Source organism: Halopseudomonas sp. 4NH20-0008 (genome assembly GCF_057548395.1).
On the sequence record NZ_BAAJMD010000015.1, the window covers coordinates 1 to 57,671 of the forward strand.

Sequence of the window (57,671 nt, forward strand, 5' to 3'; positions counted from 1 at the left end):
ATCAAAAGACTGGTGCGCGACACAAGTCTCTTGACCCAGCGCACCAGCCACAACACCCTCGGTCAGCCTTCAGCCTTCAGCCTTCAGCCTTCAGCCTTCAGCCTTCAGCTGCCAGGAAAATCAGCCCCTCGAAGTGCTTGACGCCCCACTCACTCAACCCAATCCTCTTCCAGCTTCCAGCTTCCAGCTTCCAGCTTCCAGCTTCCAGCTTCCAGCTTCCAGCTTCCAGCTTCCAGCTTCCAGCTAATCGTGCTATTGATCAAAGATGTAGTCATCGATGTGGGTGGAGTACAGATGAAGCTTTACGAGCAATACGTTTTACCCCGGCTTATCGATATTGCCTGTGGCATGGGTGATGTAATGAAAGCGCGTTCGCTTGTAGTGCCGCAGGCTCAGGGCGAGGTGTTGGAAATTGGCATTGGTACAGGCTTGAATCTCCAGTTTTATGATCCTGCAAAGGTAACGTCTGTTGTAGGGGTTGACCCGTCAGCGCAGATGCAAACCATGGCCTTGCGCAGAGCAAAAACCTGCGCGTTTCCCGTCGATATGATTGCAGTTGATATCCACGGCATCCATGCGGAAACCGATAAGTTCGATAGCATAGTAATGACTTTTACCCTGTGCACTATTGCCGATCCATTCTCAGCTTTAATGGAAATGCAGCGAGTGTTGAAGCCTGGAGGAAAGTTGCTTTTTTGTGAGCATGGCTTGTCACCCGATGCCTCTGTGCGTGGCTGGCAGAACAGATTGACACCCTTCTGGAAGCCCTTGGCTGGTGGCTGCCATCTTAATAGGGATATACCAGCTCTTATTCAGGAGTCTGGCTTCAAGATTCGCGAGCTTAAAGCTGAATACCTACCCGGGCCTCGCCCGATGACTTATGTCTATAGTGGCTGGGCAAGCTAAAACCTAGTCTGCAAGCAGCTCGGCACAGGCCGCCAGAATACGAGCTGTATCACGCAGGCTTCGCCCTGGTGCGCCGGCACAGTGCCCCCAGTCAGATACCAGTGGTCGGAGCTCGGCATGCGGTATCTGCCCTGCTTCCCAAGCTGCGTCATGCTCGGTGAAATACAGATCGGTAGTTGCCGGCATGATCAGAGTTCTGGCTGTTATTGCATTTAGTGCAGCTGGCAGGTTGCCCTTGAAATCCGGGTTGTTGCTTATATCAGCAGACTGCCATGTTTCGAGAGTTGTGAGCAAATTATTGGCATCCTGGCCAAGGTGGTCTTCCTCCCAGAACTGCAACAATGCCTCAATTGAGTTGAAGCCCAGCTTTTTATAAAGGCTGTCGCGGAAAAATGTCTGGCTATAGGCCCAGCCGGCATAAACTCTGGCAAATGCCTTGAGGCCAGCTGTGGGTTGATGCCGATAAAATCCTTTATTCCAGGTGGGGTCACACGTCAGTGCTGCTTTTACTCCCTCCAGAAACACCTGGTTGTGTGGCCAGCAGCGAGCGGTGGCGCAGACACTCATAATGCGTTTGACCTTGTGAGGGTACTGGCAACCCCATTGCAGCGCCTGCATGCCTCCCATCGACCAGCCCAAGATCAGCCTGATATCCGCATCGTTAAACACGCACTCAATGAGTTTCCTTTGCGCAACGACATTATCGTACAGCGTCACCCGGGGAAAGTTGCCAGCGGCCTGGTGATGACTGGCATTACTGGGCGAGATAGAGCAGCCATTACCTATGAGGTTGGGAACGATAATGCAGTATTGGGCAGGATTCAGTGGGCCGTGCGCACCAATAAAGGGCGTGACACCGTGATGTGTTCCACCATAGTACGTCGGCAGGACAATCAGGTTATCGGCACGGCTATTGAGCTCACCGTATTGCAGGTAACTTAGCCAGGCATCATGCAAGGTGCTGCCTGACTGAAGTGGCAGGTCTCCAAGTTTAAATCGTTTTTCAACGCTCTGATTTTGCAGCATTTATTGACTCTCATTGGCATGGATTGGACAAGCCAGTATGCGCTTGAATCAAGTTGCTCATTCAATATACATGCATGCTGGCATGTATATTGAATGAAAGATTCGTACCAAGACTGGCATAGCCAGGGGCTTACTTTTTCGGAGAGCAGTCATGACGGTGCAAACAACAAGCAGTAGCCTCAAACAGACCCTGATGGATAGTGGTGTCAAATACGCGCTGGCGGGTTACGTGGATATCCACGGCATTATCAAGGGCAAGTTTGTACCTATCGATCATATCGGCCGCATGCTCAAGGGGTCAGAGCTGTTTACCGGCGCCGCGCTGGATGGTGTGCCGCAGGACATTGCCGACAATGAAGTAGCCGCGATGCCCGATGTTGCGACCATGACGGTATGTCCCTGGAACAAGGATCTGGCCTGGTTTGCCAGTGACCTCTACCTGGACGGTGCGCCTTTTGAAGCCTGCTCGAGAAATATCCTCAAGCGCCAGGTCGCGGCTGCTGCAGACATGGGCTTTACCTTCAACCTGGGAATCGAGACTGAATTCTTCCTTTTCAAGGACGCGGCGGATGGCGGCTTTGAGCCAATCAGTGGCCGTGATTTACTGGCCAAGCCCTGCTATGACCCTAGGGCTCTGGGCGACAACATGCACATTGTTGGTGAGCTGGTGGAAGCCATGAATGCCATGGGCTGGGACGTCTATTCCTTTGACCATGAAGATGCGAATGGCCAGTTCGAGACGGACTTCACCTATACCAATGCCCTGAACATGGCTGATCGTCTGGTGTTCTTCCGTTTGATGGCTGGTGAAATAGCCCGCAAGCACGGTGCTTTCGCCAGCTTCATGCCCAAGCCATCGGCCAACCGTACTGGCAGCGGCGCACACTACAACATGTCGCTGGCCGATCGTGAAACGGGCAAGAACCTGTTTGATCCCGTCCATGGTGAGGACATCCATGGTTGTGGCGTTACCGCGATGGCCTATCACTTTATCGCTGGCATCATGAAGCATGCCAAAGCCATCAGTGCGGTAATCGCGCCAACGGTGAACAGTTACAAGCGTCTGGTGCGCAAGGGCGCCATGTCGGGTTCAACCTGGGCACCGGTGTTTGTCTGCTACGGTAATAACAACCGCACCAATATGTTGCGTATTCCTTCCCAGGGCGGGCGGGTGGAATGCCGTGCCGCCGATATTGCCTGTAACCCCTACCTGGGCGCGGCAATGATTCTGGCCGCAGGCCTCGAAGGCATTCGCGAGGCAATGGATCCGGGTCAGCCGCACCGTGAAAACATGTACAACTACAGCGATCAGGATGTCCGTGATATGGGCATTGAAATGCTGCCGCAGACGCTAGGGGAGGCGATTGAGGCCTTCGCCAGCGATCCGTTGTCCAAGCAAGTCTTTGGCGAAACCATGTTCAACAGTTACGTGCAATTCAAGCGTGATGAATGGACCAGCTATCACACCCATGTCTCAGACTGGGAATTGAACCGGTACCTTAAATTCTTTTAAAACGGCTGCGCTGGCAGAAGCTGGCGCGTCTTTTGCTGTGCTTTACCCACTTTCTGGCGTTAGCCGAATCCATCAGGAGTTGAAACATGCAAAAGCCATTAACCTTCACCCGTCGTCTTAGCGCTGTACTCAAAGGCACCGTACTGGCCATTGCCGCCTCTGCGATTATGGTTCCTAGCGTTTCTGCCCAGGAACGTGACAGTTTCAAGATTGCCTGGAGCATCTATGCCGGCTGGATTCCGTGGAAGTACATTGATGAGTCCGGGATCATGAAAAAGTGGGCTGACAAGTACGGAATCGAAGTCGAGATTGTGCAAATCAACGATTACATCGAATCCATCAATCAATACACCGCAGGCGAGTTTGACGGTGTGGTCGCGACCAGTATGGATGCGCTGTCGATTCCCTCCGCCGGTGGGGTAGATACCACGGCATTGATAGTGGGCGATTACTCCAACGGCAATGATGGTTTGGTGATGAAGGGTAGCAGCGATCTGATGTCGCTGAAGGGGCAGCAGGTCAATCTGGTTGAACTGTCTGTATCCCATTACTTGTTGGCCCGTGCGTTGGATACCGTTGGATTGAGTGAGCGTGATGTTACCGTCGTCAATACCGGCGATGCGGACATTGTTGCAGCCTTCAATACACCCGGCGTCAGCAACGTGGTGACCTGGAATCCCCTGCTGGATGATGTTGCCGCGGTCCCTGGTGCCAACCGAGTATTCGACTCCAGCCAGATCCCGGGCCATATCAAGGACCTTACAATCGTCAATACCGAAACCCTGGCGGCCAACCCTAATCTGGGTAAGGCCCTTGTGGGAGCCTGGTTTGAGCTGATGGCAGAAACGGCTACTGACAGTGAGGCTGGCCAGGAAGCCAGAGCCTTTCTGGGTGAAGCCTCAGGTACTGATCAGGCTGGATACGAAGCGCAGCTCGCCGGTATGAAGATGTTCTGGGAGGCAGGGGATGCAGTGAGCTTTATTTCCAGTGAAGAGGCTGTCGAGGCCATGGATAGCGTACGTCAGTTCTCCTTCGAGAAAGGCCTGTTGAGTGACGGTGCTGCTTCTGCCGATTTTGTCGGCATCAGCTTCCCCGGTGGCACAACCCTGGGAGATACGACTAATATCAAGCTGCGTTTTGATACAACCTACATGCAGATGGCGGCTGACGACGCTCTCTGATCAACAGCTGATGCAGCGCGCCCGGATGACTGGGCGTGCTGCTTCTTTTCCGGGACATCCATGCGCAGGACCAAGGAAGAGGCGGAAAAAACCCGTCTGAAAATCATCGAAGCGGCGCTGACACTGTTCAGTCGCAACGGATATTCCAACACCACACTGGCCATGATTGCTACCGAGGCTGGCTACAGCCGCGGACCCATCTACTGGCACTTCAAGAACAAAGATGATCTTTACCAGGCCGTCCTCTCCTATTCCCAGCAGCCATTGGAAAGCTTGATCAATGAAGCCGCGGCACAACAGAGTCAGCCGTTGCAGGCCATCGATACCTTCGTCAAACGCTGGCTTGACCTTCTGGTCGAGGACAGCTGGTTTCGCCAATCATTCGAGATTTTGTTGAACAAAACCGAACTGACAGAGGCACTGGCACCAACCCTCAAGCGTGAGCGAAAACTGACCAGACGCATCATTGATACACTTGGTCAACTGCTGACCACAGCCCGTGACAAAGGCCTTATTCCTGCAACACAGTCTCCCGAACAACTGGGGTTGATGCTCTATACCTTGCTGATGGGCATTACCCAAAGCTGGTTGTTTGCGCCAAAGCTGTTCAACCTGAAAAAAGAGCGGGAGTTTTTTGTAGGGCGCATGCATGCGTTGTTACAGCAGGCATAAGGCACCCGCACCCGCACAGGCGACCAAGCCAGCTTATGTCGCGTGTTATTTCCTTGATCTAGTTTGATGCCGATATCTACTTAAAGCTAATCGATAAGCGCAGGTTACAAATTCATATCTACGTTTTTACAAGCCTACCTGCTTCGGGTTTCTGCTATTTATTCCAGTCTTATCAGATTGTTATGGCAAGAAGCTCTATTCCAAGGCTTGATGAAAGCGTTTTGGCTGCATTAGGTTGAGTGATTACTCCGGATGACATGATTGCCTTTTAATATTAGTCTTTCTACGGGACGCGTTTCCCGGAATTAACGCAGGCATGAAGCCTGTCAAAATACGATTTATGGAGAATCAATAATGTTCAAGAAGTCATTGTTGGCCGCTGCCCTTGCGAGCCTTGCTACCCTGTCAACTGCTGCCTACGCCGACCAGCCCAACGGTTACCTGTTTGCGAGTGTCGGCCAGTCCGACGCGGATGTCTCATTTGGCCCGGTCCCGCCTGGTTTCAGGACATCAACGGATACAAAAGACACAGCGTGGAAGATTGGTGCAGGCATTCAACTGAGTCGCCATATTGGTGTTGAGCTTCAATATATTGATCTTGGCGAGTTTAGTTTCAAGGTGGCTGATGATTTTGATACGCTTCGGTTGTCATCGGAGACTGCGGGCTTTGGCATGAACCTTGTGGGCTCGCTGCCGCTGGATGCGTTCAGCCTGTTTGGCAAGGTCGGATATCATCAATTGAAAACCGATTCCCGCTTTTCTATCAGCGGAGAGGGCTCCTTGAGCGGTAGCGACAAAGAATGGGCCGTATCCTATGGCCTGGGTGCTGGTTTCGCACTGACCGAGACTTTTTCTATAGTTGCCGAATACGAGCGTTATAACGACGTTGCTGATGAGTTCGACATCGATTTACTGTCAGCTGGTTTGCGTTACAACTTCTGATCGGACTGAGTTAAAAAAGGCCTGCAATTGCAGGCCTTTTTTGTGCTCGGGATTCAGCGCACAGGTTCGACAATCGGGAAGCTGCTGGGTGGTTCTTCGATCATTTGCAGCAGGCCGAAAAAGGCCATGGGCTCTCCCTCAATGGTTATCCGTCCAGCGGCTACCTCAGCGGGGAAGCTGCTTTGGCGCAACAGGATGGTGTCCAGGGTTTCCCGTGTCATGCTGACGCTGGCATGGGCGTCGTCTGCCTGCGTGTTTTCACGGTAAGTCAGCGTAGCGTTCTGAAGATTAAGACGATATTGCTCGTCGGTATCGGTCAAGCGCCAGTTGATAACCAGATGTTTGCCCTCAGCTTGCTGTGCATTTAAACGCACTGCCATCAGGTCAAAGAACATACCGGTTTCCAGAGCCTGGAGAACATCCGGTGATAGCCCTGAGGTGCGGTGTGATGCGGTGGTGCCATTACGCAATTCCTGTGCACCCATCAGGTAGGCACCCCGCCATGTGCCAGCTTCGGCCTGGTAGCCAAGCTGCTCCAATGCGTCGGCTGCCAGGCCCTTGGCTTCGCTGTTATCCGGATCGGCAAATACAGCCTGACTCATGACCCAGGCTACCCAGCGATAATCGCCTTGCGCAAAGTCCTCGCGGGCTTGCGCAATAACCTTGTCCATACCGCCCATGTACTCGAGCATGCGGCTGGCATTCTGTTGTGGTGGGAGTGGATTCAGGTTGGCCGGATTGGCGTCATACCAGCCCATATAGCGCTGATAAATCGCCCGGGCGTTGTGGCGCAGCGTCCCGTAGTAACCACGGGCATACCATTCCTGGTCAAGACTGGCGGGCAGTTTGATCTGTTCGGCAATATCGCCGGGCAACATGCCCTTGTTCATCATGCGCACTGATTGATCATGGATGAACTTGTACAGATCACGTTGCACCGCAAGAAAGTGCTTGGCTTCGTCGCGGGTCCAGATCGGCCAGTGGTGCTGGGCAACCAGAATCTCGGCCTGATCACCAAAGCGCTCAAGTACCCGGTCTATATAATGCGACCAGGCGCTGGCGTCGCGAACTGCAGCGCCACGAATGGTATAGATATTGTGCAAGTGCTGGCTGGTGATTTCCGCGGTATTGAGTACTTTGAACTGCGGAAAGTACATCATCATTTCCGACTCGGCCTCGGTGCCGTGTGCCATCTGGAATTCGATCTCGATACCGTCAATGGTCAGGCTGGCGTTATCAGGTACGGTATCGGTTGGCGCGATCAGCGACAGTGGGCCGTTGGCCAGGGCTTTGCCCAGTCCGGTATCCACATGGCCGCGTTCGCCAGGCGGCAGCAGGGCGCCAAACTGATAGGTAGCGCGGCGAGTCATGGCATTGCCGGCGATGACGTTCTCCGATACGGCATGTTGCATGAAGCCATAGGGCGCATAGACCTTGACCTTGCCACTGCGCACATCGGCTTCATCGATTACCCCTTTGACGCCGCCGAAGTGGTCTGCATGGTTATGGGTGTACAGCACGGCGACCACAGGCTTGTGCGGGCGATTCTGGTAGAACAGCTCAAGACCAGCGCGGGCGGTAGCCGGCGTCAGCAACGGGTCGATAATGATCAAACCGGTCTGACCTTCGATGATGGTCATGTTGGCCAGATCCATACCGCGAATCTGGTACATGCCTTCGACGACCTCGAATAAACCATGGATAGCATTCAGGCGGGCCTGACGCCATAGACTGGGGTTGACCGTATCCGGTGCGGTTTCCGCATCAAGAAAGGCATAGGCGGCCATATTCCAGGCCATGTGGCCGTCGCTATCGGTGACCTGGCCATCGGGCAGCGCTGCGATAAAGCCGCGCTGGGCATCCTCAAAGGCCTTGGTATTGTGAAAGGGCAGGCTGCCCAGTACTGCCTGGTTGGCCTCGACTGTGGCAGGCTCGGCGGCCTTGGGTGCGGCCAGGCTGCTGAAGCTGATGCTGGCAGCAAGCAGGCCGATCAGGGTGTGAAGTCGCATGGATGTCTCCGGTAGTGGACGGGTAGCAGGCACTCAGGTGCTCTGAATTCACTATAGAAGACGATTTGCTGATATATCCAATGCATTTTTTTTCAATAAATGATGCACTTTGCGCATGACGGAGCTTTGAAAATCCCGTGCAGGTCATCAAAGCGCCATACAGCGTGGGTAATCTGCCCCGGCAAGTAACGGCAGGCGGGCGATGCATTTTTCCTCGAAGCGCCGGTCCCTTTAAATTATAATCGCGCGCTTTGCTGTCGCCGGACTGATTCCGCTTGCCGGTAATGACCTAGGGGGTATGACCACTGTGATCAAGACGCCTTACTACCTGATCGACAAGAGCAAGTTGCTGCGCAATCTGGAGAAGATTGCCTATGTCCGCGAGCAGTCCGGCGCCAAGGCCTTGCTTGCACTCAAGTGCTTTGCCACCTGGTCGGTCTTTGACCTGATGCAGGAGTACATGGACGGCACCACCTCCTCTTCACTGTATGAAGTCAAGCTCGGTCGTCTCAAGTTTGCCGGTGAAACCCATGCCTACAGCGTGGCCTATGCCGATGACGAGATCGACGAAGTGCTGGCTCATTCCGACAAGATCATTTTCAACTCGATCAGTCAGCTAAAACGCTTTGCCGATGTCTCAGCCGATCATGTGCGTGGCTTGCGTCTGAATCCGGGCGTCAGCAGCTCCGAGTTTCTGATTGCTGATCCGTCACGGCCGTTCAGTCGTCTGGGCGAGTGGGATGCCGAGCGGGTGGCCGAGGTGATTGATCAGGTGTCCGGCTTCATGATTCACAACAACTGCGAGAACAGCGATTTTGCCCTGTTCGATCAGATGCTGAGTCAGATCGAGGAGCGCTTTGGTAGCTTGCTGGAACAGGTTGAGTGGGTCAGCCTCGGTGGCGGCATTCACTTTACCGGTGAGGGTTATCCTCTTGACGCTTTCTGCGCACGGCTTCGGGTCTTCTCCGAGCGCTTTGGCGTGCAGGTCTATCTGGAACCGGGTGAGGCGGCGATTACCATGAGTACATCGCTGGAAGTCACGGTGCTGGATACCCTGTTCAATGGCAAACAACTGGCAATTGTCGATAGCTCGATCGAGGCGCATATGCTCGATCTGTTGATCTACCGGCAGCCTGCCAAGATGGAGCCCTGTGACGGGCCGCATCAATACATGGTGTGCGGCAAATCCTGTCTGGCCGGCGATATCTTTGGCGAGTTCCAGTTCGACCAGCCGGTACAAATAGGTGATCGACTGTCATTTATCGACGCCGCGGGTTACACCATGGTCAAGAAAAACTGGTTCAATGGCGTGAAAATGCCGTCCATTGTGGTCAAACAATTGGATGGTAGTCTGGACGTGAAGCGCGAATTCGGTTTTGACGATTTTGTAAACGGCCTCTCCTGAGGCCACCAACCAAGCCTTTTCCAAGGAGGCGTTTCGAGGAAGAGACATGAAGAAAAACGTTCTGATTATTGGTGCCGGTGGTGTTGCCCAGGTTGTTGCGCACAAGTGCGCGCAACACAACGACATTCTGGGGAATATTCATATTGCGTCACGTACCCTGGACAAGTGCCAGGCGCTGGTCGACAGCGTGCGTGAAAAGGGCAGCCTGAAGGTTGCCGGTGATCTGCAGGCGCATGCGCTGGATGCTCTGGATATAGAGGCAACCAAGTCGCTGATCACCCGGACAGAATCGCAAATCGTCATCAATGTTGGTTCGGCTTTCGTCAATATGTCGGTACTGCAGGCCTGCATCGAAACCGGTGCGGCCTACCTCGACACGGCCATCCATGAAGACCCGGCGAAGATTTGTGAAACACCGCCCTGGTATGCCAACTATGAGTGGAAACGTCGTGAGCAGTGTCAGGCTAATGGTGTGACTGCCATTCTGGGTATTGGCTTTGATCCGGGTGTGGTCAACGCCTATGCGGCCCTGGCAGTTAATGACTATTTCGACACCGTCACCGATATCGACATCATTGATATCAACGCCGGCAGCCATGGCCGTTACTTTGCCACCAACTTTGATCCGGAAATCAATTTCCGCGAGTTCACCGGCACCGTCTGGTCCTGGCAGAACAGTCAGTGGGTCAGTAACCGCATGTTTGAAGTCAAGCGTACGGATGATCTGCCGGTGGTCGGTACGCATACCAGCTACATGACCGGTCACGATGAAGTGCATTCGCTGTCGCAAATCCTCAAGGTGCCGAATGTGCGCTTCTGGATGGGCTTTGGTGAGCACTACATCAATGTCTTTACCGTGCTGAACAATCTTGGGCTCTTGTCTGAACAGCCAGTTACTACGGCGGAAGGCCTCGAGGTTGTGCCGCTCAAGGTGGTCAAGGCGGTATTGCCTGATCCTTCATCCCTGGCTCCGGACTACAGTGGCAAGACCTGCATCGGTGATCTGGTCAAGGGCACCAAGGATGGACAGAACAAGGAAGTGTTCATCTATAACGTCGCAGACCATGCCGAGGCCTATGCCGAAGTCGGCAGCCAGGGTATTTCCTATACCGCCGGGGTGCCGCCGGTGGCTGCCGCCATTCTGGTGGCTACCGGTGAGTGGGATGCGCAGAAGATGGTCAATGTCGAGGAGCTGCCACCCAAGCCCTTTATCAATCTGCTCAACCAGATGGGTCTGCCGACCCGGATCAAGGACGAGCAGGGCGACCGCGCACTGAGCTTCTGAGTGCTGAAATAAAAAAGCCAACCCCATGAGGTTGGCTTTTTTTACGCCTGCTGTTCAGCCCTCAAAGGGTCCATGGGGCGCGCAGGATTTCCAGCACCGTGCCGTCCAGATCGGTGCCGTAGCCGAGGGTATCACCCTCCCGGTCAGCCTCGGTCGAAGGCGCGGGGGCCTGGGTTATCTCGCCACCACCAGCCTCGAGCGCCTCGGCAAAGCCTTCAGGCGACATGCTGCGCATTTCCAGTTTGACCGGCTTGTCGCTGTAGTTATAACCATAGCCGTCCAGCCAGCGCATCAAGACCAGTGCCGAACCACCCTGACCGGTCAGAATGTACTCGTTGTAGAGTCCGGGAATCGATAAATACTGGTCTACCTTGAAGCCCAGTTGATCGACATAAAAGTCTTTTGACGCTTCAAGGTTGCTGACACCAATGCCAAAGGCACTCAGGTAGGAATCGGCCGTGCCGGGGATGCCAACAAATTCGATCAGATTATTGTCAGGGTCGCGGCCGAAACCGATCACCAGATTAAAGGGTGGTTGTACGACCGGAGCGACGGTGACAATGCCACCACCAGTAACAATGCCCTGGGCGAAAGCGGCGGGATCATTCACGTAGAACACCAGCTTGCCGTAGTTCTGCCGCGTATTGGGCGCAGGGACATCGGTGAACTCCATCAGCACCAGCAAGGAGCCGCGCGCATCGGCCGACTCCAATACCACCTCGTTGCGGTCGTCACGGCTGCGGCGTTCCACAACCTGCATGCCCAGGCCCGAGGTGTAGAAGAATTCGGCTTCGGCCAGATCCTCGACACCGATACCGGCTGCACCCAGATAGGCGCGGACACCCTGACGAATTTCCAGCAGGGTGCCGTCGGCATCTTCGGCATAACCGACAATCTGGCCGAGAAGATCGGCTTCTTCGGAGGGCGCCGGCTGGCGCAGCACGGTTTCACCCGCGACGTCGATGTCCTCTGCCAGCGCAGTTGGATCGGCAACACGCAGTTCCAGCTTGACCGGGTTGTTGAGGTAGTTCCTTTGGCTGCCATTGGTCCAGTTCATCAAGACCAGGGCGGAGCTGCCAGGCACCGGTGAGGTGAGAATGTACTCGTCGTATTGCCCGGGAATTTGCAGAAACTGGCTCTCTTCAAAGCCGATGACTTCAACATAAAAGTCGCGAGCGGCTTCAAGGTCGCTGACACCTATCCCCATGGCGCCAAAGTAGGAGGCTGTCGCAGCACTGTCGCCGACCATCTCGATCAGGTTGTTGTCCAGATCGCGACCAAAGCCGACCACCACGTTGCCGAAGGCCGGTTGCGGTTGCGGAGGCACAGTCACGGTCCCGCCTGCATTGGTAAAGGCCTGGGCAAATGCGGCAGCATCCTTGGCGTAGAACACCAGCTTGCCCGGATTCTGGTTGTAGATCCGGCCAATGTTGTCTGTGAAGCTCATCAGGGTAACGTAGGAACCCCGTTTATCAGCGGACTCCAGCGTGACTTCAATGCGGTTGTCACGGGTTGTGCGGCTGATCTCGCGCATGCCCAGGCCGTCGGTGTACAGCGCTACCGAGGCGTCAAGGTCACTGACGCCAATGGCTGCTGCGCCGAGATAGACAAGGGGTTGAATGCCGGGCGGTGCAGGTTCTTCCGGGCCCGGTGTTGCAGAGCCGCCCCCGCCACTGCTTAGGCAGGCGCTCAGTAACAGGGTGGTCAGGCTGAGCATAATACCCTTGAGCAAACCATGGGAGAGTCGCATACAAGCTCCTTTATTGTTATCGGATGCAGCAGAATGAACGTTCATTCATTTACACTTTAGCGCATCCCCCCGGGGTGCGCCAGCTCTCCTTGTCACGAATACCTGGCGATGACGTACCCTGGGCGCCACGGTATGATGTCGGGTAATCCCGTCCCGTGCCTCAGTCATCAAGGTCATAGCCCATGCCGTCGCCACTCTCTGCCATTCCTCTATCCATGCGTTTGGCCGGGCTTACCGAGATTGAGTGCGTCACGCCGGATCTGAACGGTATTCCGCGCGGCAAGGTGATGACCGTGTCCGGCTTTCTGGCTGAGCGGCGTTTGCAAATGGCGCGCGGGGTCATGCTGCAGGCCGTCATGGGCGGGTACCCGGCCCCACGCTTTTACGGCAGTGAAGACGGTGACCTGATCCTGCGAGCCGTACCTGAGCAGGTCCATGTATTGCCTTGGGCCGAGACACCCCGGGCGCTGGCAGTGTGCGATGCAGTCGAACTGGATGGCAGTTTATCGAACCTGTCCAGTCGCGCCCTGCTGCAAAGCGTGTTGGAGCGCTATAGCGAGCGCAACTGGCAGCCTGTGGTGGCAACTGAACTGGAGTTTTTTATTTTTGAACCGCACGCGGACGGCGCTCAGCCGTTCCAGCCACCCATTGGCCTGGATGGGCGCCGCGAGCTGGGCCAGGCGGCTTTCAGTGTCGGTTCAAATAATGGCTTGCGCGGTTTTTTTGCCGAGGTGCGCTCGGCCATGGAAGCGCTGGGTATCCCCGCCGATACCTTCATGCACGAGATGGGTGTCAGCCAGTTCGAGATCAACTTCGTACATGGTGATCCGCTGCTGATTGCCGATCAAACCTTTCTGTTCAAGCATCTGCTGCATGAGGTCGCACTCAAGCATGGCCTGATTGCCGTGTGCATGGCCAAGCCGCTCGGTCAGGTGCCTGGTAGCTCCATGCATGTGCACCAGAGCGTGATTGAAAAACGCCACGGCCGGAATATCTTTACCGACCCGAGCAATGAGCAGCCGACTTTCAGCTTTTACCACTTTATTGGTGGCATGCAGCATTGCCTGGCGGATTTGACCCTGCTGATGGCGCCCAATATCAACTCCTATCAGCGCTTCAACAGTACCTATGCCTCGCCCAACAGCCTGTGCTGGTCTGTGGACAATCGCAGTGCGGGCTTACGGGTGCCGGCCAGTGATGCGTCCAACCGGCGCATAGAAAACCGTTTGCCGGGTGCTGATGCCAATCCCTATCTGGCCATTGCCGCCGGCTTGGCGGCGGGTTTTCATGGTCTGGCCAATGAGATCGATCCGGCTGCGGCGATGCAGGGCGAGTTTCAGCCACCAGCAGAACGGCGCCTGCCCAGCAGCCTGCCAGCGGCCATTGATCGGCTGCGCAACAGTAGCCTGGCCACTGAGCTGTTTCCAGCGGAGTTTATTGAAGGCTATATCGCCACCAAGACCCTGGAGCTCGAGTCCTTCCTGGCTGAGATAACACCTTGGGAAAGGCGCTATCTGGGTAGCCAGGTTTAAACAAGGTTAGGCAACTGGGCATGGACGCCAGCGGCGCATTTGCCTAACCTGCACGCATTGCCATTGGATCTTTACCCCGGAGCCTTGATGCAGGACCCCCGCCCGTTGGAACCCGGCTTGATGATCATTCATGGCAATCGCCTGGAGGCGCTGCGTGAGCTGGTGGTCGGCTGGACCCGGCAACATCCGCTGCATCCGCTGGAGAACGAAGTGGTGCTGGTGCAGAGCAACGGCATCGCCCAGTGGTTGAAGATGGCGCTGGCTGCAGACCCAAGCGGTGAGGGTGGCGGTTGTGGTATTGCCGCGGCACTGGATGTGCAATTGCCCGCGCGCTTTCTTTGGCAAACCTACCGCGCCGTGCTCGGTCGTGAGGCGGTGCCCGAGCAGTCGCCGCTGGACAAGCAACCCCTGACCTGGCGGCTGATGCGCCTGTTGCCGGGGCTGCTGGACCAGACCGAGTTTGCGCCCTTGCGCCGCTTCCTTGCCGATGATGCCGACAGCCGCAAGCGCTACCAACTGGCTGAACGCCTGGCCGACCTGTTCGACCAATACCAGGTCTACCGCGCTGACTGGTTGAATGACTGGGCCCAGGGCCGCGATCGGGTTGGTCTGGCGCGCGATGGCTATCGCGATCTGGGGGTGGAGGAGGTGTGGCAGCCAGCACTCTGGCGCGCAGTGATTGCCGATGTGGGTAATGAGCGCTTGAGTGACAGCCGCGCCGGTATTCACCCACGCTTTGTCGATCAATTGCTGGCCGTTGAGACGCGTCCGCAGGGGTTGCCGCGCCGGGTTATCGTGTTCGGCATTTCCTCGCTACCGGCCCAGACACTGGAAGCCCTGGCCGCCATCGGTCGCTTCAGTCAGGTACTGCTCTGCGTGCTGAATCCCTGCCAGTACCACTGGGGCGATATCGTTGCCGACCAGGACCTGCTGCGGCATCAGTATCGGCGCCAGCAACGACGGCCCAACAGTCCGGTGCAACTGGATGACAGCACCTTGCACCAGCATGCGCATCCCTTGCTGGCCGCCTGGGGCAAGCAGGGTCGCGACTATATCAACCTGCTCGACAGCCATGACGAGCGCGCCAGTTACGAGGCACGCTTTGCCGCAATCAATGGCGGTAGGGTCGATCTGTTTGAGGAACCCGGCGGCGGCTCGCTGTTGCAGCAACTGCAGCAGGATGTGCTGGAGCTCAGCCCGCTGGCGGAAACCCGCGAACGTTGGCCCGCCGTGGATGGCCAGAATGATCGCTCAATCCAGTTCCACCTGGCCCACAGCCCGCAGCGCGAAGTCGAGATTCTGCACGACCAGTTGCTGGACGCCTTTGACCGTGACTCGCAACTCAGGCCGCGGGATATCATCGTCATGGTCCCGGACGTGAATACCTACGCCCCGCATATCCAGGCGGTCTTCGGCCAGTACGCGTTGACTGATCCGCGGCATATTCCCTTTACCTTGGCCGATCAGGGCCAGCGTGGTCAGGAGCCGCTGCTGATCGCATTGGAACACCTGCTTGGCTTGCCCGATAGCCGCCTGCCGGTCAGTGAAGTACTGGATCTGCTGGATGTGCCGGCGCTGCGTGGTCGTTTCGCGCTGAGTGAACAGGATCTGCCGACTCTGCGACGCTGGATTGAAGGCGCCGGGGTGCGCTGGGGGCTGGATCAGCAGCGCCGCAGCCAGCTCGGCATGCCCGACGGTCTGGAGGCCAACACCTGGCGCTTTGGCCTGCGGCGGATGTTGCTCGGTTACGCCGTGGGCCAGGGTGATGCCTGGGACGAGATCGAACCCTACGATGAAATTGGCGGACTGGACGCGGCACTGCTCGGCCCGCTCAGCTCGCTATTGGATGCCTTGGATCGGCATGAGCAGGCGCTGAGCACACCGGCCACGCCGCTGCAGTGGGGAGAGCGGCTGCGCGGCCTGCTGGATGACTTCTTCCAGGCCGACAGCGAGCGTGATCAGTACCTGTTGGTGCAACTGCAGGAAAGTCTGGAACACTGGCTGGCGCTATGTGATGCAGTGGATCTGTACGAGGCTTTGCCGCTGAATGTGGTGACCGAGGCCTGGCTGCAGGGTATTGGCCAGGATCAATTGAGCCAGCGGTTTCTGGCAGGCGCGGTTAACGTCTGCACGCTGATGCCGATGCGCGCCATTCCGTTCAAGCGTATCTGTCTGCTGGGCATGAATGATGGCGACTACCCGCGCGCCCAGCAGCCCTTGGACTTTGATCTGATGGGCAAGGATTATCGCCCCGGCGACCGCTCACGCCGTGAAGACGACCGCTATCTTCTGCTCGAGGCCATGCTCTCGGCACGCCAGACACTCTATATCAGCTGGGTTGGGCGCAGCATCCGCGACAACAGCGAGCGGCCGCCCTCGGTGCTGATTGGTCAGTTGCGTGATCACCTGCAGGCTGGTTGGCAGTCGGTAAATGGCGGCGATCTGCTTGCCTCTTTGACTACGGATCACCCCCTGCAGCCCTTCAGCCTGGATTACTTTACCGGCCAGCGCGGCCTGTTCAGTTACGGCAAGGAATGGCTGCCGCTACATGCTGACGTGACTGCTGAGCAGGCCAATCAGGCGCTGTCGCCGGCCATGCTGGAGGCGCCCATCGAGCTATCCGCGCTACAGCGGTTTTTGCGCAATCCGGTCGGACACTTCTATAGTCAGCGACTCAAGGTCTGGCTCGACGAGCGTGATCAGAGTGCCGAGGACGACGAGCATTTCAGCCTCGATGGTCTGCAGCGCTACCAGCTCAGCCAGAGCCTGCTCGACAGCATCAAGGACGCCGAGCCCGAGGCTGATCTGCTGGCACTGCTGCAGCAGGGCGCCTTGCGCCTGCAGCAGTGTGGGCAACTGCCCCTGGCCGGATTTGCTGGGTTGGCCAGTGAACAATTATTGGCACCCCTGGCCGACCAACTGGAGCGCTACCGTCAACAGGCGCAGCTCTGGGATCAGCGACTGGATCATCCCTTGCCAATCGAAGGCCGCAGCGCGGCGCTGCAATTGAGTAGCTGGCTGGCCGATGTGCGCTGCTCCGCCCGCCTGGATGGTTTGCTGCGCCTGACACTGTTGCCTGGTCGGGTGATGGGCAAGAAGACGCTGAACTGGAAAAAACTGCTCAACGAGGCGGTGCTGCATGTCTGCGCTGCCGCCAGTGGCCACCGGATGAGCAGCTGCATTATCAGCGCCGATGCCGATATTCAGTTGCTGCCCCTCGAACAGCCCCAGGCCGCCGCGATTCTGCAGGACTGGTTGCAGGCCTGGCACGAAGGTTTGAGCCGGCCGCTGCCGGTGGCACTGAAAACCGCCCTGGCCTGGCTCGATGCCGAGGATGAAGACAAGGCTCTGGCTCAGGCGCGGCAATGCTACGACGGCAATGACTATGTCCGCGGGGAGCGGCTGGACAGCGCCGCCTTGCAGCGCACCTACCCGGACTTTGCCAGCCTGACCGCCAGCGGTGAGTTCGAGGCTTTTGCCAGCCTGCTGTACCAGCCGCTGATACGCGCCGAGGCCGAGCAGTGGCTGATGATCAGCCCGGCCGGGGAGGCGCAGATATGACCACAAGCAGAGCACCAATACCCCTGGCGCTGCGCTGCGTGCTGCGCGGCAGTCGTCTGATCGAGGCCAGCGCCGGTACCGGCAAAACCTTCACCATCTCGGCGCTGTATCTGCGGCTGGTGCTGGGGCACGGCGGCGACGCCGGCTTTGGTCGCGAACTGCTGCCGCCGGATATTCTGGTGGTGACCTTTACCGAGGCGGCCACCCAGGAACTGCGTGACCGCATCCGCGCACGCCTGGTTCAGGCCGCCCAGGCCTTCCGCGATGAGCTGGATGAACTGGATCCGATTCTGCGGGGCCTGCGTGGCGACTATCCCGAGGGGGACTGGGCATCTTGCGCGCGCAAGCTGGATATCGCCGCGCAGTGGATGGACCAGGCCGCGGTATCAACCATCCACAGCTGGTGCCAGCGTATGCTGCGCGAGCACGCCTTTGACAGCGGCAGCCTGTTTACCCAGACACTGGAGACCGACCAGCGCGAACTGCTGGCCGAGGTCGCTCGGGATTACTGGCGTCTGCACTGTTACCGGCTGCACGGCAGGGCGCTGGCCTGGGTTGATGCGCATTGGCAGCAGCCGGACGCGCTGCTGGCCAGGGCACGCGTGCTGCTTGATCAGAAACTGCCGGTATCGACCATTGAACTGCAAAGCCTGATCGAGGAATCCCTGGCGACGGCCGCCGCTGAGCTGGATGCCCTCAAGGCACCCTGGTTCGACTGGGCCAATGAGTTGGAGGGCATCCTGATAAAGGCTCGTGAGGCCAAGGCCTTCAACGGCACCAGCCTGAACCGCAAGAACCTGGCTAACTGGCTGGACAAGCTGCGCGAGTGGGCCACGGAGCCGGAGGCACAGACCCTGGATATCGGCAAGGGCTTCGAGCGGCTGACTCACCAGGGGCTGGCCGAGATCTGGAAACAGGGCTCGCCGCCGGCGCATCCTGCGCTGGAGGCCATGGCCGAACTCAAGACCCGGCTTGCCGCGCTGGCCAGTCCGGCGCAACCGGCCCTGCGCCATGCCGCTGGCTGGATGGCCGAACGCTTTGATGCAGAAAAGCGTCGCCGCGCGCAGATGGGCTTTGACGACATGCTCACGCGGCTCGACGATGCGCTGCAGGGCGACAACGGCGAGCGCTTGTCAGAGGTTATCCGCAACCAGTTTCCGGTAGCCATGATCGATGAATTTCAGGACACCGATCCGCTGCAGTACCGTATCTTTGATCGCATCTACCCCCTCGAGCACAGCCCCGAGGACACCGCGCTGCTGTTGATTGGCGACCCCAAACAGGCCATCTATTCGTTCCGCGGGGCCGACATCTTTACCTATCTGCACGCGCGCCGAGCGACCCAGGGCCGTCACGAACACCTGGATACCAACTTCCGTTCCAGCCAGCCGATGGTCGCGGCAGTCAACCATGTATTCGATCTGGCCGAGCAACGTGCGGACCAGCAGGGCGCCTTCCGCTTCGGCGCCGGGGCTGAGGCGCTCCTGCCGTTCCAGCCGGTCGCCGCTCAGGGCCGCAAGGAGCGCTGGATGCTGCATGGCCAGATTGCTCCCGCATTGACCGCCTGGCACCTGCACAGCGACGAGCCACTTACGGGCGAAGCCTACCGCCAGCAGATGGCCGCGCGCTGCGCCTCGGCCATGGTCGAATTGCTGCAGGCTGGCCAGTCCGGCCAGGCCGGCTTCGAACATCCCAAAGACGGTTGGCAAGGGGTGCGTCCGGCGGATATGGCGGTGCTGGTGCGGACCGGGCGTGAGGCCGAGATGATTCGCAATGCGCTGGCCGAACGCGGCGTGCGCAGCGTCTATCTGTCTGACAAGGATTCGGTGCTCGACTCGCAGGAGGCGGTGGACGTATTACGCTGGCTGCGCGCCTGCGCCGAGCCGGGTAATGATCGTCTGCTGCGCGCCGCCCTGGCCAGCCCGACCCTGGATCAGTCCTGGGCCACGCTCGAACGCCTTAACGAGGACGAGCGCCTATGGGAGCACCGGGTATTCCAGTTCACCGAGTACCGCCGCCTGTGGCAACGCCAGGGTGTGCTGCCGATGCTGCACCGCCTGCTGCATGATTTTGATCTGCCTGCCCGTCTGCTGCAGCGCGCCCATGGCCAGCGGCAACTGACTAATCTGCTGCACCTGGCCGAAATGCTGCAACGTGCCGCCCGCGAACTGGATGGCGAGCAGGCCCTGGTACGGCACCTGGCCGAGCTGATTCCGTTGGCCGGGGAAGGCGCAGGAGAGGAGCAGATACTGCGGCTGGAAAGCGATGCCGAACTGGTCAAGGTGGTGACCATCCACAAGTCCAAGGGCCTGGAATACCCTCTGGTGTTTCTGCCTTTCATCTGCCACAGCCGTCCGCTCAAGAGCGGTGAACCGGCGCGCTTCCACGATGGCGAGCGCCGCACCCTGGTGCTGGAACCCAGCGAAGCAGAGCGCAGACAGGCTGACGCCGAGCGTCTGGGTGAAGACCTGCGTCTGCTCTATGTGGCCCTGACCCGCGCACGCCATGCCTGCTGGTTGGGTATGGCCGATTTGAAGAGCGGCAAAAGCAAACTATCGGTACTGCATCACAGCGCCGTGGGCCATCTGCTCGCCGGTGGTCAGGCGTTGGCGGCCAGTCCGGCGCTGGCGGAGTGGTTGCAGCCGTGGCGTGACGTCCCTGCGGAGGTGATCGACGTAAGCTCGGCACCGGAGGTGCAGGAGCAGGTCTATCAACCCCTGCAAGCCGTACCGCCGCAGATCCAGGCGCGGCAGCCACAGCATGCCAGCTTTGAATCCTGGTGGATTGCCTCCTACAGCGCCCTGGCGATTGGCAGTGAAGAGCTGGGCGGGCTGGGCAGGGGTATCGGCAATGCGCCGGACAATCCGGCTGCCGAGAAAATGGCCGATGACGAACGCGCCGCGCGTTTTATACCGCTGCGCGCCGGTGAACTGCCGACCATCCACCGTTTTCCGCGTGGCCCGCAGCCGGGTACTTTCCTGCACGGGCTGCTCGAGCTGGCCGGTCGCGAAGGCTTTGCCGTACTGGCGGACCGGCAGCAATGCATCGACTGGCTGCGCCCGCGCTGTATTCGCCGCGGTTGGGGCGTCTGGACCGAGTGCCTGGCGGACTGGCTGATCAGCCTGTTGCGGCAACCGGCATTGCTGCGGCGGGTCGACTCGAAGGCCCAGCTGTGCCTGGCTGATCTGTCGCCCGGCCAGTACCAGCCGGAGATGGAGTTCATGTTCAGTGCCCGGCGGGTCGATGTGCAGCAGCTCGATCAACTGGTCTGTGCTGCGACCCTGGATGGCCAGCCGCGCCCGGCGCTGCTGCGCGATCGCCTCAATGGGTTGTTCAAGGGTTTTATCGATCTGGTGTTCGAGCATCAGGGGCGTTACTACGTAGTCGATTACAAATCCAACTGGCTCGGCGCCAGCGCCAGTGATTATATCGACGAGGCCATGCAGCGGGTGATTCTGGAGCAGCGATACGACCTGCAATATGTGTTCTACGTGCTGGCGCTGCATCGCCAGCTCAAGGCGCGACTGCCGGATTATGACTACGAGACACACATGGGCGGCGCACTGTACTGGTTTGTGCGCGGCGTGGATTCGCCCCAGGCCGGTCTCTGGCACGACCGCCCGCCGCAGGGTCTGATCGAGGATCTGGACCGGCTGTTTATGGGCCAGCCCAGCGTGGAGAGCGCTCTATGAAAGACGCCCAGATCGATTGGCTGGAACAGAGCAAGCAGCAACCGGATCCCCTGCAGGATGCCCGGGCCTTGCTGGCGCTGCTGGATGACTGGCTGGCCTGCGGTTGGCTCCGCGCCCTGGACCGGGCGCTGGCCGGGTTTCTGCTGGAACGTGAGCCGAATACCGATGCGCGGGTGCTGCTGGCGGCGGCACTGGTCAGTCATCAACTGGGTCATGGGCATGTGTGCCTGGACCTGGGTATGACCCTGGACGAACCGGATTTTGCCCTGTCGTTGCCACCCGAAGGTGAAGACAGTATTGATGTGCTGTTGCCCTCACAGCTGCTGCGCAGCCTGACACTGACCAACTGGCAAGCAGCACTGAACGGCAGCCGGGTGGTGGATAGCGGGCAGTACGAGCATGCCCTGCGGCCTCTGGTACTGGTCGGGCAGCGCCTGTATCTACGGCGTTATTTTCGTTATGAGCAGCAGGTCGTCCAAGGCCTGCAACGCCGACTGGCGCAACCCCTGACGATGCCCGATGCGCTGCCGCAGCGTCTGGCGGTGCTGTTTGCCGACAGCCAACAAACACCGGACTGGCAACGCATCGCCTGCGCCCTGGCCGCGCGCGGTGCCTTCAGCATCATCACCGGCGGTCCGGGTACCGGCAAAACCACCACCGTGGTCAGGCTGCTGGCGCTGTTGCAGGCGCCCGCAGTGGAGGCGGGGCAGGCCCTGCGTATTCGTCTGGCCGCGCCAACCGGCAAGGCCGCCGCAAGACTGACCGAATCGATCGGTAAGCAGGTCGGCCGCTTGCCGGTGGCGGAGGCCGTGCGCGAGCAGATCCCCAGCGAAGTCAGCACCCTGCACCGGCTGCTCGGCAGCCTGCCCGACAGTCGGCACTTTCGTCATCACGCCGGTAATCCGCTGGCGCTGGATGTACTGGTGATCGATGAAGCCTCGATGATCGACCTGGAAATGATGGCCTGCGTACTCAATGCCCTGCCGCCCGGCGCGCGACTGATACTGCTGGGCGACAAGGATCAATTGGCCTCGGTCGAGGCCGGCGCGGTACTGGGTGATCTCTGCCGCCATGCCGAAGGCGGCTTTTACACGGTGTCCACCCGCGACTGGCTGGAACACAACAGCGGCCAGTCCCTGGCGCAGGCGGGACTGCAGGAGGGTGATGCGACCGGCCATCAACTGGAACAGCAGACCGCCATGCTGCGCCACTCCCACCGCTTTGACTCAAATAGCGGTATTGGCGAGCTGGCGCGAGCGGTCAATCGCGGTGATGCGGCTGCGGCCAGACAATTGTTGCAGACCGGCGGCTTTGCCGATGTCCATCGGCAGCGGGTCAGTTCCGTCACCGACACGGCCTTTGAAAGCTTGGCGCTGGGCAGCGCGCTGCCGAGTTATGCCTTGTATCTTCAGCTTCTCGCCGATGCCCGGCCAAAACCGGAGGTGCCGGCTGGAGACCCGGCCTGGGAAGCATGGGCCCAGCAGGTACTGCAGGCCTTTGATCAGTTCCAGCTGCTGTGCGCCGTGCGTAAAGGCAACTGGGGCGTTGATGCGCTTAATCTGCGGGTAGCCAATCTGCTACACCGGCGCGGTCTTCTGAGTGCCGACCAGGGCTGGTACGAGGGGCGACCGGTGCTGGTCACCCGCAATGATTACAGCCTGGGGCTGATGAATGGCGACATCGGCATTGCCCTGCGCGTGCGCGAAAAGCCCCTGCAACCCGGTGCATCAGAGCGTGAAGAGCTGCGGGTGGCCTTTCCGCGCAATGACGGCAAGGGCGGTGTGCGTTTTGTATTGCCCAGCCGTCTGACCGAGGTCGAGTCAGTCTTTGCCATGACCGTACACAAGTCCCAGGGCTCGGAATTCCAGCATGCGGTCCTGGTACTACCGGATGCCCGCAGCCCGGTACTGACCAAGGAACTGGTGTACACCGCAATCACCCGCGCCAGCCAGCATTTCACTCTGGTAGAAGCACGGGACGGCGTGTTCGAGCAGGCAGTGCAGACGCCGGTCAGGCGGATCAGCGGTTTGGATCTGGGACAGGCCGCGTCAGCAGGTTAACTCGCGCCACAGGGCAGCAAGTTCTGCCAAACGGTTCACATCGGCGGGCGACAGGATTTGCTCTCAGATCAGCAGCGCCCTAGCATCGGCACACTCAGTGCCGCGTTGCACATCTTGCCAAAGGATATGGCTATGTCTGGAAAACCTGCTGCCCGTCAGAGCGACCCAACCCAGTGCCCAAAAGACGGGCACGGCAGTCACAGCATCACCGCCGGCTCGGCGGATGTTCTCTTCAACGGCCTTCCGGCTGCACGGCTAGGCGACCCCACGTCCTGCGGCAGTACGCTGAGTGGCCAGGTGATTCCCAATGTGTTGATCAATGGTCGTCCGGCGGTGGTCATGGGCAGCACCGGCAGTCATGGTGACGTGGTGATAGGTGGCTCCGGCGATATTGTTATTGGTGGTGGCGTCAGTGTCGGCTCTTACAGTGGCGCGGCCAGTTCTTTAACCGGTGCTGCCATCTCAGCGGCCCTGGCTGGCGCCGGCCGTCTGCTGCGTTCAGACGGAGCCCACCCCGCCGGCATTGACCAACAAGCCCTGCAACCCCGGGATATGGCTTACAGCATTGAAGAGGAGGAGGAAGAGGACGAAACCGAACTGCCACTGCAGCAGCGTATTACCCTGCGCGTAGGCATGTTCTTTGATGGTACCGGCAACAACGCCCCCAACGCCGCCCTTACCGCCGCCTGCCGCAGTGAAGACCAGCAGGTCTTTGGCGAGGAGATGTTGGAGGGCGTTGCCAGGTTTTGTGAAGCCCATGGTTATCGAGATACCAATGGTGATGGTCATTTTGATCAGATGCCTGATAGTAGCTTTGGCAATGAGTTGAGTAATGTGGCGCTGCTTTATCGGCTATATACGGATCAAGCCGACGATATCTTGGAACCTGACACCGCTGAGGCATATTTAAAAGTTTATGTTGATGGAATAGGTACCCTTAGCGGTAGTGAGGACTCGAACTGGGGTTTGGCAACTGGCCAGGGTGAAACGGGGGTGGTGCAGCGGGTGCAGCAAAGTCCAGGGCTCCTAATTTCGTCGCTACGTCGACTGATAGGCAATAATCCCCAACTGCGGATAGAAAGTATTCAATTCGATATCTTTGGTTTTAGCCGAGGTGCTGCCGCAGCGCGCCACTTTGCCAATGAGGTGCTGAAGCCTGGTGGCGGAGTTTTGGCTAACTATCTCAATCATGACTTCCCTGCGCTGGCCCCAGCTTTTGAATGGAAGGCCAGCGCCAGTATCAACTTTATTGGTCTGTTCGATACCGTTGCTGCCGTAGGCGATCCATTGCGAGGCAATATCAGTGTCGGCGATAGTCGTAATCCAGGTGTGAATTTGTATTTGCCACCTGGTTGTGCACGGAAGGTGGTGCATTTGACCGCGGCCGATGAGCACCGGCATAACTTCAGCCTGAATCGTGTAGACCCGGCCCATGAAGAGCTGGTATTGCCCGGTGTGCATTCCAATCTGGGAGGCGGCTATCCGGTCCGGGTACGTGAGCGTCTGCTGGTCTCAAGGCCCAGGGTATTCCGTGCCGGTTACTACCCACTGGATAGTATTGATCGACAACGGCTGGAAAATTCCATGGTCTGGCGTGCCCGAGCCGAAGATGAAAGGCGCCTGAGGCAACGGGGCCTGCCGGGGGATGGTCAGCTTATTCCCGAGTTGCATCCACTTAGCCGGCCGTCTGGTTCGGGCTCAATGATATCGCCCGATATGCTCTTGACTCTGGGCCTTGATCGCGAGGTGCGCGGTGAGCTTTCAAGGGTGGCTCTGCGAGTTATGCATGCCAAAGGGGTACTACACGGCGTGCCTTTTGGAGCTATTGATGACGATGATCAACGATTTAAAGTACCCAGCGATTTGCAACCCATCGCTGCCAAGGTAATGGATGCAGCCTTGGCCGGTCAGAACGCGATGTTGGATGAAGTGGAAAAGCGTTTTTTGCATAGTCGCTATATTCATACGTCAGCCAACTGGGTACCCACCTTTGGTTTTATGGTCAATAAGCCCCGTGCCAACTATGTTCGTGCTATTTACGACGATATACCCCAGCGAGGCTATCCGGCATGACTCTGCGCCTGTTGATCCTAGGTTGTCTGTTGTTGGTTAGCGCTTGTACCAGCCACCCATCCGACTCGTTCCGCCCGCCGCCACCTACATTGCCTTATCGCACCTGGGAGGTGGGCCTGTTGGCGCCGAACTATATGGAGGTTTGGGTTGAAAGTGTGGATGTGCTGGATCAGCGCGGAGAGGGTTACTTCGACGTGCATGGTGGTCTAGCTTCAATTCAGAAGCCTCCTAACAATCGCGGAGATCCACGAGGCTGGCCTTCACGTCCTGGTGCGGGGGCCACCATGCCCATGACCGGTATCGATCTACCGAAAATCATTTTTGTCCGCTGGCAGTCGTTGGCCGAACCGCAAACCTACCGGGTGCGTATCCCTATTGACGATTGGGTCAGGGAGGAAATGCTTGTGCCGCGCGCGGCCTACTGCCGTTTTGATGGTGCTGATATTGAGGACTATCGGCGAGTGGTCACCATCGGCTTAGCACCCGGTGGCATAGCCAAGGTTTGGTTGTCGGGCGATTGTGTCGAGCCCATCGAAGTTGGTCGCTTCGAAGGCATGATCAACCCAAAAGGGCCTTATGATGGTACGTCAGAAGGTCGGCACCGGCCTCTTTCGCCCGCATCCAAAGCCTATGTCGAGAGCCATGAAATCCCCTTTGACAGCTGGTAACCCATGCGTCTCATCCCTCTGATTTTGGTGCTGATGCTCAGCGCGTGTGCCAGTCCTGCGTCGGATCCGCTACGCCCGCCGCCGCCCACGTTGCCGTATCGCACCTGGGAAATTGGACTGCTCGCACCAAGTTATATGGAAGCTTGGGTTGAAAGTGTGGATGTAATTGATCAAAGCGGTCATGGTTATTATCGGGTTCACGGTGGGGTTGTATCTGTTCAAAATCCGCCAAATAATCGAGGAGATCCACGCGGATGGCCGCGTCGTCCAGGTGCTGGCGCTTCACGTCCGATGAGAGACATTGATCTGCCGAAAGTGGTTTTTGTCCGCTGGCAGTCGCTGGCCGAGCAGCAGACTTATCGGGTGCGTATCCCGATTGACGATTGGGTCAGGGAGGAAATGCTCACTCCTCATTCAGGCTATTGCCGCCTTAACGACACGCACATTCAAGGTTATCGGAATATCATCACTATCGGTCTTGCTCCCGGCGGTATAGCCAAGCTATGGCTAATTGGTCCTTGTATTGAGCCCATTGAAATTGGTCGCTTTGAGGGCATGATCAACCCCGATGGCCCATACGATGGCATGTCCAATGGAGAGCATTATCGTCCGCCCAGTGAGCATGCCCATCGCTATATAGATACCCACGGTATCCCCTTCGACAGCTGGTAAACCCCGGCGCTGTTTGCCGGGAGGCGGCTATTCCTTGGCTGCGTAGTAATAAGCCAATGCCGCCAAGGTAAAGCCATCTTCCAGTGCGCCGTTCAGTAGCTTCTGGCGCAGGGCATCAAGGGCAATCAGCTCTACGCTTTCGACTTCCCTGTCGTGCCCGGCGACCCGGTCGCTGCTGTGCAGATCGGCCAGATACAGGTCGACGGTGGAGGCGAGGATGGCGCTGTTGGGTTGGTAACGGCCCAGGCGTTTGAGTTGCTCGGGGCGGGCCTGGTAACCGGTTTCTTCAAGCAGTTCACGGCATGCGCATTGCAGGCTGGTTTCGCCGGGCTTGCCATAGCCGCGGGGGATTTCCAGGGCCGCTTGGTGTTGTTGCGCGGGGCGTTTGACCCTTACCAGCAGGGCAGATGAGTCGTCTACTATGGCCAGCACTGCCGCGCCGTTGCGGGCATTGTCTTCGACCAGCCAATGGTAGCCGCCCTCGGCCACCACACGGAACCAGGGGTTTTCATACAGGGTATTCATTTAATCTCCAGGCCCATATAGCGGCGCATGCGCGGATACATACCAAACCAGTTGCGGCGGGTCATGAAGCTGTGGCCCTTGTCGGTCAGTTTATCTTCTATATAGCCGAGCGCTTCATCGGTCAGATAGCGTGCCAGCTCACCGGTGCCCATGCTGGTAATGAACTCGAAGAGTTTCAGCGGATACTGGATAAGCTGAATTTCCCGACGCAGGCTGCGCAGGGCCACGCTGCTGTCGAGCAGCACCTCGGGCACGCCGCTGAGGAAACGAATATTGTCCTGCAGAAAGCCTTCATCCTTGAGGGCGAACAGGGCGTTATAGCCCGGGTCGATGATCTCGGCCCGGAAGGGCTCAAAGCCGCCCTGACCGCGAAGGGTGAAAAAGTCCGTTGCGTAGCGATACCAGGCGGAACGTGAGTGCAGCTCGCGGGCGCCGAGCAGAAAAAGCTGCAGTTCGCCGTCGCTTTCAAAGAAATGACCAATGCTGGCGCGCGTGTCCAGGCGTTTGAATACCTCGTCGCGCAGGCTTTCGGCGGGCAGGTTCAGGCTTTCGATCCGCGGGCGGATGGCTTCCAGTGCGCGTTGCAGCTCGCCTAGTCGTTCGGTCATCTCGCCTTGTTGCGTTCGACTCAGGGCCGATTTGCACGGGCTGCCGGGCAAGCTGGAGAGAATAAAGTTATCCGGCAGAGCCTGGTAGTAATCGACCAGCGAGGTCTGGCCTTGCAGTCCAAAGCCGCGAATCACCAGCTTGCCTGCGCCTTCCTCATTGAGGAACTTGACCACATTGGGCTGTGTCAGCACGTTGGTGACCTGATGGTTGTCGATCAGGCTGTTGGGCGAGAGGACCACGCCGTCAGCAAAGGCCAGACCGGTGAGAAAGCGTTTTCTTAGCTCCTCGGGTGCCAGTGCGCGCACCGAATCACAATTGGCCAGTACCACTTTTTCCTTGAACAGCATGTTTTGTGCTCTGTATCCGATTCTCGCCAGAGTCTGCCACCAGCCTGAGCGCAGCACCACCTGTCCGTCTCGGAAAATTAATGTAACGGACTTGGGTTTTTGTGACCCAGTAGTCTAGTATTCATGCACTAAATGGATTTAGCGTCAGCTGCACAACGCCTTTGTCATCGACTGAAGTCTTCTGCGCCTGACCCCAACATAAAAAGGACGTGTTATGGCTGGCAAGGCGCTGCATGGAAGTTCACTCAAGCCCTATTGGTTGTTGGCTTTGGTCGGGTCCAGCGCCGCTGCCCAGGCCGCAGATGGGTCGCTCAATCTCCCTGGCATAGACGACAGTCTGGCCTTCTGGTCCCCGCATCTCTACAGCGAAATCAAACTCGGTAATCAACGCAATATAGGCACCATTGGTGCCATGCTGCCGCTTACCCAGCGCGCCGACAGCCTGTTGTTTGCCGATGTGCGCGGGCGTTCCGATGATGACCAGTCACGTGAGTACAACCTCGGCCTGGGCTTTCGCTGGAGTGCCGGCGATGACCTGTTGCTGGGTACCTACGGCTATTACGACACCCTGCGCAGCAGTCGCGGCAACACCTTTCGCCAGACCACCCTGGGCCTCGAAGTGCAGAGCGCCAGCTACAGTGCGCGCATCAACCGCTACCAGCCGAGCGGCCGCCGCGCCGCGAATGTGGGCGGTGTCACCGAGCAGGCCAGCAATGGCGATGGCCAGCCCCAGCTGCAGATTGTCGATACCTACCTGACCTTTGTCAGCGAGGGCAGCGAGATTGTGCAACTGCAGGGCCAGGAGCTGTCGCTCAAGGGGCACGATATCGAGCTGGGCTATTACCTGCCGGTTGCCGATCAGGATATCGCCCTGTTTGCCGGGTATTACGAATTCGACGGTTCCGGTGCCGAGCGCATCAGCGGGCCCAGAGTGCGTGCGCAATGGAATATGCCGATAGACAGCCTCAAGGCGGGCAGCAGTCTGAGCCTTGGCGCCGAGTGGCAGCACGACGACGTGCGCGGCACCAACAGTTATCTGAGCCTGGGTATCACTATCCCGTTGGGTAACAGCAGCAAGAGCAGCGCCCGTTCCGGTACCGACTGGCGGCGCGACCGCATGATGGCGGCGCCGGTACGTGATGTCGACGTGGTGGTAGCTGATGTGCAGAAGCAGATCAGCTCGACCAATCTGCCCGCGGTCAACGAGCTGGCACTCTATGACACCGGAGAGAGCATCGGCCGTGTCGTCTTTGCCGAAGCCGGTGCAGCCGGTAGCGGCACGCAGGCCGACCCCGCTGCCTTGGGTGATGCGCTGGGGCAACTGGAAACCGGCAGTGTGCTGGTCATGAGTAATGCCGGTGGTGATTTTGCTGGCGGTGGCAACCTCTCTGCGGCCAGTGTGCAAGTGCTTTCCGGCGGCGCCTCGGTGAATGTGATTGGTGCCGTTACCCCCGGTCTGACCGGTGTGTTCAGCGCGCCGGCGGGTAATGCGCGTCTGGCCGGCCAGTTGGCGGTCAGCGGTGACAACGTGACTGTGCGCAATCTGCAGATGGATGGTGGCTTCTCTGCCTCGGGCATAACAGATCTGACCCTGGATGGCGGGTCAGCCAGCAGCCTGGATTTCACGGGTAACAGTGGCGAGATCCGTTTGCGTAATCTGACGGCTGGCGGTCTCAACGTTGATGGTGGTGATGCGGATCTGCTGTTCGAGACCGGCAGCCTGGCGCGCACCACGGCCGGACAACTGGTGGCGGTCAGCAATATCAGCGGCGGCCGGGTAGAAGTGGCCGTGGACATGAGTGCCAGTGGCGCGGCGTCGGGCCTGTTACTGCAGAACAACAGCGGCGGCGAGATCATTTTCAGCGGTGCCCAGCAAAGTCTGAGCACGGGCAGTAACGATGCGGTGCGCTTGATTGACAACAGCGGCGCCGAAATCAGCTTCAGTGGCGACAGTCTGGACATCCAGACCATCGGCGGCAGCGGCTTTCATGCTTCCGGGGGCGGCACACTGTCGCTGACGGGTAGCAACAGTATCAGCAGCAACGGTGCGGGCTCGGCATTGCTTCTGGAAGACATGCAGATCGGTACCGATGGCTTTGCTCTGGACAGTCTGAGCAGCACCAACGCCGCTGCTGAAGGGGTTCTACTGGATGGCGTCTCCGGTAGCCTGGCTCTGGGTGATGCACAGATCGAGCAAGCCGCTACCGATGGTATTGCGATTCTCGACAGCAGTGCCGATGTCAGTTTTGCTGACGTGATCATTGACCAGGTTGGCAACGACGGCATTCGCCTGGCAGGCAGCAGCGGCGAATTGACCTTTGCCGATATCAGCATCACCGATGCCGGTGATGTGGGTGTCAACTTCGAGGATAGCGAGGTCGATTTCACCGCTGATCGGCTGGATATCGATGGCGCTGTAACCGCCATTGATCTGACCCGTGCCCAAGGTGTCATCGCGATTACCCAGGGCGGTAATCTGAGCAATTTCAGTGATACCGGTGTGCAGTTCAGCAATACCGATGACCTGGCCGACACAGCCGACGCGCTCTTTACCTTTGCCGGCGGCTCCATCGTCGCTGGTTCCGGTGGCTTTGTCATGGACGGGATCGGGCTGGATCCGAATTCCGGCCTGTACGATTTTACCGGCACCACCCTGACCGGCGACTTCCGTTTCAGCCCGGGTGATGGACAGGTCGGGGATCTGTATTTTGTCGCGGCCACGGCAACCGGTGCGGGCGACGGCAGCAGTATCAATGATCTGGCCAGCGCCGCTGATGCCCAGACCCGGGCTGACGGCGGCCTGGCGACCACCTTTGTATTCGTCAATGACGGCAATGTCATTGACTTCAGCGCCCTGACCGACGGCACCTTCCGGCTGTCTGCCGGTCAGGCAATCACCGGCTTTGCCAACGGCAACAGTCTGAGCCTGGATATCCCCGCCAACATCATCGGTCTGCCAAGCGATCTGGATATCACCGACCCCACCAGTAATGGCGCGGCCCAGCTGACCAGCAGCACCGGCAATGTGATTACCGCAGGCGATGATACCCGTATCAGCCATGTTGCTATTGTCGGTGGCGACAGTGCGGTGCACGCCAGCGGCACCGACAGCCTGATGATGTTCAACACGCTGATCAGTGGCATCTATAACCATGCTCTGAGCCTGTCCGGGGTCACCGGCAGCGTCAGCCTGATGAATAATCAGATCAGCGGTAGCGGTCAGTTGCTGTTGGTTGAAGGCGGTGATGCGACTATCCAGATTGACGCCGGTACCGGCGACTTGCAGGGCACGGGCATCCGGGTGGTGGATACCACAGGTGGCAGTCTCAGTCTGACGGGTGCGGCACTGACCAGTGACGGCAATACCGCTGTGGTATTGGACAATAATGCCGCGACCATCACCCTGACCGACCTGGCTATCGAGCGTGCAGCCGGTGATACCGCCTTTGCGATTGATACCCTCAGCGGCGGCAGCACCGGTGACATTACCCTTGCGGGCACTAGCACCCTGGATGACAACACCGGCAGCGCCTTTATCGTCGGTGCCGGTGCGCGCAATCTCGATGCCAGCGCGCTGGCGCTGACCAGTACCAACGCCGACAGCAGCCTGATTGTTGTTTCCGGGCAAAGTGGTGGCACCCTGCACTTTGGTGACATCCTGAGCACCGGCTCGACCGCCGATAACGTGATCATCAGCACCGCACAAACAGCCGGTACGCTGCGCTTTGGCGATGTCACGATCAACGACTTCAATCAGCCGGCCGGCACGGCGGTAGAGCTGGCCGGCGACGGCACTGTTGCCTTCGACAGTCTTGAGATCAATAACGCCACCGGTGGCGGTTTGCTGGCCAGCGGTGTCACGCTGCAAAGCACTGCGCAAATCAGCATCAACAGCAATCAGGGCGTGGCGCTGATTCTGGATGACGTCAAGGGCGACCTGGATCTGACCCTGAGTTCTACCGATGCGGCCAACGAGGCGGTGCGCATCGAGAATCTGCAGGCGGGCAACAGCATCCGGTTGGAGAATGTCGATATCCTCAATGCCGGCACATCCGGGGTGATTATCGACAACATTGCCGGTGATCTGCTGCTTGAGGGCATCACCAGTATCAGTGGCACAGGCTTGCACGGCCTGGTGGTCGACGGCCTGAGCGGCAGTCTGGATATTACCGACCTGCAGGTTGACCAGGTCGCCGGTCACGGCGCCAGCTTTGGTGGCAGCACCGCCAACAGCGGTGAGATCAGCATTGCAGCCGGCACCATCGACAGCGCCGACTATGGCATTTATGCAATCAATACCGCACTGACGCTGAACGCCCTGCGCGTCGGCGGCAACGACCCGGTCAATAACGGCGCCATTGTACTGATCAGTAACGACGCCATTAACCGCCGTTATCAATTGACCGATAACCAGCTCACCGCGCTCGGCAGCGGCCTGGCCCTGACCCACACTGGTAGTGGCGATGTTCAGCTTGCGCTCGACGGTACCGAGGTCGACGCCGGTGGCGCGGGTATTTCGCTGGATGGCAGTGCGGCAACAGGCGATCTGTTGATCACCAGCTTTGACGGCAACAGTGTCAGTCAGGCGGGTGCCGGCGGCATTCTGATCGAGACAGCAATCTTTGATGCCGATCCGCTGACCGCGGGCATCCAGTCGGTCGCCGGCGGCAATACTCAAATAGGGGATTTGCTCGCTACCGGCAATATCACCGGCGACGGTCTGCGCCTGAACAATGTGCTGGGCGATATCGCCTTCGGCACCCTGAATATCAGCAACAACACCGGTACCGGTCTGTTTATTCGCGATGCCGAGGGCAAGGTCGGCACCTTCAACTTCGGCAACACCGGTGGTGCCATCAATACCCAGGGCGGTGCCGCCATCGACATCGATCCGGTGACCATGGCCTCGACCTTTGCCAGCGTGCGCTCGGTTGACTCAGCGGGTGCCGGTATTCTTATCGACACCATTTCCGGCAGCATCGAGATCGGTGAAACCAGCATTATCAACGCTGCCACAGACGGTATCGCGATCATTGATTCAGAGGGCGATTTCAGCTTTGGCGATACTCTGATTGATCAAGCCGGTAACGATGGTGTCCGCCTTGCAGGCAGCTCAGGGGTGATTCTGTTTGGTGCCATGACGCTGGAGGATATTACTCGTACCGGGGTCAACTTCGGTGAGTTCAGCGGTGACTATACGGCCCAGAGGCTGGATCTGGATGGCGCGGTCACGGCGATTGATCTGACCAATGCCGGTGGTGTGATCGTCTTTACAGACGGCGGCCTGTTGCAGAATTTCAGCGGCACCGGTGTGCAATTGAGCAGCACCGATGATATTGCCGACAGTGCCGATGCCGACTTCACCTTTGGTGGCGGCACTATCAATGCGGGTGTGGGTGCCTTCTTTATTGACAGCATCGGCCTGGATGCAACCAAAGGCCTCTATGACTTTACCGGCGTCAGCTTTACCGGCAACGCGCGGCTGCCCGCCAGTGGCAGCGGACAGGTTGGCGATCTGTATTTTGTCAGTAGCGCTGGCACCGGTGATGGCAGCACTACCGGCAGTGCCGCTGGGGTGGCAGACGCTCAGACTCGCGCGGATAGCGGCCTGCTGACCACCTTCGTATTTATCAATGATGGCAGCCCGATTGACTTCAGCAGCCTGACAGATGGCAGCTTCAAACTGAGTGCCGGGCAGGCCGTCAGCGGCTTTGGTAATGGTAATGCATTTGGCTTGTTGGTACCGGCAAACCTGTTGGGTGATTTTGGGGATGTGAGTATCAGCGATCCCACCGGTAATGGCGCTGCCGTGCTGACCAGTACCACGGGTAATGTGCTGACCCTGAGCGACAACAACTTTATCAGCAACCTCAGTCTGTCCGGCGGCCTGAACAGCCTGTACGGTGACGGTTTCAGCGGGCTGACAGTGCAAAATACCAGCTTCACCGCCGCCACCAACTTCCTGTTCAACCTCAATAATGCCGCGGGCACCATCCTGATTCGTGATAATGCGATCAACAACATCACAGGCCAGTTGCTCAGCCTCAATGGCGGCAACGCCAACCTGACCCTGCAGGCTGGGACCGGCACCTTGTCGGGTTACGGGGTTGAAATGCGCAATACCACAGGTGGCAGTCTTGCCATCACCGGCGCCAGTCTGAATGCCAATGGCGCTGCCGCACTGACCCTGAATGGTAACGTCGCCCCTGTCACCCTGACTGATGTCAGTCTGGCTGCGACCACCGCGCATTACCTGTTTGATATCGACCGCACCACAGCCAGCACCGGTACCATCAACCTGGGCAACAGCACGCTGGGTAGCTTCTCCGGTGGCGCAGCCTACATTGGTGCGGGTGCGCGCACTATTGATGCCAGCGGCTTTGATATTGTTGCCGGTGATCAAAGCAATGTGCTGATTGATATCCGGGATCAGAGTGGCGGCACCATCAGTTTTGGCGACATCACCAGCACCGGTCAAACCAGTGCAACCGTCCGTTCAATCTTTACCCAGGGACAAAGTGCCGGGGCGCTGAACTTTGGAAATGTCAGCATCAGCAGTTTCAATATTGCCGGTGGTCGAGCAGTGGATTTGTTCGGCGCCAGTGGCAACCTGGGAACAACCCGTTTCGCCAATCTGGACGTGGCTGCTACACAAGGCGATGCCTTTGCTGCTGTCAATGGCGGGCTGGTCATATTGGACGGCAGCGTGCAAACGCTGTCCGGCTTAGGGTTGCGGCTGGTGGACGTGAGTATAGGGCTGGATGGTGTCAATCTGGATCTGGTCAGCGCCGTGATCAATGACGGTACGCGCAGTGTCGTCCAGATCATTAACAGCAGTGGCAATGTGACCCTTGGCAGTGTCAGCGGCAGCTCCGCCGGCACCGATATGGTTGATCTGTCTACCAATACCGGGACTTACCGGTTTGATTCGCTGGATCTGACCTACAGCGGAACAGCAATAGCCTTTGATGCCGCGAATACCGGCAATCTTATCGTCAACAATTCCGGAACCGGGATCAGCTCTTCATCCGGTCAGGCATTGCGCATCACGGGTACTGCTGTATCGGGTTCAGGTTTCAGTCAGGTTACCCGTTCAGGTACGGCGGTTGGATCAGCCATCATACTGACCAATAACACCGGTACAACCCGTTTGAATGGCGTCAACATCAATGGCAGCGGCACCGTCTTCAGCGTCAGTAATGCAGGCACATTGGAGGTTCTGGGTAGCGCCAATACCATCACCACCAATGCCAACTCGAGTGCGCTGAATATCGCCAATACCACCCTTGGCGCCGGCGGATTGAATTTCCGCTCGATCAGCTCGACCGGTAACGTCAATGGCATCGTGTTGACCAATACCGGTAACCTTGGCGGTATCAATGTCACCGGCGTAGGCACTACGGTCGGCAGCGGCGGGACCATCAGTGGTACCAGCGGTTCAGGCATAGTTATGACCAATACGGTCAACGCGCGCTTCAACGGCATGATCATCACCGGTGCCGGCAGTCATGGGGTGGATGCTGCCGGTATGGCCGGACTGACTGCGGGCGCCAATGCCTTTACCTTCAGCAATGGTCAGATCTTCAATGCCGCCGCTGATGGTATCAATATGACGCGCACCACAACCAATATCAGTGGCGGCCTGACACTGACCAGCGTGCTCTTTGATGGTTATGCCCGTAACGGTATCTGGGTTTCCAATCAGACCCTCAATACCATTGTGAATATGGATGGTGTGACCTTCCGCAACGCCAATGCCCTGACCAATGATCAAGCCGCACTCTTTGCAGCAGGCCTGAACGGCTCTGCCGGTTTTGATATCACGGTACGCGACTCGACCTTTGGCTCTGCTTTCGGTTCCGGCATAGCCAGCATCTGTTGCTCTGGCATCACGCTGAATGCCGAAGGTTCCGGCACCTTCAATCTCTATGTGGCTGACAGCCTGTTCCAGAATATCAGCCGCGCCAACTCGGGCTCAGGCATTGTGGCCACGGCGACGCAGACGGCCGATATGACGGTGCTGATCAACAACAATCAGTTTACTGACATTGATGCCAGCAGCATTGCCATCGGTGCCTTCGATGGCTCGGAGGTCAACGCCACCCTGACCAACAACCAGTTCAACGGTGTGAACAATACCCCGAGCCTGGCCATGCGGCTGGTGGGCGATGGAGGTGTGGGCAACGCCAACTTTGTCGGGCGCTTCCTGATCAGTGGCAACACTGTCACAGGCTTGGAAAACAGCATATTGGCGCTGTCGCGCAACACCAACGCGGGCCGGCTGGACGTCAATATTCTGAATAACACCATCAATACCAACAGCGTGGTATTCCAGGAGTCCATTCTGCTGAACACCGTCACCGCGACCGCGCAGATGTGCGTCAACGTGCAGGGCAACAGCGTTACGCATGGTGGTCCGGCTGATGACATCGGGATTCTGCCGCAGCTGGGCAGTACCATTCAGGTAGCACAGGCCAATTCGGGGGCTATTTCGGCCGCCAACGGCGGAGCAAGTGTGTATACCGAGGGCAATATTACTTACAACGTCGTCTGCCAGACCCCGCAGTGAGGCAGTGCATTACTACAAGGAAGGAGTAGCACTATGAGTCAACCTTTTTTGGGTGAAATGAAGCTGTGCAGTTTCAATTTTGCCCCCAAGGGCTGGGCGCTATGCAACGGTCAGTTGCTGCCCATCAATCAGAATCAGGCACTGTTTTCCCTCCTGGGCACCCAGTATGGGGGTGATGGGCGTAACAATTTTGCCTTGCCGGATTTGCGTGGCCGCACGCCGATTCATGTCGGTAACGGGCATGTGCAGGGCGAGCGCGCTGGTGAGGCCAGCGTTACGTTGACGGCCCAACAAATGCCCCGGCATATGCACCTCGCCCAGGCATCAGGCAGTGCAGCAACCTCGTCGACGGCCAGCCAGTCCGGGACCTCGGTTATGGCCGTTACCGGAGCCAATATCTATGGCAGCGCCGGTAATCCAGTGGCCTTGAATCCAGGTGCGCTAGCCAATAGTGGTGGTTCCCAGGCGCATAACAATATCCAACCCAGCACTGTATTGAGCTTTTGTATTGCTCTGCAGGGCGTTTTCCCCAGTCCGCATTAAGGAGCCACCATGTCGACCCCCTATGTTGGAGAAATTCGCATGTTTGGCGGGAGCTTTGCACCTGCCGGATGGCACTTTTGTGATGGTACATTATTGAGTATTGCTGATAACGACATTCTGTTTTCACTGATAGGCACGACTTACGGCGGTGATGGCAGAAGCAGTTTTGCTCTGCCAGACCTGCGTGGCCGGATTCCAGTGCACCAGGGATCAGGGATGGTTATGGGTGAGATGACCGGCACGGAAAGCGTGACCTTGACAGCTCAGCAGATGCCTGCCCATAGCCACGCCATGCTGGCCAGTGGCAGCCTTGCCGACAGTACCAGTCCGGCTGGCAAGGTGCTGGCACGGACGGCAGCAAATATTGATATCTATCAGTCTTCGGGTCCTTTTCAGTCTCTTGCTTCGTCAGCAGTGACATTCGTAGGTGGGAGTCAGCCGCATAACAACATGATGCCGTTCCTGTCGATCAACTTCATTATTTCACTGTTCGGGATTTTCCCGTCCCCGACCTGAGGGTAAGTCATGGATCCTTTTGTAGGCGAGATTCGTATTTTTGGTTTTGACTTCGCTCCACGGGGTTGGGCGCAGTGTAATGGACAGCTGATGCCCATATCCCAGAATACTGCGCTGTTTTCACTGTTGGGCACCCTGTATGGCGGCGATGGTAAGTCGACCTTTGCGTTGCCTGATCTGATGGGCTCGGCGCCCATGCATCGTGGGCATGGCCCTGGCCTGAGCAATCGCGTTCAGGGCGCGCAGGGTGGCTCGGAGACGGTGACCTTGCTGGAGTCCGAAATGCCAACCCACAGTCATGCCTGGCAGACGTCGCAACGGCCATCCAATAACGGTACGCCGTCTGATGCCGTATTCGTTGGACCGGCGTCGGAAAGCCAGTTCATCATGAACGACAGTCAGCCGAACGCCAGTATGGCGCCCAACGCACTGCCGGCCAGTGGTGACAGTTTGCCGCATAACAATATGCAGCCTTACCTGACCATGAACTTCTGTATCGCCCTGCAGGGTGTATTCCCGCCGCGGCAATAACCATGCTGACTATCAGCCTCAAGCCGGTGACGGCTGCTGATCTGGATTTTGTCGGTGGGCTTTATGCCAGTACCCGCCAGCGCGAGCTGGCGGTGACCAGCTGGCCGCAGGCGCAGATTGATGCTTTTCTTGCGCAGCAGTTTCAGGCTCAACAGCAGCATTACAGCCGCTTTTATCCGCACGCCAGCCATGAGTTGATTCTATCCGGGAGTCAACCCATCGGCCGTTTGTATCTGGATCAGGACCCGGCCATGTTGCGCATTGTCGACATTGCTCTGCTGCCCGACTGGTGTGGGCGGGGCATTGGCGGTCAATTATTGCGCCAGCTGGTAGAGCAAGCCAGTACGGCGGGGCAGATCGTGCGTATTCATGTCGAGCGACATAATCCGGCACTGCGTTTGTATCAGCGCCTGGGTTTTACCCAGGTCGAGGACAAGGGCGTGTACCTGATGCTGCAGCGCGGTTATGACACCTGATCAGGTTATGTTAGTTCGCGGACAAACACCGCCTCGTACTCGACATGGCTTGGTTGGGCGCTGATCGGCGTGATGAAAATGGCCAGTTCACCCAATGCCTCATGTTGCAGCACATAGGTGGCCTGGGGCAAATGCGGGTTGGGGCCATGGAACTGTAGAGAAAAGGCTTCAAAGCCAGACCTGGGTGCCTGCCCCGGGCAGACCTGATGCAATGTCAGGGCATACTCCGGGTAGGCGGCGACGGTAAAACGGCTATCAAGTTGCTGCTGGAAATCATCCTGGCTGAAATCAGACATGCTCTATCCCTGTGCGATAAAAAATCATCAAGTCCGGGTTTTTTGTTCTGCAGCCTGTCGCGCAGTCTGCACCAGGTGGGCAAACAGCCGGCGCTGGCGCGCGTTAAACAACAGAAACTCGGGGTGCCATTGTACGCCGAGCAAAAACGGTTGATTCGGGTCTTCTACGGCCTGAACTATACCATCCAGATCCCGCCCCACCACCTGCAGATTGTCCCCAACGCGGTCTATCGCCTGGTTGTGCAGGCTGTTGATCCGACAGCGGGCCACCCCAAGCCAGTCAGCCAGACGGCTGCCGGCGCAGATCGACAGGGTCTTGAGCGGTAATACGGTCCAGCGGTTCGAGGTCATGCGTCGGTGTGACTTGAGTTCCTGCAGCAGGCTGCCACCCCGCCGGGCATTGAGCATCTGTGCGCCGCGACATATACCCAGCAGTGGCAGATGGCGCTCCAGCGCATCATCAATGACCGCAGACTCAAGGGCATCCCGCGCGCTGTCGTATTGCGGTTTGACCTCCGGCTCGGCGGCGTACAGCACCGGATCAATATCATGTCCGCCCGTTACTATGACGCCCTGGTATTGATGTTGCTGCCAGTCATCGGCGGGTCTGATCTGCACGGGTTTGCCGCCATAGAGGCGTACCGCGCAGGCTACCAGAAAGCGCGGGCCGAACGCCCCGCGCTGCGGACCGGTAATGGCGATAACGGGTTTGTTCATGCCTTGGCTGCGAGCCAGTTCTGTTCGACCTCGGCGACCCAGTCGTGCAACAAGCGACCCAGGCCGCGATCCAGGTGCGTGCGGTAGGCGGCGCAGCAGGCCTCTAGTCGTTCCGGGTCGTTGGCCAGTCGTTCCACCTCAAGCCAGTCGCACCAGGCCAGATGCAACCCCCAGCCGGGTTGATCAATCAGGCAATCAGGCAAGCGGTAATGAAAAGTTGGGCGCGCCTTGATCAGCTCATCAGGGGCCTTCTTCAGTACCCGCTCCTCGTCCAGATGACGGAACAGCGGCAGCATGTCGAGAGCGCGATTGCGGGTTGGATTGGCTTCCAGGTAATCGTCAATCAGTCCCGAAAGATCCGGCCAGTAATCGGCACTCAAAAGCTGCCGTACATAGCCAGCAGGGAAAGGGTCGACATAGCTGGTCAGGCGCCGGGTGAAGTCAATGTCGGCACGCTGCACTATCCAGTCGAACAGGCAGAGAAAGGCCTTGAGGTAGGCGCACAGGGTCTGCGCCGTGGTATCGGGCACTTCCGGGTTGAACTGCATGCCAAAGGCGTTGGTCAGGCGGTTACCGGTGCCCTTGGCGCCAGCCTGACGCAGATGCGCGATCAGCCCGTCGACCTCATGCAGACGTGATAACGGCAGCGGTGGGCTGACCAGTTCATGCGGCACCAGTCCGTCGGCTAACCATTTGATCAGTTCTTCTGCCGAGTTTTTCAGGTCATCACCCAGATCGTCCTTGATGCGCTGCTCGCGACCGAGTTTCTTCAGCAGACTAAAATCCAGCTCAACCAGCCAGTCGCCCGCCGTATCACCGGTCAGGGTGCGCTCGTAACGGCTGCTGTTTTCCACCTTGCAGCCCAGAAAATCGGCACTGAGCTGGGCGATCTGATCAATATCCAGTCCGTTCATTTCCAGCTCGACACCCACGCGCCGTTCTTTACCTTCGGCTGTGGTCGTTCTTGGTGGCATGGGAAAGTCGCTACGACTCTGGTTCATATACTGTGATTCCTTCTGCTGTAGTGACCTGCTGGGACAACGTTAATGGCCGCGTGCCTCACCGTCCAGCCGTGGATCGGCGCCGCCGCGCCACACACCGTTAATGCGTTCTATGGCGTGTACACCACTGGTCATGGGTTCGATACGCACCTTGTGGCCATAAGCGCGCAGGGCAGGAGCCAGCGCCTCAAGCGAGGTACCCGCCTCGATTTCCAGGCCTCGACCACGCTCAAGGCGATTGGGTAGGGCAATGGCATCCTGAATATCCATGTTCCAGTCGAGCACGGCAATCAAGGTTTTAACCACATGCCCGATAATCCGGCTGCCACCCCGTGAGCCTAACATCATACGCGGCTGCCCCTGTGCATCCAGCACCAGTACCGGTGCCATGGAACTGCGCGGGCGCTTGCCGCCGGCTACCGCATTCGGGTGTGGCCAGGCGCTGCTGCCGGGGTTGAAGCTGAAATCGGTCAGTTGATTGTTAAGCACAAAGCCCTGACTGAGCATACGGCTGCCAAAGGGCGCTTCATTGGAACTGGTCAAGGCCAACAGATTGCCTTCAGCGTCCAGCACGGTGAAGTGTGAAGTGCCGCGTTCACGGCTTTCATTGCGCTGCGGGGCCTCGGTCAGACTGACCTGCTGGCCCGGCAGACCCGGGTGTGCCACGGGCATGGCCCGCTCCGGGTTGATCAGCGCTGCCCGCTGGCGCAGGTAGTCGGGGTCCAGCAGCCCGGCTACCGGCACAGTGACAAAGTCCGGGTCGCCGACATACTGATTGCGATCGGCAAAGGCCAGTCGGCTGGCTTCGGCCAGCAGATGCAGTGCCTGTGGGTCATCGGCGCCCATCTCGCCGAGCGGGAAGTGCGAGAGCATGCCCAGAATCTGCAACACCGCTATGCCACCGGAGGAGGGCGGGCCAGCGCTGCAGAGTCTCCATTCACGGTAAGGTGCACAGACCGGTTCACGCTCGATGGCTTGATAATGAGTCAGGTCCGTGGCCTGCCAGCCGGCATCACCCCATGGCGCATCCTCGACCCGTTCAAGTAGCTGTTCGGCCACTGGCCCTTGATAAAAACCCTGCATGCCCTGCTCAGCCAGCAGCCTCAGGGTCTTGGCCAGCGCCGGGTTATACAGTCTCGGCGGGCTTTGCGCGGCTTGTTGACGAAAATAGTGGCGCGTATCACGAAACAGCCAGAGCGAATGGTCATTGGCGATTTGCCGCTGCAAGCGTTCGGGCATGGGCAGCGACTGCTCGGCCAGCGCAATGGCCGGCTGCAGCAGTTCAGCCCAGGGCAGGCGGCCATATTGTTGATGAGCCTGATAGAGCATGGCCGGCAAGCCCGGTATGCCCACCGACTTGCCGGAGGGAATCGCCAGCGCCAAGGGCCAGTCCATGCCCAGGCTACGGAAGCGGTCAGGTGTTGCACTGGCGGGGGCGGTTTCGCGGCCGTCAAAGACGCTTGTAGTGGCGCTGGCCGAGGTATGCAGCAAGAGAAAACCACCGCCGCCGATGCCGCTTTCCGACGCTTCAACCAGGCCCAGGACCATTTGCACGGCCACCGCCGCATCCACGGCATGGCCGCCGCGCGCCAGTACATCAAGCCCGGCCTGCACCGCCAGGGGGTGGGCTGCCGCAACCATGTATTCAGCGGCCTGCCGTGCAGTTGCTGGCTGTGAGTCAGGCTGTGGGGTGGCCGGGTCGCTGCCGCTGCAAGCCGCCAGTAGGCAGGTCAGTACCGCGACAGTCAGGGATAAAGACAATCGAGTCATGTTCCTAGGCTAACTGGATGACGATCACAGGTCTAATGACAATAACTTTGATGTAGACTCGTCAATCCATTCCCCTCTTTGATGGCAAAGACGATCCATGACCAATCTTGCTGAATTCCGTGCGGCCGAGCGTCAGCTCGCCGATCAGTTGGCCAAGCTGGAAAAAATGAAACAGAACGCCGGACTGCAAAATGAACTGGCCTTCAATGACGCCCTCAAGGCGTTGATGACTGAGTACGGATACTCCGCGCGCAAGGTTCTGGCCATTCTGCAGTCGGGCCAGTAAATCGCTAATCCGATTGTCTGGTGAACGCCTTTCATGCAAGTAGGCTGCTGCACATAACAGGTTAGACCCGCGCCAGACAGCGAATCGCCGTGGCAGCGGCGGCGGTGCGGTTTTCTACGCCGAGCTTGCGGAACACCTGTTCCAGATGCTTGTTGACCGTGCGCGGACTCATGTCGAGGATCTGGCCGATTTCACGGTTGGTCTTGCCGTTGGCGATCCACAGCAGGACGTCGGCTTCCCGCCCGGTCACGGCAAAGGTCTCGCGCAGGCGTTCGGTCGCGTCGCTGGTACTGCTCACCTCAACCAGACGCAGCAGAAATTCCTGCGCTGAAATAGCGGCGAGAAACTCGACGCCGGGGCTGTCACCCAGCCCTTCCGGGGTCATGTGATGACCGGCCTGTGGCGCATGGCTGAGCCATAACGCCAGTTGCTGCTCCAGCGCTTGCAGGTTGTCCGGCTGGTGCAGGCCACTTTGTGCCAGGCGTTGCTGGGCATGGGGTGTGGCCCAGAGCAACTGGCCTTGGGCGTCGATGGCAAACAGGTACTGGCCGGTCTGGTCCAGGGCCAGGCGGGCACTCTGCGCCATGCGGGCGTTGGCCAGATGCACCTGCATGCGGGCGATCAGTTCGTCGGCCTTGATCGGCTTGGTAACGTAGTCCACGCCGCCCGAGTTCAGCCCCATGACCACATGTTCAGTATCGCTCAGACCAGTCATGAAAATGATCGGCACATCGGTCAGGGCTGGATTGCGCTTGAGTTGCCGGCAGGTTTCAAAGCCATCCATGTTCGGCATCAGCGCGTCGAGCAGAATGATATCCGGGACGATGTTGCGGGTGATGTTCAGGGCTTGGGCACCCTCGAGGGCGACCAGTACGGTCATACCGGCTGTTTCCAGAACATCATTGAGCATGCGGATGCTGTCGAGGGAATCATCGACCACCAGCACGGTATCTCTCCGGGTCTCAGGGGTATTCATTTTCAGTTACCTTGAGTTGCTGTTTGACGGCCTCAAACTGGAAGTCCTCGGTTAGCCGGATCAGCTCGGCATAGAAGAGCATATAGACGCTGTTAGCCTGCTTCAGGCTATAGAGTTGCTCCAGCAATCCTTTGCGGTGGCCGATACTGGCCAGTTCGTGCAGGGTGGCAAGCACCGCTGGATCGGGGCGACCGTCTTGCGGTACGGCATCTGGATGGGGCTCTGCGCGCAGGGGCACCAGGTTGTGCTGCCAGTCCAGGTTAAGCAGGTCGCCGATTTGCTCCAACAGGCTCGCCAGTTGCATGGGCTTGGTCAGATACGCTTGATGCTGTATGGGTTGACCTGGCAGATCAGGATCATGGCCGTCACCGGCGTTGGCCGAGACAATGATCACCGGCGTATGGATATCGGCCTGACGGATCTGCTGCAATAGCTGCCAGCCGCTCAGTCCGGGCATGGACAGATCCAGCAGGATCAGGTCCACCGGGCGCTCGATCAGACGCTCGAGGGCCAGCGCCGGGTTATCCAGTTCCACCAGTTCAAAGCCCAGCGGCGTCAGCAGACTGCGCATCAGCTGCCTTTGCGTGACGTCGTCATCAATAATCATCAGGCGTCGGGTTGGCCCGCTGTAGCCCTCGAGATTGTGCTGGATGTCCACGCTGTGACTGATACCGGCCGGGCGCTGTACGCTCGACAGCAGCAGGGCAACGCGGAAAGTGCTGCCTTTGCCGGGGCTGCTTTCAATACTGATATCGCCACCCATGATGTCGCACAACAGCTTGCTGATGGTCAGCCCCAAGCCGGTGCCGGTGGCGGTCGAGCCGGGATTGCGAACCCGCTCGAAGGGCATGAAGATGCGCTCCAGATCAGCCTCGGCGATGCCTTCGCCACTGTCTTCAATCTTGAATTCGGCGACGCCGCTGCGGTAGCGGACGGTCAGGGTAACGCTGCCCTCGCGGGTGTATTTGATGGCGTTGGACAGCAGATTGATCAGGATCTGGCGCAAACGTTTCTCATCAGCCTTGACCCGCTCTGGCAGCGGATGCGGACAGATATAGCGAAATACCAGGCCCTTCTCCTCAGCCTGCAGGCGAAACATATTGACCAATTGATCGAGCAGCAGGTCAATGCGCACTTCCTCCTGGTGCAGGTCGAGGCGTCCGGCCTCGATCTTGGAGATATCCAGCAAACCCTCGATCAGGTCCGCCAGGTATTCACTGCTGCGACGGATCACCGTCAGCGCGCTCTGCCGTTCAGCCGGCATGTTAGGATCCTGTTGCAGTAACTGGGCATAGCCCATCACCGCATTCAGCGGTGAACGCAGCTCATGGCTGATGCCAGTCAGATACCGGCTTTTGGCCAGGTTGGCGGCCTCGGCCTGTTCCTTGGCCAGCTGCAAAGCGCGGTCGGTCTGTTCATGGGCTTCTATTTCCTCCATCAACAGACGGTTCTGGCGATTGGATTCTTCCTGCGCCACGCGGCGACTTTCGTGAGCCAGGACAAACAGCCAGCTAATGACCCCGGTGACAATCAACAGAATAAAGAACACCTTTAGCAGGGTGGCGCCCAGCATCTCGCGCATGACCAGATCAGTATCCGGACTCTGCAGAAAGACCAATGTCAGCAGCAGTGCGGTCAAGCCGTTGATCATGATCAGCAAGGCAAGAAAATGTCCGACGCGAGATCCGCTATGCGGGAGCCAGCGCTCCGGGATAAAACGGCTGAACAAATTGCCTATCTGCTCGGAATAGCCGGCGCCGGGTTTGCATAAATTGCCGCAGCGCGCGTCCAGCGAACAGCACAATGAGCAGATGTGCCCGCCGTAGGCTGGGCAACCGGTAATGTCCTCGACCTCGAAGCGGTTCTCGCAGATGCAGCATTCCAGTTGTGCGTCGCTGTCCGCGGCAATCAGGTTGACCGGACGCGCCAGGTAGTAACGTCCCTTGGTCAGCCAGGCAATGACCGGCGCGACCAGCAGAGCGGTAGCCAGCGCGATAAAGTGTGCCAGTGCCTGGGGGACGTCACCCAGTACGCCTGCAAAACACAGCATGCCGACCAGCGTGGCAGCAAACATGGCGCCTACGCCCACCGGGTTGATGTCATACAGATGCGCGCGTTTGAATTCGATATGCGGCGGCGACAACCCCAGCGGTTTGTTAATCACCAGATCAGCCACCAATGCGCCCGCCCAGGCAATGGCGATGATGCCGTAGTAGCCGAGGGTTTCCTCCAGTGCGCGATAAACCCCCAGCTCCATCACCAGCAGGGCGATGCTGACGTTGAATACCAGCCACACCACCCGACCCGGATGGCTGTGGGTCAGACGTGAGAAGAAGTTCGACCAGGCGATGGAGCCGGCATAGGCGTTGGTCACGTTGATCTTCAACTGGCACAGGATGACAAAAATCCCGGCTGCGGCCAGTGCCACCTGCGGTGAGCTGGTCAGGTAACCAAAGGCGATCATGTACATGCGCGTCGGGTCGGCGGCTTCGTCCTCGGGCACCCCATGACTCAGGGCCAGTACCGCCAGAAAGGAGCCCGCCAGCAGCTTCAGCGCGCCGATCAGAATCCAGCCGGGCCCGCCGGCCATCACCGCCGACCACCAGGCAAGACGCCTCTGCTTGCGCTGGTCGGGTACAAAGCGCAGAAAGTCGACCTGTTCGCCAATCTGCGCGATCAGGGCGAACATCACTGCCGCCGCCCCGCCAAACATCAGCAGACTGAACTCGCCACTGGCCCCCGGCTCAATTCCGGCAAAGCTGGTCCAGTTTTCCACTGAGCGGGCATCCATCCAGATGATGAAGCCAAAGGGCAAGAGTTGCAGTACCACCCAGAACGGCTGGGTCCAGAGTTGAAACCGGCTGATCAGGGTGATGCCGTGGGTGACCAGCGGAATCACCACCAGCGCGCAGATGACATAGCCGAAGGCCAACGGAATGCCGAACAGCAGCTCCAGGGCCATGGCCATGATCACCGCTTCCAGGGCAAAGAAGATAAAGGTGAAGGTGGCATAGATCAGCGAGGTGATGGTCGAGCCGATATAGCCAAAGCCGGCGCCACGGGTCAGCAGATCACTGTCCACACCATAACGAGCAGCGTAGTAACTGATCGGAATGGCGGTCAGCAGGATGACCAGGCTGACGGCGAGGATGGCATACAGCGCATTGATAAACCCGTAATGCAGGGTAATGGCACCGCCAATGGCTTCTAGCGCCAGAAACGAAATGGCGCCCAGGGCGGTACTGGCGACCCGCGCTGGCGACCAGCGTCGTGCCTTCTTCGCGGTAAAGCGCAGGGCGTAATCCTCCAGTGTTTCATTGGCGACCCACTGGTTGTAATTACGCCTGACCCGGAAGATCTGCTGCCTGGCGCTCATTGGTTTCCTCATTGGCTGCCTGTTCACAAGGCGGCATGTTGGATGCGCGCACCGCGATGGTGCGATTGACGTGATGGCAGGCCTCTGGCGTGCCTGACAGGCCGTGCTGTTGAGAACCCTTCAATTGCCATGCCAGCTTGTATGTAAATAACGCGAGCGCCCGTTCTACTCCCCCTCAGACATTAAGCCAATGCGTCAAATGACGTAGTCGGCTGGGGTATTTGTCGAATGGGCAAGGTGCTTGGGCCTGAGCAGAATGCAAAGCGTGGGTAAGGCGCTGCAGGGCTGTGGCGTCCAGATACCGGGTTCAACCGAAACGAGGAACTACCATGGATCACTCGAACGACGCGAAGGGTTTCAAACTCAACCGACGGGGTTTCCTGTCCAGCACAGTGGCGGCGCTCAGCGCAGCCGTCATGCTGAGTACTTTCCCGATGGCTGCTTCGGCCAATCCAACGACAGCTGAGGTTAACACTACCGGGCTGGCCGTAACCGACAGCACGGTCAAGGTCGGCATACTTCACTCAGTGACCGGCACCATGGCCATCAGTGAAGAAGGATCGGTTCAGGCGGAAATTCTTGCCATTGAGCAGATCAACGCCATGGGCGGGGTTTTGGGCCGCCAGATTGAATACATCCAGGAAGACGGCGCCAGTGACTGGCCGACCTTTGCTGATCGCTCCACCAAGCTCCTGCGTCAGGACAATGTAGCCGCGGTATTCGGCTGCTGGACCTCTGCCTCGCGCAAGGCCGTATTGCCGATCTTCGAGCGTAACAACGGCATGCTCTACTACCCGACTTTTTATGAGGGTCTCGAGCAGTCGCCTAACGTTATCTATACCGGTCAGGAAGCAACCCAGCAGATCCTTGCCGGTCTGGATTGGGTGAAAGAAGAGAAGGACGCCAAGACCTATTACCTGATTGGTTCGGATTACATCTGGCCGCGCACCTCGAACAAGATCGCCCGTATTCACATTGAGCAACACCTGGGTGGCGAAGTGGTCGGTGAAGATTACTTCCCGCTGGGTCACACCAGCTTCAACTCAACCATCAACCGTATCCGTCTGCGCAAGCCTGACGTGATCTTTGCCTCGGTGGTCGGTGGTTCCAACGTCGCCTTTTACCGTCAGATGAAAGCAGCCGGTCTGGACATGACCAGCGGTGACTTCACGCTGTTGACCATCTCCGTAACCGAAGACGAAATTCTCGGTATCGGTGGTGAGAACATCGAAGGCGCCTATGCCTCCATGAAGTACTTCCAGAGCCTGGATAACCCGAATAACGAAGCCTTCGTTACCGCGTTCCGTGAGCGTTGGGGTGCAGATGCCGTGATCGGTGACGTGACTCAGGCCGCCTACCTTGGCCCCTGGTTGTGGAAAGCAGCGGTGGAAGCAGCCGGATCCTTTGATGTTGACCGCGTTCGTGAAGCCTCACCGGGTATCGAGCTGACCACCGCACCTGAAGGCTACGTGCGGATTCACCCGAATCACCACCTCTGGTCCAAGACCCGTATCGGTCTGGCCCAGGCTGACGGTCAGTTCGAAGTGGTCTACGAGACCGAAGAGCTGATGGAGCCGAACCCCTTCCCTGAAGGTTATCAGTAACAGTCTGACCGGCCCGCTCTCCAGTCCGGAGGGCGGGCCCGGCACTGCGGTGCCGGAACGCCCTGTCTATCCGCTGGAGGAAGGACCATGTTCGCAGAATTCTCTGCCGCCGAGCTGACCGCGATCTTTGCCATGCAGGGGTTTGCCGGTCTGATTCTGTTTGCGGTATTTGTCTTGATGGCCCTGGGCCTCGCAATCATTTTTGGACAGATGGGTGTAATCAATATGGCGCACGGGGAGTTCATGATCCTCGGTGCCTACGTGACCTACATGACATCCAATCTGTTTGCTACCTATATGCCGGAGTATTTCGGCTCCTATTTCATTTTCGCGATCATCTTTGCCTTCTGCGCTGCCGCCTTGCTCGGGGCACTGGTTGAGTGGAGCATGATCCGCTTTCTTTACCATCGTCCGCTGGACACGCTGCTGGCTACCTGGGGTTTGAGTCTGATTCTGCAACAGGCCTACCGCTCGATCTTCGGTGCACGTGAAGTCGGGGTGGTGATTCCTGACTGGCTGATGGGCTCTTACAAGATTACCGACATGATCGAGGTGCCGATCAACGGCATGTTCGTCATGGCGCTGGCGCTGATCACCACGCTGACCGTGGCCATCCTGATGTACCGCTCGCGCTGGGGCAAACAAGTCCGTGCCGTTGTGCAGAACCGTCCGATGGCCGGCGCCGTAGGCATCAATACCGCCAAGGTGGACCGTATGACCTTTGCCCTGGGCTGCGGTATCGCCGGTATCGCCGGCAGCGCCTTCACCATGATCGGCTCGACCGGTCCAAGCTCAGGCCAGTTGTATATCGTCGACACCTTCCTGGTGGTGGTGTTTGGTGGCGCGGGCAGCCTGGCTGGCACCGTAGCCTCGGCCTTCAGTATCTCGCAATCGCAATCGATCCTTGAGTTCTTCATGGGCGGGTCCATGGCCAAGGTACTGACCCTGCTGATTGTCGTGATGATCCTGATGTTCAGACCCCAGGGCCTGTTCACTCTGAAAGTGCGCCGCTAGGAGGATTTGGCCATGCCCTTTAACAACTTCAAGGAATACATGCCGCGTCAGGACCTGCTGGCCTTCGTGGTGCTGGCTCTGATACTGCTGGTCGCGCTGCCCCTGGGGCTGGACGACATGCGTCTGAATCAGGTCGGCAAATACCTGAGCTTCGCTTTCGTGGCTGTTGGTCTGGTGCTGTGCTGGGGTTACGGCGGCATTCTCAGCCTGGGTCAGGGTGTGTTTTACGGCCTGGGCGGTTATGCCCTGGCCATGTATCTGAAGCTGGAGGCCTCCACCCCGGAGAACACCAGCATTCAGTCCACCCCGGGTATCCCGGACTTCATGGACTGGAACCAGATCACCGCCTTGCCGTGGTTCTGGGAACCCTTCTACAGCCTGACCTTTACCCTGTTTGCCGTGATTCTGGTGCCCTCGATCGTCGCCTACTTTATCGGTGTGGCGATGTTCAAACGGCGAGTGGGTGGCGTGTACTTCGCCATCATTACCCAATCGATTGCCGCCATTCTGACCATTCTGATCATTGGTCAGCAGGGTCTCACCGGTGGCGTTAACGGCATCACCGATCTGCGCACCCTGAAGGGCTGGGACATCCACACCGATTCAGCCAGCTACCTGCTGTACTTTGTCTGTGTGCTGCTGTTGTTCGCCTGTCTGTTCATTGCCCAGTACATCCGTCGCTGCAAGACCGGCCGAATTCTGGTGGCCATGCGCGGGCAAGAGGATCGGGTGCGCTTCTCGGGTTATGACATCGCCAACTTCAAGATCTTTGTGTTTGTGGTGGGGGCGGCCTTCGCCGGGATTGGCGGTGCCATGTTTACCCTGCAGGAAGGCTTCATGTCACCCAGCTTTGTCGGCGTGGTCCCGTCCATCGAGATGGTGATCTTCTGCGCGGTTGGCGGGCGTCTGTCGATCATCGGTGCCGTGTATGGGGTGCTGCTGGTCAACGTGGCCAAGACCCTGTTTGGTGAAACCTTCCCCGAACTCTGGCTGTTCGCCATGGGGCTGATCTTCATCGGCGTGGTTCTGGGTCTGCCCAATGGGATTGCCGGTCTCTACAACAACTGGGTAGGTCCGCACGTTGAGCGTCTGATGGACAAGGTGTTCGGCAAGCAGGAGCAGGCCAAACCTGACGAATTTGATAGCAGCAGCCAGGGAGCCACACCATGAGTACTGGATCCAATACCGACTTTATCCTCGCCGTGGAAGGTCTGACGGTGTCCTTCGATGGCTTCAAGGCGGTCGATGACCTGAGCTTCTATGTCGACAAGAACGAGATCCGCGTGATCATCGGCCCCAATGGCGCAGGCAAGACCACGGTGCTGGATCTGATCTGCGGCCGAACCAAATCCACCGACGGCTCGATCCGCTTTCGCAACCGCGAGCTGACCAAGCTGAAGGAGCACCAGATCGTCAAGGCCGGGGTCGGGCGCAAGTTTCAGAATCCCTCGATCTACACCGATCTGACGGTGTTCGAGAACCTGGAAATTTCCTACCCCAGTGGCCGCGGCGTGTTCGGCAGTCTGGCCTTCAAGCGCAGCCCTGAAGTGGTTGCGCGGATTGAAGAGGTGGCCGGGCGCATTTTCCTTGGTGACCAGCTGGATACCCAGGCCGACCTCCTGAGTCACGGTCAGAAGCAGTGGCTGGAAATTGGCATGCTGCTGATCCAGAAACCCGATCTGCTGATGCTGGATGAACCGGTAGCCGGGATGTCGGTTACAGAACGCCAGCAGACCGCCATTCTGCTGCGCGAAATCGCCAAGGAACACACCATGATCGTGATCGAGCACGACATGCAGTTCGTTGCCGAGATTGCGCACAAGGTGACGGTATTGCACCAGGGCAAGATCCTCGCCGAGGGCTCGCCGGAAAAAGTCAAAGCCGACCCCAAGGTCATTGAAGTCTACCTGGGGCATTGAGAGGACATACCTATGTTGGAAGTAGCGGACTATTCAGTGGCCTACGGGCAGAGCGAGATTCTGCGCAAAATGAACTTCAGTGTCGGCAAGAACGAGATTGTCGCCATCATGGGGCGGAACGGCATGGGCAAGACCACGCTGATGAAGTCCCTGATGGGGGTGATTCCGAGCAAGTCCGGCAGCGTCAATCTGGATGGCCAGCAAGTGGCCGGGATGAAAAGCCATGAGCGCGTCAAGGCGGGCATGGGCTACGTACCCCAGGGGCGGATGATTTTTTCGACCATGACGGTGCGCGAGAATATCGAGACCGGCCTGACCGTCACCGGTCAGCGCACTGTGCCGCCGGACCTGTATGACCTGTTTCCGGTCCTGCTGGAAATGCGTTCGCGGCGCGGCGGCAACCTGTCCGGCGGTCAACAGCAACAGCTGGCCATTGCCCGTGCGCTGGCCAGCAACCCCAAGATGCTGCTGCTGGACGAGCCGACCGAGGGTATTCAGCCGTCGATCATCAGCGATATGGCGCGCACGCTGAAAACGATCCGTGATCAGCGCGGGCTGTCGATCATCGTGTCCGAACAAGTACTCAAATTTGCCCTGGACATCGCCGACCGCATTCTGGTGATCGAAAAGGGCGAAATCGTGCATGAGGAACTGCGCGCCACCGTCGACGAGGCCAAGGTGGCCTCCTACCTCGCGGTCTGACCACTCATCAACACGAGGACATCAACATGCGTCACGGCGATATTTCAAGCAGCAAGGACACGGTCGGTGTGGCCGTGGTCAACTACAAGATGCCGCGCCTGCATACCCGCGAGCAGGTGCTGGACAACGCCCGCGCCATTGGTGAAATGATTAAGGGTATGAAACAGGGCCTGCCGGGTATGGACCTGGTGGTCTTCCCGGAATACAGCACCATGGGCATCATGTATGACCACGACGAGATGATGGCCACCGCCGCCAGCATCCCCGGTGATGAAACGGCGATCTTCAGCGCCGCCTGCAAGGAGGCCAACACCTGGGGCGTGTTCTCCCTGACCGGCGAACGCCACGAGGAGCACCCGCACAAGGCGCCCTACAATACCCTAGTGCTGATCAACAACGATGGCGAGATCGTCCAGAAGTACCGCAAGTGCATCCCCTGGTGCCCGATCGAAGGCTGGTATCCCGGCGACCGCACCTATGTCACCGAAGGCCCCAAGGGCATGAAAATCAGCCTGATCATCTGTGATGACGGCAACTACCCGGAAATCTGGCGCGACTGCGCGATGAAGGGCGCCGAGCTGATCGTGCGCTGCCAGGGTTACATGTACCCAGCCAAGGAGCAGCAAGTGATGATGGCCAAGAGCATGGCCTGGGCCAACAACTGCTATGTGGCGGTGGCCAATGCCAGCGGCTTTGACGGGGTGTATTCCTACTTCGGCCACTCGGCGATTATTGGCTTCGATGGTCGTACCCTCGGCGAATGCGGTGAGGAGGACATGGGCATCCAGTACGCCCAACTGTCGGTCAGCCAGATCCGCGATGCACGGGCCAACGACCAGTCGCAGAACCACCTGTTCAAACTGCTGCACCGTGGTTACACCGGCATGCACAACTCCGGCGATGGCGACCGCGGCGTAGCTGATTGCCCCTTCGACTTCTACCGTACCTGGGTCCTGGATGCCGAGAAAGCCCGCGACCAGGTCGAAGCCATTACCCGCACAACCATCGGCGTGGCTGAATGCCCGGTGGGCGACTTACCCGTCGACGGCAAAGAGAAGGGCGCTGGGGCCTGACCCTGGGAGTGTCGAGCTCCAGCTCGACACAAAGCCTTAGGGGCAACACCAGGCTCTCGGTCATTTGCTGCATAGAGCCCACCCCAACCCGCCGGACCAAGGACGCCTCCATGCCCTTCGCCAACGAACGCCTCGCGGCCAACAAGGACCTGCTGGCGCAGCGCCCGGTGAAAACCGGCCTGCGCCAGACCCGCTTTACCTTCGACCCGCATCAGGTTCTGCAGCAACTGCAGAACCGCATCATCGGCCAGCAAGCGGCATTGCAAGCCATCGGCAACCTGTTGCAGGTCGTGCGCGCCGACATCAGCCCGGACAATCGTCCGCTGGGTGTTTGCCTGCTCATGGGCCCCACCGGCGTCGGCAAGACCGAAACCGCGCGGGTCCTGGCTGAACTGCTGCACGGCAACAGCGATGCCCTGTGCCGTATCGACATGAATACCCTGAGCCAGGAACACTACGCCTCGGCCCTGACCGGCGCACCACCGGGCTATGTCGGCAGCAAAGAGGGCCATACCCTGTTTGACGCTGACAAGATTCGCGGCAGCTACAGCAAGCCCGGTATCGTGTTGTTCGACGAGCTGGAAAAGGCCAGCACCGAGGTCATTCGCAGCCTGCTCAACGTCCTCGACAGCGGCCTGCTGACCTTGCCCGCCGGTAACAAGACCATCGACTTCCGCAACAGCCTGATCTTCCTCACCAGCAACCTCGGTGCGGCCGAGTTGGCCCAGTACCAAGGTCGTTTTCAACGTGGCTGGCGCGCGCTCGTGCAACCCAGTCAGAAAGCTGAATCGCGGATTCTCGAGGCCGCACTGAGCAAACGCTTTGACCCCGAGTTTATCAACCGTATCGACCATATCCTGCATTACCAGCGCCTGCCGGCAGGCGAGGCTGAACAGCTGCTGGACCTGGAACTGAACAAGCTGCGTCGCCGCCTGGCTGGCCAACAGGCCAGCCTGAGCATCAGCGGCGAGGCCAAGGATTATCTTTCCCGGGACTACGATCAGCGCTATGGCGCCCGTGATCTGGCCCGCCGGGTACGTCAGGAGCTGGCGCCGGCTGTGGCAGAAGCGCTACTGGCAGAACCGGATGCCAGCGCCTTTCATGCCGAGCTGCAAGCCGGCCGGATTCGGGTACAGGTTGGGCCTGACAACTACGTCAAATGACGTAGGCAGGGGTGTCATTTCACGAATGGTCGACCCGGGGTGCATCACCGATAGTGGAGGTGTTGTTTTAACCGACCCAACCGGCCCCCCGAGGAGTTGTGACCATGGCTGACACCATAATCAAGATTGACCTGACCAAGTCGCCCTACGAAAACGACAAGATTCACAACCGCTGGCACCCCGACATCCCCATGGTTGCCACGGTCAAACCCGGCGATGATTTCATCATCGAGTGCTACGACTGGACCGGTGGCCAGATCAAGAACGACGACTGCGCCGACGACGTGCGCGACGTTGATTTGTCCCAGGTGCATTTTCTCTCCGGCCCGATTGGTGTTGAAGGCTGCGAGCCCGGCGACCTGCTGGAAGTCGATATTCTCGATATCGGCACTTTTGCCGAAAGTCAGTGGGGCTTCAACGGCTTCTTCTCCAAGCAGAACGGCGGTGGCTTCCTGACTGAGCATTTCCCCGAGGCGCAAAAGTCGATCTGGGATTTCAACGGCATGTTCACCAAGTCCCGGCATATTCCCAATGTTGAATTCGCCGGCCTGATCCACCCCGGCCTGATCGGTTGCCTGCCCTCCAAGGAAATGCTCGACGAGTGGAACAAGCGCGAAACCGAGCTGTTCAACACCAACCCCGAGCGCGTACCCGGTCTGGTCAATCTGCCCTATGCCGATACGGCACACATGGGCCGCATGACCGGTGATGACGCCAAGAAAGCGGCTGCCGAAGGCGCCCGTACCGTACCACCACGTGAACATGGCGGTAACTGCGACATCAAGGATCTGTCCCGCGGTGCCAAGGTGTACTTCCCGGTTTACGTCAATGGCGGCGGCCTGTCGGTCGGCGACCTGCACTTCAGCCAGGGCGATGGCGAAATCACCTTCTGCGGCGCGATTGAAATGGCTGGCTGGATTCATATCCGCGTCAACCTGATCAAGGACGGCATGAGCAAGTACGGCATCAAGAACCCGATCTTCAAGCCCAGCGTGATCAAGCCGCGTTACGATGATTATGTGATCTTCGAAGGTATCTCGGTGGACGAGCAGGGCGAGCAGCACTACCTGGACGTGCACATTGCCTACCGTCAGGCCTGCTTGAACGCCATCGAATACATGACCAAGTTCGGCTACAGCAAGGCCCAGGCCTACGCGATTCTCGGCTGTGCGCCGGTAGAAGGGCATATCAGCGGCGTCGTCGATGTACCCAACGCCTGTGCCACCCTGTGGCTGCCCACCGGCATCTTCGACTTTGACATCAACCCGAATGCCAACGGCCCGACCAAGATTCCGGGCGGCAGCATGGATGTCCCATTGTCCAAGGATAAGGAGTAACCACCATGCCAGTGTATGACTACAAATGCCGCGACCACGGCCTGTTTTATGCCCTGGCAACCCTGGACGAATTTGATCAGCCGCAACCCTGCCCGGAGTGCGGCGATCTCTCGGCCAAGGTGATTCTGTTGCCAACCACCGTGTTCAAGGTCGATGACACTGAACGCAAAGCCCATGCCCGCAATGAAAAGGCCATTCACAGCCCGATCATGTCAACGCCTGATTACCGGGCCGAGGAGCAGGCCCGGCATGAGCACAAGCACGGCAAGGGGTGTGGTTGCGCCCACCAGAAGATCGGCAAATCAAAACTGTTCTGGACCGCCAACGGCGAGAAGATGTTTCCCTCGGCGCGGCCCTGGATGATCAGTCACTGACCGTGCAACAGGTCTATCGCAAGACACAAAGCCCCGCTATGCGGGGCTTTGTGTTTAGTCATCAAAAAAATGAATGCAATGTCATCAAGGAGGCTGTAGCACCGCTGCAATTTGAATTACCTCCATTTTGCTGCACCACTGGATAAGGCGGCCGCGCTTTCAAAGGTGGCAAAGGTGCTTACCTTGCTGGACAAGCACCTGAAAGGGAATGACTGGCTGGCAATGGACTGGCAGATCATCGCTGATAGCGCAACACCAAGAGGGGGATGTCGCAGACAACACGCTTTCAGCTTATGGTCTATATTGACTCTGTTGCGCAGCGGCTGTGACAGCGAGCCTATGCCTGATTCCAAAGCACATCCAACTAGAGCGGGAACAGGACGCGATGTATGAACCATAAAATCAGACAAGCCATCTCCGACCTGTTTGAACTCTCGGCGAGCACCAGTGACAACAAATGGCTTGCACTGGTGCTGGGTGAGTCCCTGGATCCCGTCATACATACGCCCGCCGATACCGCAGAAGTACGATCCTACCTGCAAGCCGCCGAACAGCTGATCGACAGAGAGTCCCGAGAGCTGATCAAGATTGAGTTGCAGGAAACGGTTGCCTTGGTGAGCGGTGCGACCACCGGCTCTACCTTTGTAACCCCTCGGACGCTCAAGGCCGTCAATCTGTTCAATGGCAAGGGCGATCATCAGGGCTTGCTCATTGCACTGTGCGTGACGCCCAAGCATGCCGCCGCTACCAAGGAAGAAACGCTGCCGCGCATCGCTCAGCTTGCCGAGCAATTCATTTCGTCGGGCACGTCTGAGGATCAGAGCCAGCAGGCACTCGAGCACAGTTTCAATATCAACCGCGCCATTTTGAACACCCTTTACGATGCTGTCCTTATGACCGATATTCAGGGGCGTATTCAGAGTGTGAATCCTGCGTTGGTGAGGATGTTCGGCTACCCTGAAACTGAACTGATCGGCGAGTACATCACCAAGCTGATGCC

Annotated in this window: 40 protein-coding genes and 1 pseudogene (1 of these 41 running past the window's edge); 30 read left to right on the top strand and 11 right to left on the bottom strand. The window is 58.5% G+C overall.

Translation table 11 applies throughout. From position 1 onward, the window contains the following. Positions 1–294: 294 nt before the first annotated feature. Positions 295–906 carry a class I SAM-dependent methyltransferase gene (locus AC27HQ_RS14210; protein WP_487156849.1) on the top strand — a complete coding sequence of 204 codons (612 nt, stop codon included), beginning with the start codon at positions 295–297 and terminating at the stop codon, positions 904–906. A 3-nt stretch (positions 907–909) separates the two neighbouring features. On the opposite strand, the gene AC27HQ_RS14215 is transcribed toward AC27HQ_RS14210, so the two are convergent. After that, positions 910–1,932: an alpha/beta fold hydrolase gene (locus AC27HQ_RS14215; RefSeq protein WP_487156850.1), complete on the bottom strand. Its 1,023-nt coding sequence runs from the start codon at positions 1,930–1,932 to the stop codon at positions 910–912. Positions 1,933–2,083: 151 nt separating this feature from the next. Here AC27HQ_RS14215 and glnT point away from each other — a divergent pair, with 151 nt between their 5' ends. The 4 genes from glnT (at position 2,084) to AC27HQ_RS14235 (ending at position 6,240) form a co-directional block, all read left to right on the top strand. Continuing rightward, on the top strand, positions 2,084–3,445 hold the full coding sequence (gene glnT, locus AC27HQ_RS14220) for a type III glutamate--ammonia ligase (protein ID WP_487156851.1): 1,362 nt from the start codon (positions 2,084–2,086) through the stop codon (positions 3,443–3,445). Between the two features lie 167 nt (positions 3,446–3,612). Next, the gene (locus AC27HQ_RS14225; protein ID WP_487156920.1) at positions 3,613–4,626 is read left to right on the top strand and encodes a putative urea ABC transporter substrate-binding protein; all 1,014 of its coding nucleotides are present in this window, start codon (positions 3,613–3,615) and stop codon (positions 4,624–4,626) included. Between the two features lie 60 nt (positions 4,627–4,686). Further along, positions 4,687–5,298 carry a TetR family transcriptional regulator gene (locus AC27HQ_RS14230; protein WP_487156852.1) on the top strand — a complete coding sequence of 204 codons (612 nt, stop codon included), beginning with the start codon at positions 4,687–4,689 and terminating at the stop codon, positions 5,296–5,298. Between the two features lie 354 nt (positions 5,299–5,652). Further along, on the top strand, positions 5,653–6,240 hold the full coding sequence (locus tag AC27HQ_RS14235) for a porin family protein (RefSeq protein WP_487156853.1): 588 nt from the start codon (positions 5,653–5,655) through the stop codon (positions 6,238–6,240). 53 nt (positions 6,241–6,293) lie between these two features. Here AC27HQ_RS14235 and AC27HQ_RS14240 read toward each other — a convergent pair whose 3' ends face one another. Next, positions 6,294–8,249 carry an alkyl/aryl-sulfatase gene (locus tag AC27HQ_RS14240; protein WP_487156855.1) on the bottom strand — a complete coding sequence of 652 codons (1,956 nt, stop codon included), beginning with the start codon at positions 8,247–8,249 and terminating at the stop codon, positions 6,294–6,296. A 307-nt stretch (positions 8,250–8,556) separates the two neighbouring features. Here AC27HQ_RS14240 and AC27HQ_RS14245 point away from each other — a divergent pair, with 307 nt between their 5' ends. Both AC27HQ_RS14245 and AC27HQ_RS14250 read left to right on the top strand, forming a co-directional pair. Further along, complete coding sequence (locus AC27HQ_RS14245; RefSeq protein WP_487156921.1) at positions 8,557–9,654, top strand: carboxynorspermidine decarboxylase; 1,098 nt, start codon at positions 8,557–8,559, stop codon at positions 9,652–9,654. A 46-nt stretch (positions 9,655–9,700) separates the two neighbouring features. Next, a complete protein-coding gene (locus AC27HQ_RS14250) occupies positions 9,701–10,939 on the top strand; it encodes a saccharopine dehydrogenase family protein (protein WP_487156856.1) in 1,239 nt (412 codons plus the stop codon). Between the two features lie 61 nt (positions 10,940–11,000). On the opposite strand, the gene AC27HQ_RS14255 is transcribed toward AC27HQ_RS14250, so the two are convergent. After that, on the bottom strand, positions 11,001–12,689 hold the full coding sequence (locus AC27HQ_RS14255) for a VOC family protein (protein WP_487156857.1): 1,689 nt from the start codon (positions 12,687–12,689) through the stop codon (positions 11,001–11,003). A gap of 182 nt (positions 12,690–12,871) precedes the next feature. Between AC27HQ_RS14255 and AC27HQ_RS14260 the strand changes: the two genes are divergently transcribed. The 7 genes from AC27HQ_RS14260 (at position 12,872) to AC27HQ_RS14290 (ending at position 26,947) form a co-directional block, all read left to right on the top strand. Then, positions 12,872–14,221, top strand: coding sequence for a glutamine synthetase family protein (locus AC27HQ_RS14260; RefSeq protein WP_487156858.1), 1,350 nt, complete (start codon positions 12,872–12,874; stop codon positions 14,219–14,221). An 87-nt stretch (positions 14,222–14,308) separates the two neighbouring features. Next, on the top strand, positions 14,309–17,782 hold the full coding sequence (gene recC / locus AC27HQ_RS14265; RefSeq protein ID WP_487156859.1) for an exodeoxyribonuclease V subunit gamma: 3,474 nt from the start codon (positions 14,309–14,311) through the stop codon (positions 17,780–17,782). Continuing rightward, the gene (recB, locus tag AC27HQ_RS14270; RefSeq protein ID WP_487156860.1) at positions 17,779–21,474 is read left to right on the top strand and encodes an exodeoxyribonuclease V subunit beta; all 3,696 of its coding nucleotides are present in this window, start codon (positions 17,779–17,781) and stop codon (positions 21,472–21,474) included. The genes recC and recB overlap by 4 nt, the downstream gene beginning before the upstream one ends. Next, positions 21,471–23,534, top strand: a complete 2,064-nt coding sequence (recD, locus tag AC27HQ_RS14275) for an exodeoxyribonuclease V subunit alpha (RefSeq protein WP_487156861.1) — start codon at positions 21,471–21,473, stop codon at positions 23,532–23,534. The genes recB and recD overlap by 4 nt, the downstream gene beginning before the upstream one ends. 132 nt (positions 23,535–23,666) lie before the next feature. Beyond that, complete coding sequence (locus AC27HQ_RS14280) at positions 23,667–25,607, top strand: PAAR domain-containing protein (RefSeq protein WP_487156862.1); 1,941 nt, start codon at positions 23,667–23,669, stop codon at positions 25,605–25,607. Then, entirely contained in the window at positions 25,604–26,275 is a 672-nt protein-coding gene (locus tag AC27HQ_RS14285; protein ID WP_487156863.1) for a DUF2931 family protein, read from the top strand. Before AC27HQ_RS14280 ends, AC27HQ_RS14285 begins: the two co-directional genes overlap by 4 nt. A 3-nt stretch (positions 26,276–26,278) precedes the next feature. Beyond that, positions 26,279–26,947: a DUF2931 family protein gene (locus AC27HQ_RS14290; protein WP_487156864.1), complete on the top strand. Its 669-nt coding sequence runs from the start codon at positions 26,279–26,281 to the stop codon at positions 26,945–26,947. A gap of 27 nt (positions 26,948–26,974) precedes the next feature. On the opposite strand, the gene AC27HQ_RS14295 is transcribed toward AC27HQ_RS14290, so the two are convergent. Beyond that, the gene (locus AC27HQ_RS14295) at positions 26,975–27,472 is read right to left on the bottom strand and encodes an NUDIX hydrolase (protein WP_487156865.1); all 498 of its coding nucleotides are present in this window, start codon (positions 27,470–27,472) and stop codon (positions 26,975–26,977) included. Then, the gene (locus AC27HQ_RS14300) at positions 27,469–28,428 is read right to left on the bottom strand and encodes a hypothetical protein (protein ID WP_487156866.1); all 960 of its coding nucleotides are present in this window, start codon (positions 28,426–28,428) and stop codon (positions 27,469–27,471) included. The genes AC27HQ_RS14295 and AC27HQ_RS14300 overlap by 4 nt, the downstream gene beginning before the upstream one ends. Positions 28,429–28,642: 214 nt before the next feature. Here AC27HQ_RS14300 and AC27HQ_RS14305 point away from each other — a divergent pair, with 214 nt between their 5' ends. The 5 genes and pseudogenes from AC27HQ_RS14305 (at position 28,643) to AC27HQ_RS14325 (ending at position 39,063) form a co-directional block, all read left to right on the top strand. Continuing rightward, positions 28,643–36,997 carry an inverse autotransporter beta domain-containing protein gene (locus AC27HQ_RS14305; protein WP_487156867.1) on the top strand — a complete coding sequence of 2,785 codons (8,355 nt, stop codon included), beginning with the start codon at positions 28,643–28,645 and terminating at the stop codon, positions 36,995–36,997. Between the two features lie 57 nt (positions 36,998–37,054). Then, positions 37,055–37,207 (top strand): annotated as a pseudogene (locus AC27HQ_RS14310) (phage tail protein); the annotation flags it as partial. Between the two features lie 342 nt (positions 37,208–37,549). Then, entirely contained in the window at positions 37,550–38,056 is a 507-nt protein-coding gene (locus AC27HQ_RS14315) for a phage tail protein (RefSeq protein WP_487156868.1), read from the top strand. 9 nt (positions 38,057–38,065) lie between these two features. Next, a complete protein-coding gene (locus AC27HQ_RS14320; RefSeq protein WP_487156870.1) occupies positions 38,066–38,587 on the top strand; it encodes a phage tail protein in 522 nt (173 codons plus the stop codon). Between the two features lie 2 nt (positions 38,588–38,589). After that, complete coding sequence (locus AC27HQ_RS14325; protein WP_487156871.1) at positions 38,590–39,063, top strand: GNAT family N-acetyltransferase; 474 nt, start codon at positions 38,590–38,592, stop codon at positions 39,061–39,063. Between the two features lie 5 nt (positions 39,064–39,068). Here AC27HQ_RS14325 and AC27HQ_RS14330 read toward each other — a convergent pair whose 3' ends face one another. The 4 genes from AC27HQ_RS14330 to ggt are packed head-to-tail and all read right to left on the bottom strand — an operon-like array spanning position 39,069 to position 42,847. Beyond that, the gene (locus AC27HQ_RS14330; RefSeq protein ID WP_487156872.1) at positions 39,069–39,359 is read right to left on the bottom strand and encodes a DUF6916 family protein; all 291 of its coding nucleotides are present in this window, start codon (positions 39,357–39,359) and stop codon (positions 39,069–39,071) included. Between the two features lie 27 nt (positions 39,360–39,386). Further along, the gene (locus AC27HQ_RS14335) at positions 39,387–40,076 is read right to left on the bottom strand and encodes a gamma-glutamyl-gamma-aminobutyrate hydrolase family protein (RefSeq protein WP_487156873.1); all 690 of its coding nucleotides are present in this window, start codon (positions 40,074–40,076) and stop codon (positions 39,387–39,389) included. Continuing rightward, a complete protein-coding gene (locus AC27HQ_RS14340; RefSeq protein WP_487156874.1) occupies positions 40,073–41,077 on the bottom strand; it encodes an amidoligase family protein in 1,005 nt (334 codons plus the stop codon). The genes AC27HQ_RS14335 and AC27HQ_RS14340 overlap by 4 nt, the downstream gene beginning before the upstream one ends. A 42-nt stretch (positions 41,078–41,119) precedes the next feature. Beyond that, positions 41,120–42,847 carry a gamma-glutamyltransferase gene (ggt, locus tag AC27HQ_RS14345; RefSeq protein WP_487156875.1) on the bottom strand — a complete coding sequence of 576 codons (1,728 nt, stop codon included), beginning with the start codon at positions 42,845–42,847 and terminating at the stop codon, positions 41,120–41,122. A gap of 97 nt (positions 42,848–42,944) precedes the next feature. Here ggt and AC27HQ_RS14350 point away from each other — a divergent pair, with 97 nt between their 5' ends. After that, entirely contained in the window at positions 42,945–43,133 is a 189-nt protein-coding gene (locus AC27HQ_RS14350) for a hypothetical protein (protein WP_487156876.1), read from the top strand. Positions 43,134–43,194: 61 nt separating this feature from the next. Here AC27HQ_RS14350 and AC27HQ_RS14355 read toward each other — a convergent pair whose 3' ends face one another. Together AC27HQ_RS14355 and AC27HQ_RS14360 are read right to left on the bottom strand one after the other, a co-directional pair. Then, positions 43,195–44,109: a response regulator gene (locus tag AC27HQ_RS14355; protein ID WP_487156877.1), complete on the bottom strand. Its 915-nt coding sequence runs from the start codon at positions 44,107–44,109 to the stop codon at positions 43,195–43,197. After that, a complete protein-coding gene (locus AC27HQ_RS14360; RefSeq protein WP_487156878.1) occupies positions 44,096–47,485 on the bottom strand; it encodes a hybrid sensor histidine kinase/response regulator in 3,390 nt (1,129 codons plus the stop codon). The genes AC27HQ_RS14355 and AC27HQ_RS14360 overlap by 14 nt, the downstream gene beginning before the upstream one ends. 329 nt (positions 47,486–47,814) lie before the next feature. Here AC27HQ_RS14360 and urtA point away from each other — a divergent pair, with 329 nt between their 5' ends. The 10 genes from urtA to AC27HQ_RS14410 form a co-directional block, all read left to right on the top strand. Beyond that, positions 47,815–49,089 (top strand): urea ABC transporter substrate-binding protein, encoded by a 1,275-nt coding sequence (gene urtA, locus AC27HQ_RS14365; RefSeq protein ID WP_487156879.1) that lies wholly within the window; start codon positions 47,815–47,817, stop codon positions 49,087–49,089. 87 nt (positions 49,090–49,176) lie between these two features. Then, positions 49,177–50,103: an urea ABC transporter permease subunit UrtB gene (urtB, locus tag AC27HQ_RS14370; protein WP_487156880.1), complete on the top strand. Its 927-nt coding sequence runs from the start codon at positions 49,177–49,179 to the stop codon at positions 50,101–50,103. Positions 50,104–50,115: 12 nt separating this feature from the next. After that, positions 50,116–51,273, top strand: coding sequence for an urea ABC transporter permease subunit UrtC (gene urtC / locus AC27HQ_RS14375; RefSeq protein WP_487156881.1), 1,158 nt, complete (start codon positions 50,116–50,118; stop codon positions 51,271–51,273). After that, complete coding sequence (urtD, locus tag AC27HQ_RS14380; protein ID WP_487156882.1) at positions 51,270–52,022, top strand: urea ABC transporter ATP-binding protein UrtD; 753 nt, start codon at positions 51,270–51,272, stop codon at positions 52,020–52,022. The genes urtC and urtD overlap by 4 nt, the downstream gene beginning before the upstream one ends. 12 nt (positions 52,023–52,034) lie before the next feature. Continuing rightward, the gene (urtE, locus tag AC27HQ_RS14385) at positions 52,035–52,724 is read left to right on the top strand and encodes an urea ABC transporter ATP-binding subunit UrtE (RefSeq protein WP_487156883.1); all 690 of its coding nucleotides are present in this window, start codon (positions 52,035–52,037) and stop codon (positions 52,722–52,724) included. Positions 52,725–52,750: 26 nt separating this feature from the next. Further along, entirely contained in the window at positions 52,751–53,797 is a 1,047-nt protein-coding gene (locus AC27HQ_RS14390; RefSeq protein ID WP_487156884.1) for an aliphatic amidase, read from the top strand. Positions 53,798–53,907: 110 nt separating this feature from the next. Then, on the top strand, positions 53,908–54,960 hold the full coding sequence (locus AC27HQ_RS14395; RefSeq protein WP_487156885.1) for an AAA family ATPase: 1,053 nt from the start codon (positions 53,908–53,910) through the stop codon (positions 54,958–54,960). A gap of 104 nt (positions 54,961–55,064) precedes the next feature. Then, a complete protein-coding gene (fmdA, locus tag AC27HQ_RS14400; protein ID WP_487156886.1) occupies positions 55,065–56,297 on the top strand; it encodes a formamidase in 1,233 nt (410 codons plus the stop codon). A 5-nt stretch (positions 56,298–56,302) separates the two neighbouring features. Next, a complete protein-coding gene (locus tag AC27HQ_RS14405; RefSeq protein ID WP_487156887.1) occupies positions 56,303–56,671 on the top strand; it encodes an FmdB family zinc ribbon protein in 369 nt (122 codons plus the stop codon). Positions 56,672–57,060: 389 nt separating this feature from the next. After that, positions 57,061–57,671, top strand: the start of a protein-coding gene (locus AC27HQ_RS14410; protein ID WP_487156888.1) for a putative bifunctional diguanylate cyclase/phosphodiesterase. The gene runs 1,906 nt beyond the window's last position; only the first 611 of its 2,517 coding nucleotides appear in the window; the start codon lies at positions 57,061–57,063; its stop codon lies beyond the right edge, outside the window.

Coding starts and splice junctions, on each gene's coding strand:
- AC27HQ_RS14210 (WP_487156849.1), top strand. CDS start 295: ATGAAGCTTTACGAGCAATACGTTTTACCCCGGCTTATCGATATTGCC.
- AC27HQ_RS14215 (WP_487156850.1), bottom strand. CDS start 1,932: ATGCTGCAAAATCAGAGCGTTGAAAAACGATTTAAACTTGGAGACCTG.
- glnT (WP_487156851.1), top strand. CDS start 2,084: ATGACGGTGCAAACAACAAGCAGTAGCCTCAAACAGACCCTGATGGAT.
- AC27HQ_RS14225 (WP_487156920.1), top strand. CDS start 3,613: ATGGTTCCTAGCGTTTCTGCCCAGGAACGTGACAGTTTCAAGATTGCC.
- AC27HQ_RS14230 (WP_487156852.1), top strand. CDS start 4,687: ATGCGCAGGACCAAGGAAGAGGCGGAAAAAACCCGTCTGAAAATCATC.
- AC27HQ_RS14235 (WP_487156853.1), top strand. CDS start 5,653: ATGTTCAAGAAGTCATTGTTGGCCGCTGCCCTTGCGAGCCTTGCTACC.
- AC27HQ_RS14240 (WP_487156855.1), bottom strand. CDS start 8,249: ATGCGACTTCACACCCTGATCGGCCTGCTTGCTGCCAGCATCAGCTTC.
- AC27HQ_RS14250 (WP_487156856.1), top strand. CDS start 9,701: ATGAAGAAAAACGTTCTGATTATTGGTGCCGGTGGTGTTGCCCAGGTT.
- AC27HQ_RS14255 (WP_487156857.1), bottom strand. CDS start 12,689: ATGCGACTCTCCCATGGTTTGCTCAAGGGTATTATGCTCAGCCTGACC.
- AC27HQ_RS14260 (WP_487156858.1), top strand. CDS start 12,872: ATGCCGTCGCCACTCTCTGCCATTCCTCTATCCATGCGTTTGGCCGGG.
- recC (WP_487156859.1), top strand. CDS start 14,309: ATGCAGGACCCCCGCCCGTTGGAACCCGGCTTGATGATCATTCATGGC.
- recB (WP_487156860.1), top strand. CDS start 17,779: ATGACCACAAGCAGAGCACCAATACCCCTGGCGCTGCGCTGCGTGCTG.
- recD (WP_487156861.1), top strand. CDS start 21,471: ATGAAAGACGCCCAGATCGATTGGCTGGAACAGAGCAAGCAGCAACCG.
- AC27HQ_RS14280 (WP_487156862.1), top strand. CDS start 23,667: ATGTCTGGAAAACCTGCTGCCCGTCAGAGCGACCCAACCCAGTGCCCA.
- AC27HQ_RS14285 (WP_487156863.1), top strand. CDS start 25,604: ATGACTCTGCGCCTGTTGATCCTAGGTTGTCTGTTGTTGGTTAGCGCT.
- AC27HQ_RS14290 (WP_487156864.1), top strand. CDS start 26,279: ATGCGTCTCATCCCTCTGATTTTGGTGCTGATGCTCAGCGCGTGTGCC.
- AC27HQ_RS14295 (WP_487156865.1), bottom strand. CDS start 27,472: ATGAATACCCTGTATGAAAACCCCTGGTTCCGTGTGGTGGCCGAGGGC.
- AC27HQ_RS14300 (WP_487156866.1), bottom strand. CDS start 28,428: ATGCTGTTCAAGGAAAAAGTGGTACTGGCCAATTGTGATTCGGTGCGC.
- AC27HQ_RS14305 (WP_487156867.1), top strand. CDS start 28,643: ATGGCTGGCAAGGCGCTGCATGGAAGTTCACTCAAGCCCTATTGGTTG.
- AC27HQ_RS14315 (WP_487156868.1), top strand. CDS start 37,550: ATGTCGACCCCCTATGTTGGAGAAATTCGCATGTTTGGCGGGAGCTTT.
- AC27HQ_RS14320 (WP_487156870.1), top strand. CDS start 38,066: ATGGATCCTTTTGTAGGCGAGATTCGTATTTTTGGTTTTGACTTCGCT.
- AC27HQ_RS14325 (WP_487156871.1), top strand. CDS start 38,590: ATGCTGACTATCAGCCTCAAGCCGGTGACGGCTGCTGATCTGGATTTT.
- AC27HQ_RS14330 (WP_487156872.1), bottom strand. CDS start 39,359: ATGTCTGATTTCAGCCAGGATGATTTCCAGCAGCAACTTGATAGCCGT.
- AC27HQ_RS14335 (WP_487156873.1), bottom strand. CDS start 40,076: ATGAACAAACCCGTTATCGCCATTACCGGTCCGCAGCGCGGGGCGTTC.
- AC27HQ_RS14340 (WP_487156874.1), bottom strand. CDS start 41,077: ATGAACCAGAGTCGTAGCGACTTTCCCATGCCACCAAGAACGACCACA.
- ggt (WP_487156875.1), bottom strand. CDS start 42,847: ATGACTCGATTGTCTTTATCCCTGACTGTCGCGGTACTGACCTGCCTA.
- AC27HQ_RS14350 (WP_487156876.1), top strand. CDS start 42,945: ATGACCAATCTTGCTGAATTCCGTGCGGCCGAGCGTCAGCTCGCCGAT.
- AC27HQ_RS14355 (WP_487156877.1), bottom strand. CDS start 44,109: ATGAATACCCCTGAGACCCGGAGAGATACCGTGCTGGTGGTCGATGAT.
- AC27HQ_RS14360 (WP_487156878.1), bottom strand. CDS start 47,485: ATGAGCGCCAGGCAGCAGATCTTCCGGGTCAGGCGTAATTACAACCAG.
- urtA (WP_487156879.1), top strand. CDS start 47,815: ATGGATCACTCGAACGACGCGAAGGGTTTCAAACTCAACCGACGGGGT.
- urtB (WP_487156880.1), top strand. CDS start 49,177: ATGTTCGCAGAATTCTCTGCCGCCGAGCTGACCGCGATCTTTGCCATG.
- urtC (WP_487156881.1), top strand. CDS start 50,116: ATGCCCTTTAACAACTTCAAGGAATACATGCCGCGTCAGGACCTGCTG.
- urtD (WP_487156882.1), top strand. CDS start 51,270: ATGAGTACTGGATCCAATACCGACTTTATCCTCGCCGTGGAAGGTCTG.
- urtE (WP_487156883.1), top strand. CDS start 52,035: ATGTTGGAAGTAGCGGACTATTCAGTGGCCTACGGGCAGAGCGAGATT.
- AC27HQ_RS14390 (WP_487156884.1), top strand. CDS start 52,751: ATGCGTCACGGCGATATTTCAAGCAGCAAGGACACGGTCGGTGTGGCC.
- AC27HQ_RS14395 (WP_487156885.1), top strand. CDS start 53,908: ATGCCCTTCGCCAACGAACGCCTCGCGGCCAACAAGGACCTGCTGGCG.
- fmdA (WP_487156886.1), top strand. CDS start 55,065: ATGGCTGACACCATAATCAAGATTGACCTGACCAAGTCGCCCTACGAA.
- AC27HQ_RS14405 (WP_487156887.1), top strand. CDS start 56,303: ATGCCAGTGTATGACTACAAATGCCGCGACCACGGCCTGTTTTATGCC.